Here is a 55750-nt window from a genome sequence, read left to right as displayed (position 1 = left end):
CACGAGTGCTCGGTCTGGATTCCGACGCGCGCTACCTGGCCCAGGCCCGCTTCGCCGCCGCGCGAACCGGCCAGGACATCGAGTTCCGCAACCTCTCGGTCTACGATGTCGGGGCGCTCGGCGAACGCTTTGACGTCGTGCTGTTCATGGGCGTGCTCTACCACCTGCGCCACCCGCTCCTGGCCCTGGATCTTATCCGCACGCACGCCGCCCGCGACCTGCTCGTGTTCCAGTCCATGCAGCGCGGGGCCCAGGACATCACCCCGGTGGCCGAGGATTACGATTTCTGGGATGTCGGCCATTTCGCCGAGCCCGGCTACCCGAAGCTGCACTTCATCGAGCATCGCTACGCGAACGACTGGACCAACTGGTGGGTCCCCAACCGAGCCTGCACCGAGGCGATGCTGCGCGCGAGCGGCTTCGCGATCACCGCCCACCCGGAGGAGGAGGTCTTCGTCTGCCGTTGCGCACCCCTTCCGCCGGGCGCCGGCGCCGTCCATCCGGCGCCCGCCCCGCGGCCCGACTCCCCGACAGCCGAGGATTCCCACCTGTGATCGAAGCGGTGATGCTCTGGAACGAGCCGAACAACAAATCGCACTGGGACCCCGAGATCGATCCGGACTGGTTACGCTTCGGCGCGATGGCGAAGGCAGCCGGCCAGGCGATCCACGCCGTCAATCCGAGCTTGCCGCGGGTCCTCGGCGGCATCTCGCCGATCGACCCGTTCTTCATCCGCCGCATGGAGAGCCAGGGCGTCCTCGATGCCGTCGACGCAGTAGCGGTGCACGGCTTCCCGCTCGACTGGAACCTCTGGCAGATCCACGAGTGGCCGCAGAAGATTGCGGAGATCCGCGCCGTCACGCAGCTGCCGATCTGGGTCTCGGAAGTAGGCGTCTCGACCTTCGGAGCCGAGGAAGTGCAGGCCTGGGGGCTCGCGCGCACCGCCGAGCTCCTGATCGGGCGCACGCCGCGCATCCACTGGTACAGCCTCTACGATCTGCCCAGCGAATGGGAGGCGACCACCCGCCACCGGGAGGCGGAGGGGTCGTCCTACTACCGGCACTTCCACATGGGCCTGCTGCGCCAGGACGGCACGCCGAAGCTCGCGCTCGCGGAATTCGCCAAGCACACGCCGGCACTCGGGCTCTGCCAGTGGTTCCACTTCGAGGACCACCGCCTGGACGATGCGGTGGCCTGGATGAAGCGCCTCGGCGTGACCTATCTGCGCACGGGCCTCTCCTGGGCCGACAGCTTCCGGCCGAACGCCCTCCACTGGTTCGACCGGCAGATGGAAGCGCTACGCGATTTCGACGTCACCGTGACCTTCTGCTTCACCCCCGAGCATCGGGGCATCGTGCCCCATCACACCAGCGCGCCGCAGGAGCCCGAGGAATTCGCCGCGTTCTGCGCCGACATGGTGCGCCGCTACGCGCCAGCGCGTGCCGGATGAGCGGCGGCCTTGCTGGTCTACGGTAAGGCGAGCCGGACCAACGATCCCCGCGACCGGCTCGCCACGCTGGTCACCCTGCTGCGGGAGGTGGCGGAAGAGCCGCCCGGCATCCGCCGCCACGCCGCCCGGGTCGCAGCCCTGATCGAGGCCGGGGAACTCGCGCAGGGGATCGCCGATGCGGCGTTCCTCGATCACGGCCGGGACCTGGCCTGCCCCGCCCGGGACGCCGCGACCGCTCTGCTCCTGGAACTTGCCCGATCGGTCTGGGACTCGTGGCGGACGGGGTTCCGAACATCGCCCGGCACCCCGGACCTGACCGCCTTGGCCGCGACGCGGCTGCCCGCGCGCATCACCACGCGCTGGGCCGAAGGCTTCGCCTTCTACGCGCTCTATCCCGAGAGCTACGCGATGGCCGCGACGCGGGCCGCTCTGGCCGCGACCACGCGCGTCGTCGGCATCCGCAGCATCGGCGCCCCCCTCAGCGCCATGGTGGCGGCCGGTCTCGGATCGTTTGACATGCAGACGGTGCGCCCCGTCGGACACCCGTTCCGACGCGCGTTGGCCCTGGACGACACCTTCGCGGCGGCCTTGACCGCGGGCGATCCGGCGGGATTCGCGATCGTCGACGAGGGGCCGGGCCTATCCGGAAGTTCGTTCGGCGCGGTCATGGACACCCTCGCGCATCTCGGGGTCGCCGAGGATCGGCTCAGCCTGTTTCCGAGCCATTCGGGGGAGCCGGGACCGCAAGCGACCGAACGGCACCGGGCACGCTGGCAGCGCGCGACGCGCCACACCGTTCCGTTCGAGCATGTGATGCTGGCCGGCGGCGGGCTCGCATCCTGGGTCGCCGATCTGGTCGGCCCCGCGCAGGCGCCCCTGATCGAGATCTCGGGCGGGGGCTGGCGCGCGTTCCAGGGCCGCAGCGCGGATGCGTGGCCGCCCGTCAACGCGCAGCAGGAGAAGCGGAAATTCCTGCTCCGGGCGGGCGGCACGCTCTGGCACCTCAAGTTCGCCGGTCTCGGCCCAGCCAGCCGCGCGAAGCTCGACCGAGCCCGCGCCCTGCACGCGGCTGGATTCACGCCGCCGGTGGCAGGGTATCGTCACGGCTTCCTCGTCGAGCGCTGGATCGCGGATGGCCGGCCCCTCGATCTCGGCGCGGTAGCGCCGGGCGTCCTGATCGATTGGGTGGGACGCTATCTCGGCTTCCGGGCGCGGCATTTCCCGAGTGGGCCGGAGCGCGGCGCGAGCCTGAGCGAACTCCTCGCGATGGCTCGCCACAACGTCGGCGAGGCCCTCGGGCCGGACTGGGCTGAACGGCTCGACGCCTGGTCCGAACCGCGTCTGGCCGAGCTCGCCGGTCGTGCCTGTCCGGTCGAGATCGACGGCCGGATGCAGCCCTGGGAGTTCCTCGTCCGGCCTGATGGGAGCCTGCTGAAATGCGACGCCCTAGACCATCATGCCGCCCACGATCTCGTCGGCTGCCAGGATATAGCTTGGGACGTCGTCGGTGCGGTTGTTGAACTGTCGCTTCCAGAAGACTCCCGGGACCGCCTTGCGGCATTCGTGGCACAGGAGGGAGGGCACCCAGTCGATCCTGACCTCCTCGCCTTCCTAACGCCCTGCTACCTGGCCTTCCAGCTTGGCGCCGCTAGCATGGCAGCGGATGCTGCGCACGACGACATCGAGGGATGGCGTCAACGACGATCGCGCGCCCGCTACACGGAACATCTCCGTCTCGTGCTCAGGCCGTGATGACTCTATCCGGACTAGGTGGGAAGAACCGCCGCCACGTGGAACTCACGAGCGTTGTGTCAATACCGAAGCAAGCCGCCTGCGCATCGCCGAGGCAGCGGCCCTGCGCGTTGACGGCTGCCGTCAGGGTGCGGCGCCAGGCAAGATGGGGCCCGTGGAGGTCCGAGTGATTCTCAGAGGTGTTGATGAGGTAGTTTGCTGAGATCGGCAGACGCGCGAGTCGCACATCCCGCTCTTGTGCCACCTCCAGCCATTGATGGTGCGAGCGCAAGGTGCTGAACGGGTCGCGGCGAACGGGGTCCGCCGAGTCTGGCCGCAGGCACGCCACGGTGCTTGTGCCGCAGAGCCGGTGGAATTCACCGGGAAAGATGTCCGGGTGTGGTAGCGCCGCGATCCGTAGGCTCTGGATATCCAGGATCATCCCCGCCGTGATCAGACCTCCTACCTCTCCCAGACCAATGCAGGCGCGCGCCGCCGCAACAGTCTCACGATCGATCCAGTCGTCCGCATCGACAAGCATGAGCAAGCCACCGCCCTGCTCTAAAACATAGTCGTTGAGTGCGTGCTTCTTGCGGCCGCTGTCGTCGTTGTGGGGGCCAGTCTCGCGTACGGGCCAGTCGGCGACCAGGACGCTGAGGCGGGGATCGTCATCCATCACCGTGCGCGGCCTGTCGTGGCAGGCGATGATCACGCGGAAGTCCGGATCTGTCTGCGCGCGCACTGACGTGAGGGTAAGGTCAAGCAGAGCCTCGATCAGCGCCCAGTTCTGTGTGAGCGCCCGAGGCACCAGTGCGATCCCGAAGGTGAACGGAAGTGGGTCGCGCATCGCCACCTGTGACTATTGGTCGAAGAACGTTCGTGGCTTTTGAAATAGGCTCCCGAAGCCCGGCCGCCAGTCTAAATTCGGGGCGTCCGCCACGCACAGGCTCTGTGACTTAGAGCGCCTAACAGAACGGGCACGGATCGTCTGGGCATGCGTTGGTTGGTATGGCTCGCCGCTTCTGCCCGATGATCTCTGGAACGCGATCGCCCCGCTCCTTCCGCCGCCCCGGCCCCGTCCGAAGGGCGGTCATCGCCCGATCGAGAACCGGGCCGCGCTAACCGGCATCCTGTTCGTGCTGCGCTCGGGCCAGCCCTGGGAGATGCTGCCGGGCCGAGATGGGCTGCGGCTGCGGGATGAGTTGCTGGCGGCGTCTGCGCGACTGGCAGAAGGCGGGCGTCTGGGCGCACCTGCATCAGGTGCTACTGGAGCATCTGCACGCGGCGGGTGAGATCGGCTGGAGCCGGGCGAGCCTGGACAGCGCGTCTGTCCCAGCGAAAAAGGGGGCTCTGCCACCGGCCCGAACCCGACGGACCGGGGCAAGCCGGGCACGAAGCGTCACCTCGTCACCGATGCGCGCGGCACGCCGCTCGGCGTCTGCCTGAGCGGGGCCAACCGGCACGACAGCCCGATGCTGGCCCCGACGCTCGACGCCATCCCGCCCCTGCGGAGCGCTCGACGGGGGCGGCCGCGCCGGCGGCCCGGCAAGCGGCACGCCGACAACGCCTACGATGCCAAGCCCCGACGCCAGGAGTGCCGGGCCCGCGGGATCGTCCCGCGCATCGCGCGCAAGGGCATTGAGAGCAGCCAGCGGCTCGGCCGCCATCGCTGGGTGGTCGAGCGCACCCACGCCTGGTTCAACCGGTTCCGCCGCCTGCCCATCCGCTACGAGCGGCGTAGCGACATCTACAAGGTCTTCACAGGTCTCCCAGCAAGCCTCATCACCCTCAACCAGATCAAACGGTTCTGTTAGGCGCTCTTGATCCTTCTCAAAGCCTATCAGATTAGCTGTCGGAAAAGGGGAGGACTTCTCGTACAAGGCGCTGTCGGCCGAGGGCAGCATGTGCGGATTTGGTCCTATAGGATTGGATTTCTCCGCATCAGACCCGCCGAACGGCCAGGGCTACGTCGGTGACGAATGGTGGTACTGCGACCTCGGTCAGAACGGAGCCGTCCGCAGTCACATGGTCCGTTCCGCATACAAGCCCTGCCTCAGTGGTCCAAGCTGTGACGGAATAGCGGCCCGCCTGCAGGCCGGGCAGCGAGAGGCGAGTTGCTAACGGCGACACGTCACCGCGCACTTGGCCGTTGGCTGCGAGGGCATCCGTCCTGAGGCACCAAACAACCGCCTGATCCGTGTCTCCGCAGGCGAAGACAGCGACACCCGACTGTTCGGTTCTAACCTCTTGGCTCAGGTTGCGCCGTCGAAAACAGCTCCAGTTGACCAGCGGTAGAAAGCCAGCGAGGCTGCGCTGAGCGGCACGCATCCCCGGCGTGAGGCGGTGTGGATGCCGGTTCGGCCAGCGCATCCCGCCACCCGCTCCTCCGCTCGCCAAATGTGCCCATTGCAGGTGGCGGAAGTATTCGTCGTCGAACGGCTCTGGCAGGGTGACGTGCCGATCCTTGAAGCTGTGGATCGGTCCGTGCTCGGTGTCGAGAAAAGGTCGGCCGTCATGGATCTCAGCCAGGCTCTCACGAACAATCCGCCCCATGGCGATCGCCGGGTCTACGGTGTTGCGCGGGTCGTCGATCGTACCGCTGGCGTAGATATGGATGGATGCAAAATCGAGGTTGGGGTGACGGAAGATCGGCTCGGCCATGGGCAGGTGCGGACGCCACAGGAGTTCGGGTCCAAACAGCGACACAGTTTGCGGATGGCTTCGCCCATAGAGCTTCGTTTCAAGGGCTCGAACATGCTGGCTTAGGTCGGCGATGAAGGGAGCAAAGCCGTCCGCGCCCTCCTCGGCATGAGCAGGGTGGATCTCATTCCAAAGATCCCAGCCAAATAGCACGCCTGAGCCGCCCCAGCGCTCCACCGCAAAGCCGAGCCGGTTCTTGATCGCGGCTCGCACTGCCTCGTCGAGAAGGAAGCGCGAGGGATGGGCGAGCGGTCCGCCGTTGCGCTGATTATAGGGATGATGGCGCCAGTGCAGCCACATCCAGAAGGTGTCGAAAGGGGTGAGCAGGATGCGCAGTCCCACCTTCTCGCAAAGGGCGAAGAGGTCGTCCCACAGGCGAACCATGGCGGGCGCAAACTGGCCGACAGGACGCTCGATGTAGCGGTGGCGCACCTGCGCATACTCAAGCATCAGGCGCAGACAGGTGACACCGTGCTCGGCCAAGTAGCGGAGATGGGCCTCCACACCGGGAAGGTCGCGGCGGCGAAACAGGCCAGCGAATTCGTCCCAGCTGATCGCGTCGTTCTGACCAACGGGCGTCCAAGGTGCGCCGGTCTCGGTTACGAAGTAGGGCACGCCAGGTTCTGCGACCTGGATCCAGGGTAGTGGCTGGAGTTCTCGAGAATGACTGCGGTCTGCGGTCCAGGTCGCCGCACCGCCGGACCTGAGGAAGCACGCGGCGCTGTCCGAGACGTCCAGGTCGGGATCATAGGCGCGGCGGTCGTGCTCGGTCATCAGACCTTCATCTCGTAGGGCCGTCGGCTTGTTCCGTACCCGTGCCAGAGAAGCGTGACCTTATGCAGCGATCCTGATGTCGCGATTTCGGAACCTACGAGTTGCACGAGTGCAAAGTGGTAGGCGCTGCAGAGCGCTTCAGCAGTCAACCGAACAAGGAGGGCCTGCCCTGTTCCCTTCAGAAGGCAAAGTCGAATTTTAAGGGCATCCTGCCGCCGAAGCTATTCCTGAGCACTCCCAACGGGTGCCATGCACCCAGCGCATAACTTCACGATGTTGGAGAACCGATTGTTTTCCAGACATGTTGTCCCAACAGTCAGGAACCCGACCAGACCCGCTCACATTTTGTCGGAAAAATTTGTTGGGCTTTCTAGCGTCGGTAAAACGCTCGGTCAGGCGTGCATGTCTGCTCTGAGCCACCGTTTGCCAGAAACCGGACCGGCAGCTATCGGCCATGACTACGCCATGCCGGATCGCCAATGGGTGCAAAACCGGCCATTCGACTTTGCGCCCGTCCCGGCCATTCGGAGCCGAAAAACAACATTTCCCAAGCGGACCTCAAGGCTTCAGTCACTCTCGGCAACCTCAGTTCGCGACGGCGCGAGGCCGAAAAGGCACTGCGCGGCGACCAGACCGAGGACTGCGAGCACCCGTTCTAGGGTGTGAACCGCACCAAGCTGTTGCAGGGTTTGTCGTTTTGTGATTCCAGGCGGCCGTTTTGCGGCCTGGAGGTGGCGATGGCGGACCTGTTCTGGCTCTCGGACGAGCGTGGGCGGTGATCGAACCGTTCATGCCCAGGGCTCAACCCGGACCCGAGCGGAGGGACGACCGGCAGATCTTCTCCGGCATTCTGCACGTGCTCACCTCGGGCTGCCGCTGACGCGACTGCCCAGCGGAGTATGGGCCGCGCACCACCGTCTACAACCGGTTCAGCAGGTGGTCCCGCCGCGGCTTCTGGAAGGCCATGCTGGCGGATCTGGCCAAGGCCGGGTGGGCAGGCGACGCAGCCGCCCTCGATAGCACCTATGTGCGGGCCCACCGCGCCGCGCACGGCGGCAAAGGGGGGCGAAAGCGCAGGCCATCGGGCGCTCGCGCGGCGGCCTGACGATCAAGATCCACGCGCTCACCGATGTCCTCGGCCGCCCCGGCGTCCTGCTGCTGACGCCCGGCAACGCCAGCGACGTGACGACTGCGCCGGCGGTGTTGGCCGAAGCGCCCGGCTGGATCCGGCGTCTGGCTGCCGACAAGGGCTACGATGCCGACTGGCTGCGCGCCGACCTGCGAGCGCAGGGCATCACGTCGGTCATCCCGGGTCAGCGCGGTCGCAAGCGAGGCATCCGCCACGACAAGCGGCGCTATCACGAGCGCTGGCGGATCGAGGCCAACTTCAATCGCCTCAAAGACGTCCGCCGCGTCGCGACCTGCTACGACAAGCTCGCCCGCAACTATGCCTCAGCCGTCGCCCTCGCCGCCGTCATCGCTTTCTGGTGCTGATCGAGTCCAGACCCTAAGGCCGTGCTGCCGGGCATGCGCACGGCCGCGGGCACATAGTCGACGTGACGTCCATGGGCGGGTTCATCACCATGCCGGGCATCCCCTACTACTGCGGCAGCAAGTTTGCCCTGGAGGGGATCCCGGAGGCGCTCGCCAAGGAAGTGGCGGCTTTCGGGGTGCACGTCACGGCCCTGGCGCCGGGCTCCTTCCGGACGGACTGGGCCGGCCGTTCGATGATCCGCTCCGAGCGCAGCATCGCCGACTACGACGCGCTCTTCGATCCCATCCGGGAACGCCGCCGGGCCGTGAGCGGCAAGCAACTTGGCGACCCGGCGAAGGCGGCGGCCGCGCTCATGCGGCTGGTCGAGATGGACGAGCCGCCGGTCCGCCTTCTCCTCGGCAGCGACGCCCTGAAGCTCGTCCGGGACAAGCTCGCCGACATGGCGCGCGAGATCGACCGCTGGGAGGACCTGACCCGGTCGACGGACGGTGCCTGAGCCGCTCGGACCCGGCCGGATCGCAGGCGACGTGGCCGCCCAACGCGAAGTCCACTGCCGCGGCGGCGTGGATGGCGGTGCTGTCGAAGCCCGGCAGAGGCGTGCCGGCCGGGTCGAGGATCATGCCGCCCTCCGTGCAGCCGAAGATCAGGCTGTCCGCGCCCTCAGCCTTTGCCTGAGCGACGAGGCCGATCAAGGCGTCCCGCGAGCGGTCGAGCACCTTCCCGACGCACAGATCGTCGAAGATGATGTCGTGAGCGAGCCTGCGCCCGTCCGCCTCGGGGGTCACCACCGCGATGCCGTGGCGCGCCATCCAGGCCTGGTAGAAGCCCTGCTCCATCGTGGAGAGGGTAGCCAGGAGCAGAGGGCGGGCGGCACCCGGCGGCCCTGAGGCGCTCGGCGGTGACGTCTATGACGTGGAGGAACGGTACGCCCACCGCCGCCTCGATGGCCGGGTCGACGAGGTGCATGGTTACGGCGCAGACGACGATGCACTCGGCATCGGCCGTTTCCAGCGCCCGGGCTGCCTCGCCGAGGTGGTGGCCGGCCTCGTCCCATCGGCCCGCCCGCTGCATGTCGAGCACGGGCTGGAAGTCCACCGAGCGCGTCAGGATGTCGGCCGAGCGCCAGCCGCCGAGGCGCTCGCGCACCGCCTCGTTGATCATCCGGTAGTCGATGGCGGAGCTCTCGAAGCTCATCGCGCCGAGAAGACCAATCCTGCGCACGCCGTCGCTCCGTGTTCCAATCTCATCCGGCCCGGGGCGCCAGCCTCACCGGAATGGGACGACCCGCGACAGAAGCGTCTCGACGATGACGGCGAAGCGGCGCGGGTCCCGAAATGCACGGGCGGACAGCATCGCACCGTAGACGGCTGACAGGAAGGCGTCAGCCTCCTCCCCGGGGGGGCCGACCAGCGTCACGTTGCCCTGCCGCAGTCCGAGCACGAAAAGGTCCGTCAACCACCCCTTCAGCTCGACGAAGAAGGCACCCACGGCTTTCGCGACCTCGTCGGGCAGGCCCGGCAGCTCGGCCGCAAGCATCGCCGCGATGCAGAAGGGCGCGGAACCGTCGAGGATGCAGCGCTCCCAATAGCGAGCATAGGCACGCAACTGCTCCGCCGCGTCCGGCTCGCTCTCCTTCAACGCCGCCACCTGCGCCCGGATGCCGGCGCGCGAGCGCTCGACAACCGCCGTCGCGAGGTCGCTCTTGGCCGCAAAGTGGTGATGCACGTTGGCCTTGCTGATCCCAACCGTCGCGGCGATGTCGGCGTAACTGAAGCCGTTGTAGCCGCGAACCATGATGAGGCTGTGGGCCTCGTCCACGATCCGTTCCGCCGTCGTCATGCCCAAGCCTCTCACTGACTGACTGGTAAGTAACCGCTTGCGTCCGGCCCGACAACCGCCTAGCTTGAGCTGACCGATCAGTTGGTAAGTTGAGATTGAAGATGGCTTCTCGGGCTTACGAAGACGATGCAGCGATGCCGGCCGCGACCGACGGATCGACTGCGCTCAGGAACTACTATTACCTGCGGGCCGGCGTTTCGGCGGCCTGGGTCACAGCGGCGTTCACGGTCGGCACAGCCTCGCCGACGGCCGGAGCCGCGTTGCTCGTCGCCTATCCGGCCTGGGATGCGTTCGCCAATTGGGTCGACGCGCGCCCAAGCGGTGGCCTCGCGCGCAACCCGACGCAGCTCGTCAACGTCGCGGTGAGCGGGATCGCCGCGCTAGGCGTGGCGGCAACGCTCGGCAACATGAACACGGTGCTCGCTGTGTTCGGGGCATGGGCCATCTTGGCCGGACTGCTGCAACTCGGGACCGGGGTGCGACGCTGGAAGGCATATGGCGCCCAGTGGGCCATGATCCTGAGCGGGGCGCAGTCGGCGCTCGCCGGCGGGCTGTTCATCAAGCGGTCGCTCGGCACCGACATCCCGGGCGTGGCCGACGTCGCCCCATACGCCGCGGTGGGCGCCTTCTACTTCCTCGTCTCCGCCCTTCTCCTGACCTTTCGCCGCAAGGCGGCCTGAGCTGCGTCGGTTCGGGAGGGCGGAATGCGACGGCCATGGCCGCGACGCGCGGGCGCGACACCGTAGCCGCCCCAAAGGCGTTCAACCGCCTCCCGCCGCAAATTCCAATCCGTCCGTGGTCCGCTCTTGTGCATGCGCAGCTCATTGACGGGGTGCGCGACTTGACGGGGTGCGCGACGCCTCCTCACCCACCACCGCTGAAAGTAAAGGCCCGTCTTGATGCCGGAGCTAACGTCTGGTCGAACCCGAAAAGCCCCGTGGGAGGCCTATCTGCATGTGCTGCATGCCCTGATGCTCCGTGACATACGCACGCGCTTCGGCGCCTCGCTCTGGGGTTACGGCGTCGTGGTGCTCTGGCCATGCGTGCATGTCTTCGCGTTGATCGCGATCTACACCTTCCAGAAGGTTTCGGCACCGCTCGGCAGCGACCGGGCCTTGTTCTTTGCGACGGGCGCGGTTCCGGTCCTGGTTTTCCAATATATATCTCGCGAGGTCATGAAGTCCGTCATCATAAACCGCCCATTGACATACTATCCGCAGGTCAAGCTTTTCGATTTGATTTTGTCCCGCGCGCTGGTAGAGATCGTGACCGGCTTCTTGGCATTGATCATTGTTGTATCTGTCTTGACAATCATCGGAACTGATCCGGTCCCTCCGGCGCCTCTTACGGCGGTCGGGGGTTATCTTGCCGCTATCATGCTCGGCATCGGCGTAGGTACAATCAATGTTGCCATAACAGGATTCTTTCCTGGTTGGTTGATTGGCTATGCCTTGTTCAGCATCATCCTCTACGTCTCCAGCGGCGTGTTGTTCCTGCCGAGCTTCCTGCCTGAGATGATCTATGGATGGCTCAAGTACAATCCAGCTCTACAGCTTGCCGAATGGGTCAGATCTGCCTACTACCCGGACGCCGGCCTGCAAGTTGATCGTCTGTACGTTCATACGTTTGCAGCGACATGTGTTGGAATCGGCTTGTTTTTTATCAGGCATGTCGTGTCGAAACGGCAGGGCTGAACCTCGAAAGTCTGCTCATATTCTGATCCAGGTGTATCTCAGTGACTAGGACCGCGATGCGCAAACGCGCCGGAGTTTTGACGTCTTCATCACTTTGGTCAGGATTCAGCGCGAGATTTCCAGTTTTGTGATACTCCCACAGGCTCGAAAGTCATACCAAAGGGCGGAACAACCTCGTGGGGTCGGATCGATCTTGAGGCTTCTCTGGCGGCCGTGAGTCATCGCCCGACAGCACATCATGCGGTCGCGTTCACGAGATGGCCCGATACGGTCGAGATGAACGCACGAAGACGCCGAAGACGCCGTAAATCCCGGTGGTATCCCATCCAGATATCACGCGCTGGCGGCTGCGTCGGCAGTTCCAGCCTGCGGATACCCGGGATCTGGTTGCCGACCACGCAGGGCAAGACAGCGATGCCGACGCCTTGCTTGCACATGCGCCCTTGAACGTTGCGGTTGTTCGATCGCAGGACCGGTGTTGCGTTGGGAAAACTCTCAATAAGCCACGCGATATCAGGGAAGCGACCCGTGGATGTTTCATGGGTAATCAGCCGGAAACCACTCCCATCGCCGTATTCGGGATCAGGCGCCTCCTCGGCGATGTAGACGCCGTATTCAAGCCTGAAGAGTCGCCGCTGAACGACATCGGCAGCGTTGAACGGAACGATACGAAAGGCGACGTCGGCCTCCCGCTGGGCGAGGTTGAACAGGCGCGTGCCGGTCAGGATTTCGACGTCGACATTGGGGTAGGCCTTCGAGAAATCCGCCAGGATGGGCGGCAGGACATAGGCCCCGAACCAGTCCGCTGATGAAATGCGCAGATTGCCTTTGAGGTTCTGCTCCTGCCCCGCGAGCCGGCGCTCCATGGCCAGCGCGCCTTCTTCCATCTGCTCCGCCAGCGCGATGATCCCGTGCCCCTCTTCGGTCAGGATGAGACCGTCCGCCGTCCGCTGGAAGAGCGTGTGACCGATCGCCTGCTCAAGCGCGCGCAGACGCCTGCCGACGGTCGGATGGCTGGTCTGAAGAGCGCGCGCGGCGCCGCCGAGCGTGCCGGATCGCGCGACAGCGAGAAAGATTCTGACGTCACTCCATTCCATTGTGGCACCCGTTCAAAACTGAACGCTAGGAATACATTTTTGTCACTTCAAGAACAAATTTGATCATGTAGGTTCCTGCCGAGATCTGAAGGCGCAGGTCTGAGCCCAATGATCGCTCAACAGCCTGCGTCCGATCCCGCGCACAGCTCTCATTCGAACGGCAGGAGATGAATCATGCAGATCGGATTCATCGGTCTCGGCAGTATGGGGGCAGCCATGGCCCTGAACTTGGTGAAGGCAGGCCATGAGGTGCGGGCCTGGAATCGTAGCAGGGTCGCCGATGATCGCGTTCCTGGGATAACGCTGGTCCCGCGCGCGGCGGATGCATTCCAGGCTGACGCAGTCTTGACGATGCTGTCCGACGATCCTGCCATTCGGGAGGTCATCCTGGATGCTGATCTGCTCGCAAGCGCGCGACCAGGGATAACCCATGTCGTCACATCGACGATCTCGGTCGCTTTCGCGCGAGAACTGGAGCTGCGGCACAAGGAGGCGGGTCTTAGTTACGTGTCCGCGCCCGTGCTCGGGCGGCCGAACGTAGCGGCGAGCGGCCAGCTCAACATCCTGGCAGCTGGGAAGGCCGATGCGATTGCCGCGGTCGAGCCGTTGCTCGCTTCGATCAGCAAGAAGGTCTGGACGTTGGGGGAGGATCCAGCGCGCGCGAACGCCGCCAAGATCGCCTGCAACATGATGATCGCCATGGCGATCGAGGCGATGGCCGAGGGTGTCGTGCTGACCGAAAGCGTCGGTCTCGACCGTGCGGATTTCTTGGAACTCATCCTGGCCACCCTTTTCTCGGGCCGCGCCTACGAGAGCTACAGCACGCAGCTCACGAACCGATCATTCGAGCCCGGCTTCAAAGCCAAGCTCGCGCTCAAGGACATGCGCCTGGCGGCCGAGGCCAGCAGACAGATCGGACGCACGCTGCCGATGCTTGACGCTGTCCGCGAGGGACTCACCAAAGCTGTGTCCGCGGGCCTCGGCGAAAAGGACTGGTCAATCATCGCCGCCATGACGGTGCGCGACATCACGATCGCCACCGGTCCCGACCGGCGCTGAGCGCTGGCCGCGCGATCTGTTCAGGTGTCAACATCGATTGGGACGCGATCATGATCGCAACTCTGAAGGGATTCACCCAGCAGCTGGTGCCGGTAAATGGCATCACGATCAACGCCGTGACCGGAGGTTCAGGGCCACCGCTCCTCCTCCTTCACGGCTGGCCGGAAACATGGTGGGAATGGCACCACGTGATGCCGCTGCTGGCCCAGCATTTCAGCGTGGTGGCCATGGATCTGCGCGGCGCGGGCTTTTCCGACTGCCCGCTCGACGGCTACGACAAGGCGTCGATGGCGCGCGACGCGCACGAGGTCATGGTTGCCCTTGGGCATGAAGGCTATGCCGTGTGCGGACACGACATCGGCGGCATGGTGGCCCTGCCGCAGGCGGCCCTTTATCGAGAGGCGGTCACGCATCTGGCCGTCCTCGATGTTCCGCTGCCCGGCTGGACCGGGTGGGAGGCGACGATCGCGAGGCTCTGGCACTTCAACTTCCATATGAACCGGGATCTACCTGAGCGCCTGATCCATGGCCGCGAGTACGACTATGTTTCGACCTTCATGGCTGAGCGGTTCTACGATCACAGCACTTTCAATCCAGCAGACATCGAGATCTACGCGAAGGCGATGGCGCTGCCTGGCCGCACCCGCGGCGGGATGGAATGGTATCGTACCCTCGCCGCCGACCATGCGGCCGCGCGCGAGTACAAGAAGCAGCCGCTCGAGATACCGGTGCTCGGTCTCGGCGGCGATCAGCGCTTCGGTGCGCAAATGGTGCCGATGCTTGAAGAATTCGCCATCCATGTGAGCGGCAGCGCGATTGCGCGGTGCGGCCACTATGTCGCTGATGAGCGGCCGGATGAAGTCGCGGCCGCTCTGATCGATTTCCTCAAGGCCAATTGAAACGCTGCGCCCGTGCCGTCGTGGGCCGGGCAGATCGCGATTGATCGATCAAGCAAGGAAAAGTCTCATGACCGCACCTGTCATTCGCGGCGTCAATCATATCGGCATCACGGTACCCGACATCGAAGCAGCAAAATCGTTCCTGGTCGAAGCTTTTGGCGGCCAAGTGATCTATCAGTCCTTCGGGCCGCAGGATCCACCACGGCAGGGACCCGAATTCGAGCGGGCCGTCGGCGCATTCCCGAGAACCGTCGTGCGTGGGCAGACGATGGTCAAGATCGGAACGGGACCCGATATCGAGCTCTTCGAAATGCACGGCCCCGAACAAGCCCAGCCGGTCCGAGCCAGCGACTTCGGCATCACCCACATTGGTCTTTATACCGACGACATCGACGCCTCGGTTGAGCGCTTCGAAAAGGCCGGCGGGACCGCCCTCACCGCGCCACGCGCGATCCCCTATGCGACCGAGAAAGGTCCGGGAAACAAGGTCTGCTACTGCCGTATGCCCTGGGGCACGACCGTGGAATTCATCACGACGCCAGACCGCATGGCTTATCATGACCAGACTGATCTTCGCAGATGGCAAGACGAGAATTGAGTTGCGAAAGAGCGGTTCGCATCGGGAACGGCTTCCCCGAGCTCGTATGCGTTGAAGCGACGTGCGAGTGGCTTCTGGGGTTTGCGCTGGGGAAGGCGCTTCTGCCCGTGCCTACAGCCACAGCCAGCATGTCCGCGTTCTGGACGTCGCGGGCGCCGGCCTGTCACGTCGGGCTGCTGCAGCCCACCAACTGGGTTGGCATCACCGAAGTGATCCGCTGAGCGACTCATATGACGAGCACGGCAGACAGCAGCTCGGCGTAAGGGTCGCCAGCCCAGCTCCAAGCTCGACACGCACGCCGTAATCCTGCTCGCTCCACCCGATCCTCTGCGCTCTCCCGGCACGCCAAGGCTGAAGACTGTCGCGGGACTCAAGGCTGACCATTGAGGCCAGGATGATTCACCCTTGCCGGTCCTGCACATCGCTGGCTCGGCCGGGGCGGATCGCAAGCTCCTCGTCCTATCTACTCTGTGATGCTCGTTAGGTCACCGAGCCAAGTTCGCATCTGACCTTGATCCGGCGAGCATCTGAAAAACAATCGCTTTCAGAATACGTCAGCCTCTACCTTCGCGACCCACTTGGGTCAGCAGCAGCAATGTGTCGGCTTGCGAAGGCGCACGACGCAACGACTGGAGATGACCGCTAAGCCATGACGAAGTGCCCTCCCGATGGCCTGCACCCGTCCCGTGCCCGAGTGTTGCGCGGCGGTTCCGTCCTGTCGATCACGCTTCTGGCGGCGGGCTGCATGGCAACCGATCGCGATACTGGGGCAATCGCGAGCGTCGCGCCGGTGCATCCGAGCTTCCTCGCCATGTACGCCGCGAAGCCCACCGAGCGCTTCCCGCTACCGGCGACCGACGTCAGCGGGGTCGATCCGCACTACTTTCGTCAGGAGATCGCCTACCCGCGCAGCGAGCCGCCGGGTACCGTGGTCGTCGATCCGGGCAACAAGTTTCTCTACCTCGTGCGCGAGAACGGCAGGGCCCTGCGTTACGGGGTGGGTGTCGGCAAGTCCGGTCTCGCGTGGAATGGGACCGCCGAGATCAAGCGCAAGGCAGAATGGCCGCGCTGGACGCCAACCGCCGACATGATCCGGCGCGAGCCCGAGCGTAACGGCCCTTGGCGCAACGGCATGGCGCCGGGCCTAACGAACCCGCTCGGCCCGCGCGCGCTCTACCTGTTCGACGGCGACCGGGACACTCTCTACCGCATTCACGGCACGACGGAGCCGCATACCATCGGCATGAACGTCTCGTCCGGGTGCATCCGGATGTTCAACCAGGACGTCATCGACCTCTACGAGCGCGTGCCCGTGAACACCAAGGTCGTGGTGCTGCGGCCCGACGAGCATGTGGAGCCGCTAGAGGCCTTCGCGACAGCCCGCAAAGAAGAGAGACCGGACGCGGGCTGAGCGGACGAAATCATGCGGAGCCGCCAGCGCTCGGCGAACCGAATTCGGCGGACATCTCACGAGGCGCCGCTTCGTGAATGCGCCAACGTCATCCTCTGTGGCAGCCGGGGGTGAGCAGAGGTATGACGGTTTTTGCAGCCGCCCTTCTCCCAAGCGGCCGTTCCGCTTTCGGCTAAACTAGGTCACGCAAGATCGCCGCTACACGTGAAACCGGACGTTCGGTTTCGCGCCCCATCCGGTCTTCCACGGCGTTGCCGGCGGATCCCGAAAGCGGACCTCCGGGCTGCAAACCCACCTCGGCCATTCAGGTAGCTCTCGTCTTTGCCCGAAAGCGGACCCCGATGTGCTGCTTTTGTTACATCCTGAGCCATAGCCCATCAGATGCCGACTCAATCTCAAACAGACGGAGGGCACGAAACGACCAGCCCGGTGAGACGGAGCCGTCCCGGAGATCGAAGGAGGCGAGATGCCGTGGGCAGAGCAGCCGTCCAGCGACGCATCGGCCGAGACCCAGATCCGCCCCCTCGTGGGGGCAGGCCCGCTCGGCAGCGACGATCCGCTCGCCGTCCCGCACAAGAAGGAGGTGGTGTCCGCCAACGGTGATCGGCACCAGAGGCCGGCCAACGAGAAGGTCGTGCGGGCCGAGGTAAATCCGCTCGGGCCGCTCCGCCTCAACCACCGAGATAGGCGTCCCGCACATGCGGGTCCGCGATGAGAGCGCGCCCCGTTCCCTCGCGCACGGTGCGGCCAGTCTCCAGGAGGTAGGCGTAGTCGCAGAGTTCGAGGGCCGCGAAGGCGTTCTGCTCGACGAGCAGAACAGTCGTGCCCGCGTCGCGGATCGCCCCAATCACCACGAACATCCGCTCGACGATGTTGGGGGCTAGTCCCAGGGACGGCTCGTCGAACAGCACGAGCTTTGGGCGCCCCATCAGCGCGCGGCCGATCGCCAGCATCTGCTGCTCTCCGCCCGAGAGCGTGCCGGCCGCTTGGTCACGGCGCTCCGCGAGGCGCGGGAACTCCCCGTAGATGCGGTCCAGATCCGCCGCGACCGCCGCCCGGTCGCGGCGCAGATAGGCGCCCATGGCGAGGTTCTCGGAAACGGTCATCTGCGGGAAGACGCGCCGCCCCTCCGGACAATGGGCGATGCCCGCTGCTAGGATCCGGCGGGGCTCCGCGCCCCCAATGTCCCGCCCGGCGAACCGGATCGCGCCGGAGCGCGGCGATACGAGGCCGGAGATCGCCCGGAGCGTCGTGGATTTGCCGGCCCCGTTGGCGCCGACGAGGGCCACGAGCTGGCCTTCGCGCACGTCGATTGTTAGCCCTTTAAGCGCGGTGACCTGGCCGTAGCCGCAGACGAGGTCGCGGATCTCAAGCATGGGCCGCCTCCTGAACCGCGGCGGCGGCCTGCCGGGCGGCGCTGCCCTGGCCGAGATAGGCCTCGATCACCGCCGGATCGGTGCGGATCCGCTTCGGCGGCCCCTCGGCGATCAGGCGGCCGTAATTGAGGACGACGATGCGGTCGGAGACCTCCATCACCATCGGCATGTCGTGCTCGACGAGCAGGATGGTGATGCCGCGCTCGCGGATCTGCCGGATCAGCCGCACGAAGACCCGCGTCTCGGAGGCGTTCATCCCCGAGACCGGCTCGTCGAGGAGCAGCATGGCGGGCTCGGTGGCGAGCGCCAGGGCCACGCCGACGAGGCGCTGCTCGCCATAGGCCAGGGCACCGGCCTTCTCGTGCGCTCTGGCGGCGAGCCCGACCCAGTCGAGGAGCGCCGCGGCGCGGGCGCGCAGCTGCCGCTCGCCGGCCCCCGCGCGGCCGAGGAGCGCGTCGAGCACCGGCGCGCGGCCCGCCGCGGCGCCCATCTGGTGCAGGCCGATCATCACGTTGTCGAACACCGTGTCGTCCGGGAAGACGCTGGTGCGCTGGAAGGTGCGGGCGAGGCCGAGCCGCGTGATCGCGTGCGGCGGCAGGCCCTTCAGGGACGTGCCGCGGAAGCGGACATCGCCCTGGCTGGGCTTGAGGAAGCCGGTCATCACGTTGAAGGCCGTCGTCTTGCCGGCCCCGTTCGGGCCGATCAGGCTGACGATCTCGCCGGCCTGGACGTCGAAATGCAGGTCCGCGATGGCGACGAGGCCGCCGAAGCGGACGCCGACATGCTCGACGGAGAGGATCGCGCTCATCGCTGCACCGCCGGATTGGCCTCGAGGACGGGGGCGGCCGGGGCCGGCCGGCGGCCGAGCAGCGCCGCCAGGCCCGGGACGATGCCCCGCGGCATCACGAACAGGATCACGATCAGCACGAGGCCGTAGACGATCCACTGCGCCTCCGGCGCCATGACCGGGCGGAGCGCCACCGGCAGCAGGCCGAAGATCAGGCCGCCGACGACCGGGCCCATCAGGGTACCCTTGCCGCCCGCCACCACCATGATGACCATGCTGACCGTGGTGGCGAACAGGAACACGTCGGGATCGATGATCCGCAGGTAATGGGCGTAGAGGCTGCCGGCCGCGCCGGCCATCGCGGCCGAGATGACGGCCGCCACCGTCAGCGTGCGGGTGGCGTTGATGCCGACCGAGAGCGCCAGCGGCTCGTTCTCCTTGAGGCCCCGCATCGCCCGGCCGAAGCGCCCGCCGACCAAGCGGGCGATCACGGCGTAGCAGAGCGTCCCCACGGCCAGAACGAGGTAGTAGTTCTGGAGCTTGGTCTTGAGGGTCCACATCCCGAGGCCCGGCAGGCCGAGGGTGAGGGCCGGGATGTTGGTCAGCGCCAGCGGCCCCTGGGTCAGCTCCACCCAGTTGAGCGCCACGAGCCGCACGACCTCGGCGAACGAGATCGTCACGATCACGAAGTAGGCGCCCCGCACCCGGAAGGAGAGCCGCCCGATCAGGTAGCCGCAAGCGCCCGCCGCCGCCGTCGCCAGCAGGAGGCCGACGACCGCCGGCCAGGGCTCGTGGACCGCGCGGATCCCGAAGCCGAGATCCACGTCGAAGCCGAGGCTCGTCAGCGCGCTGACATAGGCGCCGATCCCGAAGAACGCGATGTGGCCGAGGCTGAGCTGCCCGGTGAAGCCCAGGAGCAGGTTCAGGCTCATGGCGCCGATCGTCAGGATGCCGGTCACGATCAGCGCGTTGAGGAGGTAGGGGTTGGCGCCGAGCCCCAGGGGCAGGGCCACGAGGCCGGCGAGCAGGGCGAGGGGGAGGAGCCGGTTCATCCGATGCGCTCCGCCTTCGCGAACAGCCCGGTGGGCCTGTAGAGCAGGACCGCGATGATGATCAGGAACCCCATCGCGTCCCGGTAGCCGGAGGAGACGTACCCGGCGCCCAGCTCCTCGGCGAGCGCCAGGATGAAGCCGCCGATCGCCGCGCCGGTGACGTTGCCGAGCCCGCCCAGGATGACGATGGCGAAGGCCTTGAGCTCGGCGAGGCCGCCCATCTGCGGGAACACCACGTAGACGGGACCGAGGAGCGCGCCCGCCGCCGCCGCCAGCGACGAGCCGAGGGCGAAGGTCGCGGTGTAGATCCGGCGGACGTCGACGCCCATGAGCGCCGCCGTGTCGGAATCCTGGAAGGCGGCGCGCATGGCGAGCCCGAGCTTGGTCCGGTTGATCAGCGCGTAGGTTAAGGCGATCAGCGTGAGCGCCGCGCCGAGCACGAACAGCCGCAGCCAGGAGACCGAGACCGGGCCGATCTGGAGCGGCGCTTCGGGGAAGGGCGACGGGATCGCCTTGGCGACGCCGCCGAAGGTCCAGAGCGTGCCCGATTGCAGGATGATGCCGGCGCCGATCATCACCAGCATGGTGGTGTCGATGTCCGAGCCGCGGAACGGGCGCAGCAGCAGCAGCTCGATCGCGGCCCCCAGCAGGAGCCCCCCGAGGACCGCCACCGGCAGCGCCAGGAAGAAGTTCAGCCCCAGCGCGGTGACCGCGAGGTACATGACGTAGGCGCCGACCGTGTAGAGCGCGCCGTGGGTGAAGTTCACGACGTTCATGATCCCGAAGATCAGCGTCAGGCCGATCCCCAGCAGCGCGTAGGTGCCGCCTAGGATGAGCGCGTTGACGAGGTGCTGGATCAATTCGTTCACGGGCCGCCTCCGAGGATGCGCCCCGGCCCGGAGGCCGGCGGGCGCGTGAAGGGACCGGCGTCAGAGCGCCGGTCCGCGGGCGCTCACAGCGCCGGCACGATCACTTTCCCGTCCTTGATCTCGATGAGGTAGACGTCGGGCTTGCTCTGGCCGCTCTCCTTCCCGGCGGGGCCGGCCTTGGCGAAGCGGATCGGGCCGTTGAGCCCGACGAAGTCGACCGACCAGAAGGCCTTGGTGATCGCGGCCGGATCGGCCGAGCCCGCCTTCTCGATGGCGTGGGCGATCGCGCGGATGCCGTCGTACCCGCGAAAACTCTCGGTGACGCCGGCGAAGTCGAAGCCGCGCTTCTTCCAGGCGCCGATGAAGGCCTCTGTGGCCTTCGGGTCCGGCGTCTTGTCGGGCGACCATGGCAGGAAGGTCGTGAGGTGCATCGTGCCGTCGGCTGCCGCGCCGGCCTGGGCGATGATCTGGTCCGGGTTCTGGGAGCCGCCGGTGGTGATCACCCGCTTCTTCAGGCCGAGCGCCGCCATCTGCTTGAACAGCAGCACGAGCTGATCGACGGAGCTCGTGATCATGATCGTGTCGGAATCCGACGCCTTCAGCTTGGCGAGCTGGGCGCTCATGTCCTGCGCGCCCTGGTCCATGGTCTCGACGAGGCCGACCGCGACGCCCTTGTCCTTCAGCATCTTGCCGAAGTCGGTCGCGGCGCCGCGGCCGAAATCGTTGTTGAGGACCAGGAATTCGACCTTCTTCATCCCCAGGCGCGCAACCATCGGCGCGAAGGTCTCGGCCTCGAGCGACGAGGGCGGCGAGATCCGGAACACGTAGGGATTACCGGAGGTCGTGATCTTGCCGGACGAGGAGGTCTCGACCAGCATCGGCGTCTCGTAATCCGCGAGCTTGGGCATGACCGCGAGCGTCAGGCTGGAGCCCCAGGCGCCCATCATCACCGGGGTCTTGTCGCTGGTGATCAGCTTCTCGGCGACCGCGGCGGCCTCGGTCGGGTTGCTCTTGTTGTCCTCGATCACGAGTTCCAGTTTCTTGCCGAGAACGCCGCCCTTGGCGTTGATCTCGTCGGCGGCGATCTTGGCGCCGTTCACCACGTAGGTGCCGGACGCCGCGAACGGCCCGGTCAGGGGCTCGTTGACGCCGATGCGGATCGCGTCCGCCCGGGCGCCCGTCGCCGTCAGCGCCAGCAGGATCGCGGTCGTGAGGGTGAACCTGCCAAGCATTCGCGTGTCTCCGGTGGATTGAGGCGGGAGGGGATCAGGCGCGGCCGAACCACGCCGCGAGGCGCGCGCGGGCGAGGCCGAGGAGCAGGCGGAGCGGGTCGAGGCCGGCGGGCGCCGGCGCCGCGACGCCCGAGAGCCGGGCATCGAGGTTGCGGCAGAACTCCGCCGCGATGCGGCCGGCGAGGTCGCGCACGAGGCCGGGGCGACCGAACTGCGCCAGCGGCCCGGTCAGGGTGTAGCCGACGTCGAGCGCGACCCGGGCGGTGCCGGGCGTCGGCCCAACCTCGACCCGGTAGCGGATCCGGCCCTCGGTCGCCGAGCGGCCGCCCGCGTCGCTGCCGGCCCCGTGGACCGCGCCGGTCCGCGCGGCCTCGTCGCGCGCGAGGCGGGCACGGCCGCGGAACGTCGCGGCGATCGGCCCGATCCGCACCTGCAGTCCGCCCTCCACCATGTCAGGGGTGGGCTGCGCCGTCAGTACGGCGCCCGGCAAGCAGGCGGCGACCGCCGCGATGTCGCCCAGCAGCGCGAAGACGGCCTCCGGCGGGTAGGCGAGGTCGAGCACCTGCGTGAAGCTGTGGGCCGGGACGAACGCGTCGGACAGGTCCGCAACCGCCGCGGGTGCCGCCGGGGCGATCCGGTCCGCCGGCGGATCCAGGGGCGCGACCGTCGCGTCGCCGACCCGGGCACCGACCGGGCCGAGGGCGCGCGCCGCGCCGGTCTCCGGGGGGATGCCGCGCGCCCGCCGCGCGGCGATGACCGCCATCACGGCCCGGACGATGCCGGCATAGCCCGTGCAGCGGCACAGGTTGCCCGAGAGGCCGACCCGGATCCGCCGCTCATCGGCCTCGGGCAGCCGGAGGACCAGATCGCGGGCCGCCACCAGCATCCCGGGCGTGCAGTAGCCGCACTGGAGCGCGTGCTCGCGGTTGAAGGCGGCCCGCAGCTCGCCCGCGATCGCGTCCGTATCGAGACCCTCGATCGTGGTGATCGCGGCGCCCGCACAGGCGCCCGCGAAGGTCAGGCAGGCGCGGGCGGGCTCGCCGTCGAGCAGGATCGTGCAGGCGCCGCAGACGCCGTGTTCGCAGCCCAGATGCGTGCCGGTCAGGTCGAGCCCGTCGCGCAGCACGTCGCCGAGATGGCTGCGCGGCTCGGCCGCGACGCGCACGGCGCGGCCGTTGACCGTCAGCGCGACGGCCATGCGGGACGGCCCGGGTTCGGCCAGCGCGGCGCTCATGCGGCCTCCGGAAGGGTCTTGGATCGGGGACCGGGCTCGGCCGCCGCGGCCACCGCGCGGGCCAGCACCGTCACGTGGACGTGCCGCTCGACCGCGTCGGCCATCCCGGCCTCCCGCAGGATCTGGTCCGCCGCCCCGGCGTCGAAGCGCGCGGCGAAGTCGGCGCCGATGTGGCCACCGAAGAGCGGGCGGGCATCGGCCAGGAGCACGGGCGGCCCCTCGACCGCGCCGATCACGGCCCGGCCCCGGCCCGCGCCGGGTTCGAGGCGCACCGCCCCGATGGCGTGGGCGAACTCGCCGATCTTCGCGCAGTGCTTGACGTAGCCCCAGGCCGCGCCTGCCGGCAGCGCCGGCACGCGCACCGCGACCAGGATCTCGTCCGCACCGAGGGCGACCGCGAGGGCGCCGGTCACGAAGCGCTCCACCGGCAGGGTGCGGCGGCCGGTCCGCCCCGCGATCTCGACCTCGGCGCCGAGGGCCGTCAGGGCGCTGACCCAGTCGGCGGCCGGGTCGGCGTGGACGAGGCTGCCGCCGATCGTGCCGCGGTTGCGGACCGGCCGGTAGGCGATCGCGGCGGCGACCCGCCGCAGCGCGCCGCCGGTGAGGTCCGGGACGCGCCCATCCTCGATGTCGGCGTGGGTCACGCAGGCCCCGAGGACGAGCGTGTCGCCCTCGACCCGCGCGGTCCGGAGCTCGGGCACGCCGGTAATGTCGAGGATCAGGACGGGCTCGACGAGGCGCAGGTTCAGCATCGGCCCGAGGGACTGGCCGCCCGCGATCAGCTTCACGCCGGCGGGGGCCTCGGCGAGGCGCGCCAGCAGCGCGGGCAGGCTGTCGGGGCGCTCCCAGGCGAAGGCGGCGGGCTTCATGCGGCCTCCCGCGCGGTCTCGGCGGGCCTCCGGGCGGCGAGCACCGCCTCCACGATCCGCCGGGGGGTGACGGGCGCGTGCAGCAGCTCGACGCCGAGCGGCGCCAGCGCGTCGTTGACGGCGTTGGCGAGCGCCGCCGGCGGCGCGATGGCGCCGCCCTCGCCGATGCCCTTCTGGCCGAAGCGCGTGTAGGGCGAGGGCGTCTCCATGTGGTCGATGCGCGCCATCGGCACGTCGGCGGCGCCGGGCAGGAGATAGTCGGCCAACGTCGATGCCAGCGGCTGGCCGCGGCCGTCGAAGCGCATCTCCTCGAACAGGGCCGTGCCGATGCCCTGCGCGAGGCCGCCGTAGATCTGGCCGTCGACCACGAGGGGGTTCACCAGCGTGCCACCGTCCTCGACGATGACGTAGTCGAGGATCTCGACCGCCCCGAGATCGGGATCGACCGCCACCACGGCCGCGTGCGCCGCGTACGAGAAGGTGCCGGAATCGCGCACCGGCTTGTAGCCGGCAGTGACTTCGAGCCCGCCCGGATCGGTGTCGGGCGCGAGATCCTGCGGGCGCCGGTACCAGGTGCAGGCGATCGCCTCCAGCGGCACGTCGCCGGTGGGGCCGACGACGTGGCCGCCCTCGAAGCGGCAGTCCTCGGGCCGCGCCTGGAGCAGGTGGGCGCCGATCCGGATCGCGCGCGCGCGCAGCTCCTCGCAGGCCGCCGCCACCGCGCCGCCCGCCATCACCATGACGCGGGAGCCCCAGGACCCGGTCGAGTAGGGGGTCATCGCGGTGTCGCCGTGGACGAGGCGGGTGCGCGCCACCGGGACGCCCAGGATCTCGTGGGCGACCTGCGCGAGCGTCGTCTCCAGGCCCTGGCCGTGGGAATGGGCGCCGATCCGCAGCTCCAGACCGCCGTCCGGGGTCAGGCGGGCGCTAGCCTGCTCGTGGCCGGGGACCATCGGGATCCCCCAGCCGGAATAGACCGAGGTGCCGTGCGCGGCTTGCTCGCAGTAGATCGAGACGCCCAGACCGATCCGGCGCCCGTCCGATTCGCCTTGACGCTGGCGGGCGCGGATCGCCTCCACGTCGATGGTCGCCAGAGCGCGGGCGAGCGCCTCCGGGTAGTCGCCGCTGTCGAAGTGCTTCTTCGTGATGTTTTCGAACGGCATCTGCTCGGGCCGCACGAGGTTCTTCTCGCGCACCGCCTCGGGCGGGATCCCGGCCGCGCGGGCGACCGCGTCGAGCACGAGTTCCAGGGCGAAGCAGACGCCGGTGCGCGCGACGCCGCGGTAGGGCAGGATCGGGCACTTGTTGGTCGCCACCGACCACGTGCGGCAGCGATAGGCCGGGAAGTCGTAGGGCCCCGGCAGGATGCTGGCGACCTGCGCGGCCTCCAGGCAGGCGGAGAACGGGTAGGCCGAGTAGGCACCGGAATCGACGGTGGCTTCGCAGTCGATGCCGCGCAGCGTCCCGTCCCGCTCCGCGTAGGCGGTGAGGCGGTAATGGTGCTCGCGGCAATTGGCGTTGGCGGTCAGGTGCTCGCGCCGGTCTTCCAGCCAGCGGACCGGATGGCCGCAGCGGAGCGCGAGCCAGGCGAGGGCCACGTCCTCGGCGAGCAGGATCGCCTTGTAGCCAAAGCCGCCGCCGACATCCGGCGAAACGATGCGGATGCGTCCCTGCTCGATCCCGAGGCATTCGGAGAGGCCGTTGCGCACGATATGCGGCATCTGGCTCGCGGTGTGGACGACGAGCTGGTCGAGGCGGTGATCGAGCTGCACCACGGTGCCGCGGCCCTCGATCGGCGCCATGCACTGGCGCCCCGTCGAGATGGTTCGGCTGACCCTGATCGGCGCGTCGAGGGCGCTCTCGATGCCGACGTCGACCAGGGTCTCCAGGAAGACGTTGTCGCCCCAGTGCTCGTGGACGAGGGCGGAGCCCGGCGCGCGCGCGGCCAGCATGTCGTGGACGGCGGGCAATTCCTCCAAGTCGAGCACCACGGCGGCGGCGATGTCCTCGGCCTCGGCGCGGGTCGGCGCGACGCACATCGCGACGAGCTCACCCACTTGCCGGACCTTGCCGGTGGCCAGCACCGGCTGCTCGGAGACCTTGAAGCCCGGTAGCCCCGAAACGGCGCGGATCGGCAGCACCCCGTCGAGGTCGGCGGCGGTGAAGACGCGGTCGCGATAGGCCTCCGGGACGTGGATGGCGCGGATCCGGGCATGGGCGAGCGGGCTGCGCACGAAGGCGACGTCCTGCATCCCCGGCAGCCGGAGATCGCCGACATACTGGCCGCGCCCGCGCATCAGGCGGTCGTCTTCCTTGCGGGGCAGGGGCGCCCCGACACCCTCGCGGCTCATCGGATGCCTCCGAGAAGATCCTGCGCGGCGCGGACCAGGAGGCCCTCGGGCCGGCGGAACCCGTCGAGGATCGAGAAGTGGTCGGCGCCCGGCACCGGCAGCAGCGCGCCCGGCGCGTGGGCGGCGCTGCGCAGGGCGTGGAGGTTGCGCGCGTCGCGGACGAGGGCGGGCAGCTCCCGGCTGCCGTAGGCGAGCGTCATGGGCTTGGGCGTGACCGGTAGCCGCAGGGGCGACAGGGTCTCGATCTCGGCGTCGCTCAGCCCGAGCTTCTCGTTCAGGTAGGTCTCGCGGATCGGCGCGAGGTCGTAGACGCCGGAGATCGCCAGGACCGCGGACACGGCGGCATGCCCGAGATGGAGCGCGGCGAGCTGCGCGCCCGCGGACCAGCCCGCCAGGACGATCGGCCCGCCGATCCCGCGCGCCGCGCCATGGTCGGCGAGCCAGTCGAGGGCGGCCCCGATCTCGGCGACGATGCCGGCGAGGCGCGCCTCGGGCGCCAGGGTGTAGCCCGGCATCGCCACCGACCACCCGGCCGCGTTCATCCCCTCCGCGAAGCACGCGAAGTCGGCCCGGGCGTTGCGCTGCCAATAGCCGCCGTGGACGAAGACGAGGCAGGGGGCCTGCGCGTCCGCCGCAGGGTAGAGGTCGAAGGCCGTGCGTTCGCCTGGGGCATAGGGGATGTCGAGCCTGGCGGGATGGGCGGCCCGGTACGTCGCGGAGGCCGCGTTGCGGGTCGCGACCTGGGCCGCGCTGTCGGGCACGCCCGCGTTGTTGTCGTAGCAGGCGCCCCGCGCTGCGAAGTCCAGGCTGGCCCAGCGGCGGCGCGGATCCGGCGGTGTCGGGTCGTCGAGGACGAAGGCGGGCACCGGCGCCACCTCAGGCCGCGATCGCCTGGGGCAGGATCGGCGAGTCGGCCTCGAAGCGCTTCCCTGCGCGCAGGCAGAAGGCCGGGCGCAGCAGGCGTTCGGCGATCACCCGCGTGTCCTCATTGTCGCGCAGCAGGAAGCGGCCGCGATCGTCGTGCAGCACCGAGATGTCGGCCGCGTAGCCGACTTTGAGGGCGCCGATCCGGTCGCTCATGCGCAGCATCTCGGCCGGGTGCGACGTCACCATCGGCACCACGTCCTCCAGCGGGATGCCCAGCGCCATCATCGAGCTCATCGCCTGGGTGAGGCTGAACCGGGCCTGCCCAAGGAAGGGATGGTTCTCGTCGTCGTGGTGCTCGTCCGGTGTGCCGGCGGGCTTCTTCACCTCGGGGATCTCGGTGTTGTAGCCGTGCATGTCGGCGCCCAGCGTGTAGGGGATCACGCCGGCCGGCAGGGAGGCCCGCGCCACGCGGTAGGAGAAGTGGCTCCCGTGGCCGACATCGACCTTCAGCCCGGCCTCCATGGCCCGGCGGATGATGTGGTGGACCTCGCCCTGCTCGTTGATGAAGCCGCCCGGGTGGCGGGTGAAGGGGTGGGCCAGCACGTCGCCGGGCCGCAGCAGGGGGATCACCCGCTCGACGATGGTGTCGGCATCCTCGCCATTGGCGCCGGATTCCGGCAGGCCCCAGAGCTGGCCGAAATGCACGTAGAGCGGCAGGTCGGAACGGCGGCTAATCTCGGCCGCCATCTCCATCACCTTGATACCCCAGCGGGCGAAGCCGCCGATCTCGGCGTGGCCCTTGATGCCGCGCACGAGGTCACGGTTCTCGGTGGCCGACTTCACCGTCGCCTCGATGTCGACGCCGTCCGGGCTGTAGAGGTTCGGATAGAAATGCCCCTCCAGCCCGCCGACGAGATAGGCAGACAGGAAGGCGAGCACCTGCGTCTCGGAGCGCTCGGTGATGAAGTGGCGGAAGCCCGGGAGGGTCATGCAGGACGGGCCGCCCTGGTCCACCACCGTGGTGACGCCCGACCGCACGCCGACCATGTCGGGGTTCAAACCGAAGCGGCCGGTGACGTACTGGTAGACGTGTGCGTGCGTGTCGATCATTCCGGGCAGGACGAGCTTGCCCGAGACGTCGATCACCTCGGCGGCGGCCGACGGCAGGATGGTCTCCTCAACGGACGCGATGCGCCCGTCTTTCACCGCCACATCGCGGATGCCATCCACGCCGGAGGCGGGGCAGATCACCCGCCCACCCCGTAGAACCAGATCGTAGCGGCGATCGTCCATCTCGACCTCGTGATCCTGACCGGCTTGCGCCGGCCTCGTTCTTGCCAGATGCGAAGCATGCTTCGTATTCTGGCAGTGCATAGGGCGTGCCAAGGATGGAAGGGAACCGCGGGGACGGGTGATGGATGAGGGTCTGCAGGCCGGCCTCGCAGCGGAGCCGACGGACGCAGAGCCGTCGGCGGGCACGCATCACTGGCCGCTGGCCCAGCGCCCGGGCTTCCTCGCCCGCCGCATGCACCAGATTCACGTCAGCCTCTTTGCGGAGCGTTGTGCCGCTTTCCACGTCACCCCGTTGCAGTACAGCCTGCTCTCCATTCTGCGTGACTTGGAGGAGGCCGATCAGACGACGCTCGCGGCAGCGGTCGCCCTCGACCGGACGACGACGACCGGCGCCCTCAAGCGGCTTGCGGCGCGCGGCCTCGTCAGCCGCTCGACGTCACCCACGGATCGCCGCGCGCAGATCTGCCGCCTGACCGCGGAAGGCGGGGCGCTCCACAACGCGATGGAACCGGTGGCGCGGATGGCACACGCGCTGACGGTCGAGGCGCTCACGCCGGCGGAACAGGACTACCTGACCAAGCTGCTCAGACGGGTGATCAACGGGCACGATCACCGGCGAGGACAGGCCATCATCGAGTGAGATATGCCTTCGCCTAAGGCGAAGTCAGGTCGGGGGCTCATCCGCTGTTTCGGCCGATATATTTCAAAGCGGACGAGCCGGTCTCGGCCAGCATCTGCCATCACGAAACGCCCGCCTGAACGTCTCAAAAGGGTGGTTTTCTGCCCGTCCACTTCCGGATGGCGGTTGCATTAAGCGGACATAGCCGTTGAGACCGCTAATGACACTTCTGAGACATCTGTAGCGTCCGCTTCCCGCGATGCCCTCCAAAACCCGCGCTCCGCTCGGCGTGAAATGACGCGGCTTCCTCAGGTTAGAGTTGCGCCCCGAGCGCGGCCCATGCAGCCATTTCACCATCGGCAATTGTCAACGACACCCGCCACCAGTCGCTGCGGCGTAAAATGTAGACGTGCTCCCATTCCGCGATGAGCGCCTCGCCGTCGCCCAACATCCGGTAGGCCATGCGAGCCTGAGCGACATTCGGGAAAAGTTCGACCGCCGACACCAGTTCGCCCAAAGGCTGAACAACCCCTTGCTTGCGATAGAAATCCATCAGCGCCACGCAATGCTCGCGGAATGCTTCCCGCGGCATCGCGAAGTTGCCCGTCGGAGATGGGAACAGCCCGACCGGCTCCCAGAGATCGCTCAGCGCGTCAGCGTCGTGGCGAGCGAACGCATCGATGTAGCTGGCGAAGAACGCTGCGATCTCGTTCTGGAAGGTCATAGTGATCCTATCGATGTTTCGGCCTCCACGATCTATCAGACCGCCCCTGACGCGGCGAGGCGGGCTTACGTTGCCAGAGCGAAAGGCCAAAGACCGCGCTACCCACCCCCGAGCCGAACTTGCAGAGTGGCGACGAACGACCGCTTTGGAGAAACGCAAACGGCGGTCCCGGCGGCTGGGTTGGGTCGCATGCGGAACGTCCGCATATGCCCTCCATCTCCAGAGCCTCGGTTCGGGTGTCTCCTCGCCTAGCCGGCATGAGCCGGCGAGGAGACAGACGATGGGACACTCCGCACACGATCCGGCCACGAAAGGGCGGCCGGCCTGGAACGCCGGCCGCAAGCTTGCCGCCAAGCGAGCCCTCAAACCTCAGCAGGTCTGGGCCATCCGGTTCTGGCTCGACCGCGAACGGCGCATACGCGACCAGGCGATGTTCGACCTCGCCATCGACAGCAAGCTGCGCGGCTGCGACATCGTCAAGCTCAAGATTGGCGACCTCGTCAGCGGTGGTCGAATCCGTAGCCGAGCCATCGTCATTCAGCGCAAGACCGGCCGACCGATGCAGTTCGAATTGCTCGAACCCGCGCGTACCAGCATCCTGGCATGGCTGGAGGTCAGGGGTGGAACGCTCGACGACTATGCCTTCCCGAGCCGGCTCGACGGCGTCACGCACATCAGAACGAGGCAGTATGCGCGCTTGGTCGATGAGTGGGTCTCGGGCATCGGGCTTCGAAAAGAGGACTATGGGACACATTCCCTGCGTCGCACGAAGGCGTCGTTGATCTACAAGCGGACCGGCAACCTGCGTGCCGTCCAGATCCTGCTCTGCCATACCAAGATCGAGAGCACGGTCAGGTATCTCGGTGTCGACGTCGAGGATGCTCTGACGCTGGCCGAAGGGACTGAGATTTGAGCGTTTGGCCCCTCGGCTCCATTGTCGAGGGGCTTTCAAACCAGCCCGGCAGCAAAGCGCCCACCTCGGTCATTCAGATGGCTTTAGCGACGTTCCGTAAGCGGACGCTGCTGGCTACGAGTCGGCGCAGGCGAGTGTGGTCGCGATCAAATCGCTTCATCTTCTTGGATTTATTGATCGTCAAGCCGATATTCTGTTTACGCGCGTGGTAGTAAGTATGCTCAGAGCAATCTACCTGACTACGGACGACGGCGAGGCGCTTGCGCCATATTCAATTCAATCTTGCGCAGTACCAGAACGATTTGCACCGCGCTCAGCTTTTGTCCTCGCTTTATCTCCAACCTCTCTGGTCCAGGCTCCTGATCTCAATCGGCGCGGACCAGATCCAGCCAATCAAGTCAATTGCGCCATCAAACCTCGGGATCGAACACGGAGTTGAGAGCGCAATCAGAGGGCACGCACTGACCTAAATTATAATCCCGCTGCACCTGCCAAAAATGATGAATTATTTTTCTTGCCATGCGCTTCTGGTACACAGAATAATGCATGCCGCCATGCCAATCTCAGAGCCCGACATAGGGGTCTCGCGAGGGCAAGCAATGCGCCGACGTGCACGCCAATCCTACAGCACGTCGTCAAACGTCAGCGCTGGGACGAGGGAGGAAGCTCATGGCCATGCCAGATGCCACGCCGGATACGGCAAGACCCAATACGAATCGATGGCTGCAAATCGTGCTCGGCGTAATCTGCATGGTTGCAGCGGCAAACATCCAGTATGCCTGGACGCTGTTCGTTCCCGAGATCCAGAAGACCTTCAACTGGGACCGCGCCGCGATCCAAGTAGCCTTCACGATCTTCGTCGTCGTCCAGACCTGGCTGACCCCGATCGAGGGCTACTTCATCGACAAGTACGGCCCCAGCCGCGTCGTCATGTTCGGCGGCCTGATGACGGGCTTGGCCTGGGTCATCAACTCCTACGCCACCAGCTTGAGTGGCTTCTATCTCGGCTCGGTGGCCGGCGGTATCGGCGTCGGTTGCGTCTACGCCACCTGTATCAACAACGCGCTCAAATGGTTCCCAGATAAGCGCGGCTTGGCGGTCGGCCTCACGGCGGGCGGCTACGGCGCCGGCTCGGCGCTCACCATCCTGCCGATCGCCAAGATGATCGATGGCGGCAACTACGCCCAGGCCTTCTTCGTCTTCGGCCTCATCCAGGGCGCTGTCATCATCGCTGCCGCCATCGCCATGCGCTCGCCACACAAGGATCATCTGCCGTTCTCCACCAAGGTCCTGCAGTCGCGGCGCGATTACACGCTGGGCGAGGCGCTGCGCACCCCCGTGTTCTGGGTGATGCTGCTGATGTTCACCTGCACGGTGACGGGCGGCCTGATGGCGGTGGCTCAGCTCGGCGTGATCGCGCAGGATCTTGGGGTGAAGAACTTCCAGGTTAACCTGTACTTCTTTGCGATGGCGGCGCTGCCCTTTGCACTGATGCTCGACCGGGTCATGAATGGCATCTCGCGCCCGCTCTTCGGTTTCATCTCGGACCGGATCGGACGGGAAAAGACGATGTTCATCGCGTTTGCGATGGAAGGTATCGGCATCGTGGCATTGGGCTATTTTGGCTCGAATCCGTGGGCCTTCGTGATATTGTCTGGAGTGGTGTTCCTCGCCTGGGGTGAGGTTTACTCGCTATTCAGCGCTACCGCCGCCGACACTTTCGGCTCCAAGCACATCGGCAAGATCTACGGCGTGCTCTACTGCGCGAAGGGGTTTGCGGCGCTGTTCGTGCCAGTGGGCAACCTGATCATGCAGGCCACCGGTACCTGGGCGACAGTCCTGTATACGGTGGCGACCATGGACCTGATCGCCGCCTTCCTGGCGATCGCGGTGCTGCGGCCGATGCTCAAGCAGCACCACGCGGCGAACAACGACGCAGCGGTCCCAGCGCTGGCGCTGGCTCACGCCTGAGTGTTGGGCTCGGCCGCTCTGCGGCCCGGCGAAAGCCTTGTTACCCCGGCTCCGGAATTTTGGAGCCGGGGTAGAGATGACCGGCCAGGGTACGCGTCGTCAGCATGCATAGCGTCCTCACTTCGGTACGCACGATCGCCGTAGACAACCTTGGATCTTCGGGCGTTCACCCACGATCGAGTGAGGCACGGCTTCCCTCATGCTTCGCCTCCACTCGACATCTCAGCTGCACTCTGGCGCATTCCCAGGATCTGCTGCCAAAATTAATTCTGGCGTTCCCGGAGCTCGACTGCGATGCAGCCTTCTGAGACCTCTTTGGGTCTAGCCTCGATCGGACAGACTGTAAGCCTGCGTGAGCAGGCCTACGACAGCATCAAGCGTTCAATCCTGGCGATGGATCTCTACGATGGATCGGCACAGATCCGGCTGCATGAACACCAAATTGCGCAAGATCTCGGCATCAGCCGCACGCCAGTCCGAGAAGCCCTGACGCTTCTGGAACGGGAGGGCTTTGTGTGCACGGTGCCTCGCCGCGGCCTCTTCGTGAGGCGCAAGACCAAGCGCGATACGATCGAGATGATCACGGTCTGGGCCGCGCTCGAGGGCTCCGCAGCTTATGCCGCCGCAAGGCATGCCACGGATGCCGATATTCACGAGCTGAGCAGGGCCTTCCAAGACTTCGATTCAACGACTTTGTCTGATCATTTGAACGATTATGAAGAGGCTAACCTCGACTTTCACCGGACGATCATCCGTCTCGGCGGCTGTGGGCTGATGGTCGAGATGACGGCCAACCTATTCATCCACATGCGGTCGCTTCGATCGGCCGTGCTCCATCGGCCTGGGAGGATCGAAGACTCGATGCGTGAGCATGCAGCCATCATCGCCGCATTGCAGGTACGGGACGCGGATCAGGCTGCGGTACTCGTTCGTGACCATGCTCTTGGGCTGCTAGCACATGTCGAAGCGCATTGGGCTTGGCCAGCTTGGCCAGAGGGATAAGAGTCACCTTTGGCAGAGGACCGACCTATGCTACCGTCCGTTCAGACCACCGACCTGCTGGGCCTTGGCTTCCTGATCATCGGGCTCGTCGGAGCCGGCGTTGCCAGCGCAAGCCGGTCACCGCGTTTTGCAGAGGATCCGCGTGAGGATCTCGCGGGCGGAGCGCTGCTGCTGGCGATCCTCGGCCTCGCCTTCGTGCTCGCCGAATGAGGGGCGCAGCGCGAGTAGGGTCGGCCTCTTCGCGTTCGGCAGCGACCCAGCCCAATGCCCCCACGGTCGAGTTGCACCAAGGTGGTGACGGGAGAATCCCGGAATTGGGATTGTCCCTGGGTTGGTCCGGCTGACGAATTGGATGGGTCGATTCCAGATCGGGCATTCCCGGATCGAGGCTTAGAACGCGCTTCGAAGTCCTTCCACCGCTTTGGTCCGGCGTGAGTGCGAATTTTTCCGGTTTCGTGAGATCCTGATGGGGCGAGCGGAGCCGTAAAGAACAGCAGGCTCACCGAAGAGCAGATCGCCTTCGCGCTGAAGCAGACCGAGACTGGGGCGCCAGTGCCGAAGGTGCTACGGCGGATGGGCATCTTCGAACAGTTGTTTTACCGCTGAAAGAAGCTCTCCGAGGGCTTGGACACGGGCGAATTGAGGCGTCTTAGGCAGTCGGAGGAGGAAAGCCGCAAGCTCAAGCAGCTCATGGCCGATCTCGGCCTCGACAAGTACCGCCTGCAGGACGTGCTCGCAAAAAGGCTCTGATGCCTGCGCGGCGACGCGAACTCGTGCACGATGCAAAGGGGGTAAGCGAGCGGCGCGCTCGGCGTCGGCCAGTCTGGCGTCCGCTACCGCTCGCCCAAACCCAATCCGGCACCGCTGCGGATGCGCATCTTGGATAAGGCCAAAAACCCGGTGCGTTAAGGCTATTTCCGAATCTACATCCTCTGCGCCGCGAGGGCTGGCGAGTGAAGCACAGGAGGGTCTGGCGCCACTACAGGGACGAGGGGCTGAGTCTGTAGCTCAAGCTGGGCCGCGCCGGCACGTCAGCGCGGGCCAGCCTGAGCGCCAACCTTCGGCTCTCCGGCAGAACCAGCGCTGGTCGATGAACTTCGTCCCTGACGCGTTCGTCGATGGCCGCCTGCGCGACGAGTGCCTGGACGCGAACTGGTTCTTGTCGTTGGCCGATGAGAGGAGCTCGATCGAGGCCGGACAGCGGCAGCGCAACGAGAGCCGTCCTTGAACAGCCCTGGGGTGACTGACGCCCCAAGGATTCGCCTTTTGGTGCCCAACAGGCAGCCGAATGAAATCCGGAGGCTCACCTTCCAGCCGGACTGAAATCAGGGGTCCCTAGATCGCGATCGCGTGAAGCGGCCCTGGCACGGCTCAGGCCAGGGTCGGGACCGAGCCGGTGAAGCCCGCGGCCGGCTTGTCGCCGTCGAAGTGATTAGCCAGCGCCACCACGACTGCGAAGTTGGCAATGGCAGCGAAGGGAAGGAGGGCGACAGCTGCAAGGAGGGTCATCGGCGGTGTCCTATTGTGCGATGCGCAAGAGGCGATATCGCACTGCACGCAGCGTCTTGGTATGCCACATGCCTCGCGCCAGGCATGCAGCGGCTGCATAAGCATGACACTCTAGCGAACGACGAATTGAACTCCTTGAAATCCCTACCCAGTGCGTTGATCAACTGGGTCCGCCGACGCAGGAGCAGGTCGCGCGTACGGAGCACCGCTGCGGAGGCCTGAGCCTGCGCGCTGTTACCCTGGACGAGCCGCATCGTTGGCCGCTGCGCCGCCTCGCAGATCGCCTTAGCGTCGGCCATGTCGTTCTTGTGCCGCTGCACGAGCGGCTTCGCGTAGGTTGATGGGATGAGCCGCGTTTCGTGCCCGCCAAGGCTATTTCACGGGGCCAATAAGGAGCGCTGGCGCCGGCTTCCATAGCGATCACGCATCTCGGACGTGTCGAGAAGAACGTCAGAACCTGATCAGGCTGCAGCGTCTTGCGGAACACCACTGCACCGCTCGTATCCGAGCCGTGAACCTGGAAAACTGATTTGGCCAGATCGATCCCGGGGTGTAACCTCACTCATAGAGACCTCCACTATGGCACATCGACGCCGTCAGGGGGTGTCCAGTCCAACGCTTTCGAGAAGTGCCGATGCCGGTTGATGTGACCGATGTGGGTCGAAAGGAGTTCGTCTGCTTTGGCGCCCGCCCTTCTCCAAAGCAGACCGGCGGCTCTCGGCCAGGCGACGCCATGGTGGATCGCCGATGGGCGCAAAACCGGTCGTTCGGTTGTGCGCCCATATTGGCCGTCCAGGGAGCTGTGACGCCGTCTCCGAAGCGGACTTCGCGACGCGAAGCGCCGATCCTGGACCGCTGGCGCCATCCTTGCCTCGGGAGACGTATCCCCGAGCAGGAGCCGGATGCTATGGCTGTCACCGATCATGCCCTCGCCTGGACGCAGCTCTTCGGCGAGCTCGACCGGAGTGGCTTGGCGCTACACCTGCAGATCCGTCGAGCAATCGTGACGGCCATCGAACGGGGGCTGTTCACCGCGGAGGCCCGGATGCCTTCGACGCGCCAGCTCGCGGCCCTGCTCGGGGTCGCCCGCAACACCGTGGTGAACGCGTACCAGCAGCTCGTCGACGAGGGCTTTCTGGTCTCCCACGAGCGGAGCGGAATTTTCCTGGCGCCGGATCTGATCGTCTCCGAAGCGCGTGGTCCCTCCCCGGAACGGACCATCGCCTGGTCGCGGCGCTTCGCGGTCCGGCCCGCGCAGCTGCGGCAGATCACCAAGCCCCGGGACTGGCTCGACTACCCGTATCCCTTCCTGTTCGGCCAGTTCGATCCGTCCCTGTTCCCGGCCAATGACTGGCGCGAGAGCGTGCGGGCGGCCTCCGGGGTGTCCGAGATCAACGCCTGGGCGGGCGACCTGATCGACGAGGACGACTCCGAACTTGTGGAGCAGCTTCGCTTGCAGGTGCTGCCGCGGCGGGGCATCTTCGCGAGCGCCGACGAGGTGATGGTCACTATCGGATCGCAGCAGGCGCTCTCGCTGCTGATCCAGCTGCTGGTCGGCCGCAATACGCCGGCGGGCGTCGAGGACCCGAGCTATCCCGATACGCGCAACCTGCTGAAACTCGCCACCGACCACCTCGCGACGCTCGCCATCGACTGGCACGGGGTTGTGCCCGATGCTGTCTTCGCCAGCCGGCACGTGGCGTTCGTCACTGTGGGGCATCAGTGCCCGACCACCGCGGTGATGCCGCTGGAGCGCCGCCGCTCCCTCCTGGAAGCCGCACGGCGCCACGACGTCGTCTTGGTCGAGGACGATTACGAGGCCGACCTCGCGCTGGCGGACGAGATTCCGTCCCTCAAGAGCCTCGATACGGACGGCCGCGTGATCTATGTCGGCAGCTTCTCGAAGGTGCTCGCCCCAGGCCTGCGGGTCGGTTACGTGGTGGCGCCCCGGGCCGTGATCGCGGAGCTGCGCGTACTGCGGCGGCTGATGCTGCGCCACCCGCCCTCGAACAACCAGCGCGCTACCGCGATGTTCGTGGCGCTCGGGCATTACCGCACGCATCTGCGCCGGACCGCCGGCGTTCTGGAGGAGCGTGCCGTCCGAATCGCTGACCTGCTGCCCCGCCTCCTGCCCGCGTTCCGCTGGCGGCGCGACCCGGGGGCCACGAGCTTCTGGGTGGAGGGGCCTGTCGGCCTCGATGCCCGGGATCTCAGCGTGCGCGCCCGCGCCCGCGGCGTCCTGATCGAGCCGGGCGACATCTTCTATGCCGACCCGGAGGCCGGCCAAGCCTGCTTCCGCCTGGGCTTCGCCTCGATCCGCACCGACCGGATCGAGGCGGGCCTCACCCGCCTCGCGGAACTGGTCACACCGGCCGGTATCCCCGCGTCACAGGGGATGCCCGAGCAGGTCTGAGACCGCCTGCACCACGCTCGTGACGGCGACGGTGCAGAGCAGCACGATCGACAGGGCGCGATGCCCCCGTCCGGCGCCGAGCCTGAGAAGCGCCTCGCCGAGCCGGCTGCCGGCGACGATGAGCGGAATGCCGACCATCACCGGGATTGCCAGGGAGGCCCCGAAGAGCCCGGCGGTCGCGAGGCTGACGGCGCTGGCGATCGACGTCGCCAGGAAGAACACCAGCAGCGAGGCGCGCCCCTGCTGCGGCGAGAGCGGCGTTGCGAGATAATAGGCGACCACGGGCGGACCGGGCATCGCCGAGAGCCCGTTGCACAGGCCGGCGGCCAGCCCAACCGCCAGGGTCGCGCCGCCGCGCGGAAGCCCGGCAAAGCGGAAGCCGCGCAGGAGCGCGATGGTCCCGCAGCCGCAGACCAACGCGATGCACAGCCGGGCGACGTCCGGGCTCGCCGCAGCCAGAGCGGCGACGCCGAGCGGCGATCCGACCACCGTGCCAGCGACGAGCCAGCCGAGCGACGGCCAATGGCAGGTCCGGCGCGCCCGCGGCAGGTCGGACAGGCTCGCGCAGAACTGGAGGGCGACGGCGAGCGGGACGCACTGGCTCGGCGGGAGCGTGAAGCCGAGGAGCGGCACGGCAGCCAGGGCGAACCCGAAGCCCGTGAAGCCGCGGATGAGCGCCGCGGTGAAGATTGCGGCCGCGATCGCGATCAGGGATGCCGGTTCGGGCATCGGAAGAGCGGGGGCCACCGCTCTAGCGCATGTCGACCACGATGGTCTTCTTGCGGGTGAAGTGCTCCAGCATCGACTCCAGAGAGGCCTCCTTGCCAAGGCCGGACTTCTTGAAGCCGCCGTAGCTGAGGTTCGGCTGGATCGTCAGGTTCTGATTGACCTGGACATAGCCGGCATCCAGCGCGTGCGACACCCGGAGCGCGCGGCGCAGGTCCCGGGTCCACACCGTCGCGGCGAGGCCGAAATCCCCCGCATTCGCCGCCGCCAGGACGGCCTCCTCGTCGGAGAACGGCACGATGCAGGCGACCGGACCGAAGATCTCGTCGCGCATGAGCGGGCTGTCCTCGGTCAGACCGGTGAACAGGACCGGCTCCACGAACAGGCCCTCGGCGAGATCCGGCGCGGCCGGCAGGCGCCCGCAGCGCACGGCCCGCGCGCCCGGCGTGGCCTCGCCCGCTGCGATGTAATCCATGATCTTGGCGCGCTGCCGGGCATTGATCACGGTGCCGATATCGGTGGCCTCGTCCAGGGGATCGCCCATCCGGAGGTTCGAGACGGCGGCGGCCAGCCGCTCCACGAACCGGTCGTGCAGCTCGGCATCGACGTAGATCCGGCTCGAGGCGGTGCAGCTCTGGCCCTGTCGGGTGAAGCGCATGCCGGCCACCGCGCCCGCGACGGCCCGGTCGAGGTCCGCGTCCGCGAAGACCAGCATCGGGCTCTTGCCGCCGAGCTCCAGGCTCACCGGGATCAGCTTGTCGGCGGCCTCGCGGTAGATCGCCTCGCCCACCGCCTGGGAGCCCGTGAAGGTGACCTTGGCGACGTCGGGGTGGCGGACCAGCGGCGCCCCGCAGGCGGGACCGGTGCCGCAGATCACGTTGAGGACCCCGGGCGGCAGGAGATCGGCCAGGAGGCGCGCCGCCTCGATCGTCGCGAAAGGAGCCTCCTCGGAGGCCTTCACCACCACGGTGTTCCCGGCGACCAGGGCCGGGCCGATCTTGAGCGCCATCAGCACGAGGGGCACGTTCCAGGGCAGGATCGCCGCGACCACGCCCAGGGGCTCGCGGGTGGTCAGCGCGAGCATGTCCGGGCTGAACGGCAGCGTCTCGCCCTTCAGTTCGGTGGCGAGGCCGCCGAACATCGCGAGAATGTCGGCCGCGGTGGCGATCTCGGGGCGGCACTCGGTGCGGATCGCCTTGCCGGTCTCGGCGGCGAGCAGCGGGGCGAGATCCGGGGACGCCGCCGCGATCCGGCGCCCGCCCTCGGCCACCAACCGCCCGCGCTCGCGGGCCGGAACCCGCGCCCAGGCCTGTCCGGCGGCGCGGGCCGCCGCGACCGCGGCCTCGACATCCGCCGGGCCGGCCGCGGGCGCCTGGGCCAGGGCGCGCCCGGTGGCCGGGTCGAGGACGGTGAGGCAGGCTCCGTCCACCGGGCCGACCAGCGCGTTCCCGACGAGGTGGCGCCCGGCGAGGGCGGCCAGGAGGTCACGCACGCCCTGAGGGAGGCGCGCGCGGCCACCCGCCAGGCTCTCGGATTCATTCGACATGGGCGGCTCGCTCGCGGTCGGATTGGTGCGTCCGGGCGTCGATACGAGCGCCCCGGGCGTCGCGACAGGTCCAGGCGGTGGCGAGTGAGCGGGCCAGGCGCAGCCCGGTGTCCTCGGGCTTCGGCCGACCGGACCCGCTCCGCCGCTCCTGTCGGGCGCCTCGTCTGACCCGCCAACTGGATGCGTCGTTGGCATCCGTCTGGACCTCGTCGGGCGGACGGCGGCGGCGCTAGGTCGTCGCGAACGACGGCCGCCTGCGGGCGCGCAAGGGGAGCGCAGTGCGATGACTGAAGCGACGACCGAGGCGGAGCGCCACGCCCTGCTGGAGCGCCTGTTCGCGGCCTTCAACCGCCACGACGCCGACGGCGTCATGGCCTGCTTCACGCCGGGGGTCGTGTTCGACACGGCAGCCGGACCGGAGGCGCACGGCCGCCGGCTGACCGGCCAGGACGCGGTTCGGGCGGCCTTCGTGGCGGTCTGGACCGACATGCCGGACGTGGCCTGGACGGTGTCGCGCCACACGCTGGCCGGAGAGCGGGCCACGTCGGAATGGCTGTTCACCGGCACCCGGGCCGACGGTGGCCGGGTAGCCGTGGAGGGCGTCGACCTGTTCGTGTTCGAGGGCCGGCTGATCGCCCGCAAGAGCGCCTTCCGCAAGGACCGCCCGGTCCAGGCGGCCTGAGGGAGGCGGATCGTGAGCCTGACCCCCGATCCCGTTCCGAGCCCGACCGGCGCGCCCTACGATCCGACCTACGACCCGCTGACCAGCGTCACCCCGGGGACGGACCGCGCCTACGCGCCGACCTACTGGGTGGCCACCGCCGGCCCGCTGCCGGCGGATGATGGCCCGATCACGGGGGATGTCGACGCGGACGTGGTGATCGTCGGTTCGGGCTTCACCGGCCTGTCCTGCGCCCTCAGCCTCGCCCGGGACCACGGCATCAAGGCCACCGTGCTGGAGGCCAACCGGGTCGCCTGGGGCTGCAGCACCCGCAATGGCGGCCAGGGCCAGAACGCCTCGGGCCGGCTCAGCCGCTCGCAGTGGATCGCCCGCTACGGCCGCGAGACCGCGCTCCAGCTCCACGCCGAGATCCTGGAGGGCTTCGCGTATTTCACCGGCCTCGTGCGCGAATTCGACCCCGATCCCCAGCCCGGCGGCCACATCTACGTCGCCCATCGGCCCCGCACCTTCGCCAAGCTCTCGGCCGAGTCCGAGGTGGCCAACACGGTCTTCGGCTACCGCACCCGGATGCTCGGCGCGGACGAGCTGCGCCGCAACTGGATGGACGAGGCCGGGGCCGTCGGCGCGCTCCACGAGCCGCTGGGGATCGGCATCCATCCGGCCAAGTTCGCCTTCGGTTACCTCCGGGCCGCGCGGGCGGCCGGGGCCAAGGTCCATCCGGCCAGTCCGGTGCTCGGGATCGACCGCGACGGCGGCGGTTTCCGGGTGCGGACGCCCCACGGGACCGTGCGGGCCCGCGCGGTGGCGATCGCCACCGGCGGCTATACCAGCCAGGGGCTGCACCCGCGCCTGCGCAGCCGGATCATGCCGATCCTGTCGAATTCCCTGGTCACGCGGCCCCTGACCGCCGACGAGATCGCGGCGACGCTGCGCACCACCACCTTCGTCACCGACACGCGCACCCTGCGGTTCTACTATCGCCGGCTCCCCGACGGCCGGGTGCAGATCGGCAGCCGCAGCGCGATCACGGGGGCGGACGCGACCCATCCACGCCATCTGCGCCTGCTGGTCGATGGCCTGCACCAGAAATTCCCGGCCCTCGCGGGGATCGAGATCGACTATTCGTGGTGGGGCTGGGTCGATGTCAGCCACGACATGATGCCCCGCATCGTCCAGCCTGAACCGGGCGAGCCCCTGTTCTACGCCCTGGGCTATGGCGGCAACGGCGTCTCGTTCTCGGCCCAGGCTGGCCGCCGGCTCGCCGGGCTGGTGGCCGGGCGCAGGCCCGCGGGCCTGCCGATCTTCGAGGGCACGCTGCCGGGCCACCCGTTCGCCCCGTTCCGGCGGATCGGGCAGCGGATGCTGTATCGCTGGTACCACCACCGCGACGAGGCGGCCTGAGCCGGCTACAGAACGGATTGAACGGGCCGCCCCGCGCATTCGGGGCGGCCTTTCTCGTACGGGGGAACCGGGCGGGATCAGGCGGCCTGGGCTTGGTCGAAGTCCGGCGCCTCGATCTCGCCGACCCGGTGACAGGCGACGTAGTGGCCCGGGCCGGTCGCCAGCAGGGCGGGATCCTCGGCGCGGCAGCGCTCGACCGCGAACGGGCAGCGCGCAGCGAACCGGCAGCCGGCGGGCGGATCGATCGGGCTCGGCGGCTCGCCGCGCACGAGGTAGCGCGCCTTCAGGGCATCCCGCGCCGGACCGGCCGGCACCGCCGCCGAGATCAGCGACCAGCTGTAGGGATGGCGCGGGGCGGAGAAGAACGTCCGGGTTGGCGCCTGCTCGACGATGCGGCCGAGATACATCACCGCGACCTCGTCGCAGAGGTGCTGCACGACGCCGAGGTCGTGCGAGATGAAGATGTAGGCGAGGCCGCGCTCCGCCTGGAGCTTGGCCAGGAGGTTGAGGATCTGCGCCTGGATCGCGACGTCGAGGGCCGAGACCGCCTCGTCGCAGACGATGATGTCGGGCTCGGTCGCCAGCGCCCGGGCGATGCACAGGCGCTGGCGCTGCCCGCCCGAGAACTGGTGCGGGAACAGGCTCCGGGCCTCGGCCGGCAGGCCCACCGCGGCGAACAGCGCGTCGAGCCGCGCCGCCGCCTGCCTGCGCGACAGGCCCTCCAGCAGCCGCAGCGGCTCGGCCACGAGGTCGCCGGCGCAGCGGCGGGGATCGAGCGACGCGAACGGGTCCTGAAACACCATCTGGATATGGCGCCGCGCCTGCCGGAGCCGGGCGCCCCGGAGGCCGATTATGTCCTCGCCGCGCAGGACCACCTGACCCGCGGTCGCCGGGACGAGGCGCATGATCCCCTGCGCCGTGGTGGACTTGCCCGAGCCGGATTCGCCGACGATGCCGAAGCTCGCGCCCCGGCGCACGACGAAGCTCACGCCGTCGACGGCGTGGACCCGCCCTCCGCCCGGGACCGGGAAATGGACCTTCAGGTCGTTGACCTGCAGGAGGTCGGCCCCGATCGGGGTCGATGCGGCGTCCGTCGTCATGCTGCGCGGGCCTCCGGGTGCCAGCAGGCCACCGCCCGGGCCGGGCCGGCCTCGGCCAGGGGCGGCTGGGGATTGTCCAGACAGGTGGCGTCGGCCCGGCCGCACCGGTCCGCGAACGCGCAGATCGCCGGCCGCCGGCCCAGCGGCGGGACGAGACCCGGGATCTCCCGCAGCATCCCTGCACCCGCATCGGCCGCCGCGCCGAGGCGCAGGTGCGGCGTGCAGCCCATCAGCCCCCGCGTGTAGGGATGCTGCGGCGCGCGCATGACCGACCGGGTGTCGCCCTGCTCGATGCAGCGCCCGGCGTAGAGCACCGCCACGGTGTCGGCGATGTCGGCCACCGCCCCGAGGTCGTGGGTGATCAGCACGATGGCGGTGCCCATCTCGTCCTGCAGGGCCTTCAGCAGGTCGAAGACCTGCGCCTGGACGGTCACGTCGAGGGCCGTGGTCGGCTCGTCGGCGATCAGGAGCTTGGGCCGGCAGGCCAGCGCCATGGCGATCATCACCCGCTGGCGCATGCCGCCGGAGAGCTCGTGCGGGTAGGCGTGCAGGCGCCGCTCGGCCGCCGGGATCTGCACGGCCCTGAGCATCGCCAGCGCCCGTTCCAGGGCGGCGCGGCGCCCGAGCCGCTGGTGCAGCCGCAGCGCCTCGGCGATCTGGTCGCCGACCGTGTAGACCGGGTTCAGGGCCGTCATCGGCTCCTGGAAGATCATCGACAGGGCGCTGCCGCGCAGGGCCCGCAGCCGGGCCGGCTTGGCGGCCGCGATGTCCTCCCCGGCGAGCAGGATCCGGCCGCCGGCGCGGGCGAAGCCCTCCGGCAGCAGGCCCATGATCGCCAGCGCGGTCATGCTCTTGCCGCAGCCGGATTCGCCGACCAGCGCGACGGTGCGGCCGGCCTCGACGGAGAAGCTGAGCCGCTCCAGGACCGGCACGCGGCCGCCCGGCCGCGTCAGGGTCACGGTCAGGTCCTCGACGGCGAGTACGGGGGCCATCGCTCAGCTCCGCTTGCGCAGGCGCGGATTGACCGCGTCGTTGACCGCGTCGCCCACGAGGCTGACGCCGAGGACCGCGAGGAAGATCGCCCCGCCGGGCAGCAGCACGGTCCACCACGCCTCCAGGGCGTAGGCGCGGTTCTGCCCGATCATCAGCCCCCAGCTCATCACGTTGGGATCGCCCAGGCCGAGGAAGCTCAAGGCCCCCTCGAACAGCACGGCGGTGCCGATCGCCAGCGTCGCGGAGACCACGATCGGCGGCGCGGCGTTCGGCAGGATCACCCGTCCGATCAGGTAGAGCGGTCCGGCACCGGCCGCCCGGGCCGCCTTGACGAAGTCGAGGCCGCGCAGGCGCAGGAACTCGGCCCGGGTCAACCGGGCGGTCGGCGGCCACGACACGATGCCGATCGCGATCGTGGTGATGGCGATTTTCTGGCCGAACAGGGTGACCAGAACCATCGCGAACAGCAGGGTCGGCAGCACCTGGAAGAACTCGGTGACCTTCATCAGCGCCGCGTCGACCCGGCCGCCGAAGAAGCCCGCGAGCGCCCCGAAGGTCACGCCGATCACCACGGTGATGAGCGCCGCCGAGAACCCGACCAGCAGAGTCGCGCGGCCGCCCTGGAGCAGGGCCGCCAGGATATCCTGGCCGAGGTAATCGGTGCCGAGCACCGGGTCGCCCCCGGGTGGCTGGAACGGGGCGCCGACGATCTCGAACGGATCGACCCCGTAGAGGTGCGGGCCCGCCAGCGCGGCGAACAGCAGGCCGATCAGGATGGCGAGGCCCAGGAGCCCGCTCGGGTTGCGCAGGAACAGGCGCAAGGCGGCGAGGCCGGGATCCGCCGCCGGGCGCGGCATCGGTGGCGCCGCCTCGGAACGCACCGGCTGGGGCCGCACCGCCGGTTCGGCTGCGACGAGGGCGCTCATGCCGGCCTCCCGGCGCGGATCCGCGGGTCGATCAGGCGGTAGAGGAGGTCGGTGACGAGGTTCGCCGCGATGACCAGCAGCGCCGAGCAGAACAGGATGCCGAGCAGCGTCGGGTAGTCGCGCCGCAGGATCGAGTCGAAGGTCAGCCGGCCGAGCCCCGGCCACGCGAACACGGTCTCGACCAGGATCGCCCCCGCGAAGAGCTGCCCGAACTGGAGCCCGACCATGGTGACGAGGGGGATCAGCGCGTTGCGCAGCGCGTGCTTGCCGATCACGGTCCGCTCCGGCAGGCCCTTGGCCCGGGCGGTGCGGACGTAGTCGGCGTTGAGCGCGTCGATCATGCTGGCGCGCATCAGGCGGCTGTACTGCGCGACGTAGACGATGCCGAGGGTCAGCGCCGGCAGGACCAGGTGGCGGGCGACGTCGAGGGCGTAGGCGAGGCCGTGGCGTGGGGTGGCCACATCCTCCATCCCGGCGACCGGGAGCACCGGCCACAGGGAGGCGAACACGACCAGCAGCATCAGGCCGGTCCAGAAGACCGGCGCGGCATTGCCGGCGATCGCCACCAGGGAGACCGCGTGACTGACGAGGCCGTTCGGCCTGCGGGCGCCCAGGATCCCGAGGCCGGCCCCGGCCAGCACCGCGAGGGCGAGGGAACTCAGAACCAGCAGTGCGGTGGCCGGCAGACGGCCTAGGATCAGGCGCGAGACCGGCTCGTTGAAGTAGAACGAGTAGCCGAGATCCCCCCGCACCACCTTGCCGACATAGGTCGCGAGCTGCTCGGGGAGGCCGCGGTCGAGGCCGTAACGGGTGCGGATCTCGGCCATGATCTCCGGCGAGGCGCCGCCCATCTCGCCGGCGATGACCTGCGCCGGATCGCCCGGCGCCGCCTGGATCAGCAGGAAGTTCAGCACCACCACGGCGAGCAGCAGGCCGGCGGCGTTCGCCGCCGTCGCGCCGAGCCTGCGCAGGCCCGTCATCGCTCGGCTCCGGCGGCGCCCTGCGCCCAGGCGACCTCGTCGAGGGGCGAGAGCGGCCCCCAGATCGACAGGGGCAGGTTCGTCAGGCGCTTGTCGTAGACCGCCTTGTAGGGGGTGAGGTTGATATAGGCGATCGGCGCCTCGGACACAACGATCTTCTGGAATTCGCTGTAGAGCGCCTTGCGCTTCTCCAGGTCGGTCTCGACCGCGGCGGCGTTCAGCAGCTCGTCGACCTTCGGATTCTTGTACTGCTGCGTGTTCGACCAGATGACGCCCTTGCGGATGTTGGTCGACAGGTAGGTCCGCGCCACGCCGATCACGGGGTCGCCCCAGTTGAAGACGTTGTCCATGGTCAGGTCGAAGTCGAAGTTGGAGACGCGCTGCGCCCAGGTCGGGAAATCCGGCGCGGCCCGGACCTGGAGGGCGATGCCGATCCGCTTGAGGCCGGCCCGCAGGTACTCGGCGACGTTGCGCTGCTGGTCGTTGTCGTTGGGGATGTAGTCGATGGTGAGCGGGAACCGCGTGCCGTCCGGCCCCTTCTTCAGCCCGGCCTCGTCGAGCAGGGCGTCCGCCTTGGCGATGTCGAGCGTGTAGAGGTCGACGGCCGACTCGTAGAACGGCGAGCCCGGCACGATCGGGCCGGTGGCCGCCTTCGCCGTGCCGCCGAGCAGCTTGCCGGTGATGAAAGCGCGGTTGGCCGCCAGCGCGATGGCCCGACGGACGCGCACGTCGTCGAGGGGCTTCTTCCCGCAGTTGAAGGCTAGCCAGTTGATCGGGCCGATCCCCTCGAAGCCGCGATCCGTCACCGTCAGGGTCGGCGCCTTGGCGAGGCGCTCGATGTCCCGCACCGAGGAGAGGAACGGCAGCATGCCGATCTCGCGCCGCTCGGTGGCGATGACGAGGCTGTTCTGGTCCGGCAGGATCCGGTAGACGAGCCGCGCCAGCTTGGGCCGCCCGGGGATGAAGAACCGGTCGAACCGCTCGAGCTGGATCGACTCGCCCTGCTTGTACTCGACGAACTTGAACGGGCCCGATCCGACGGGCTTCAGGTTGGCCGGATGAGTCTTGATGTCCTGGCCGTCGCCGTAGACGTGCTTGGGCAGGATCGGCATCAGGCCGGGCGACATGGCCAGCAGCAGCGCCGGGTGTGGGCGCGCGAGCCGGATGATGACCGTGTGGGCGTCGGGGGTCTCGATCGTCGAGACCGGCTCCAGCATGGTCTGGAACGGATGGTTGGCCTTGATCACCCCGATCGAGAAGGCGACATCCTCCGCGGTGAGCGGGTGTCCGTCGTGGAAGACGGCGTCCTCTACGAGGTGGAGCGTCACGCTCAAGTTGTCGGGGGCGACGGTCCAGGATTTCGCCAGATAGGGTTGCGGGTTCCACTGATCGTCGTAGCGCAGCGGGCTCGCGAAGATCTGCGTCGAGACCATCCCGGTGGCGATGCCGGACTGCACGGCGCCGTTGAAGTGGCGCGGCACTTGGTTGGTGCCGATCACCAGCGGCGCGATCGCGTCGTCGGCCAGCGCCTTCGGCAGGTCGAGGATCGGGACCGTCAGGGGCGCGGCGAGGACCGAGAGGCCGGCGCCGAGGAGCGTGCGTTTGGTCAGGCGCATCGGGTTCGGTCTCCGTGTGGGGTTTGCGGGGGTCGCAGCGCGGCGTCGAGGAGGCCGGCCAGCGCCGGGCCGGCTTCGGGATCGGTCGCCGCGATGCCGACGAGCTCGGCTCCGTCCGGCGCGGGCTCCGGCAGCGGCGACAGGCTCCAGCGGCGCCCGACCATCTGAAGCAGATGCGTCTCGGATCGGCCGGCCAGACCGAGGCGCCCTTTCAGCCGCAGGAGCGAGGCCGGCATGGCGGCGAGCGCGCCCTCGAGCCCGACGCGGTCGAACGCGCCCGCGCGCCGGTAGAGCAGGCGCTGGAAGGCCTCCTCGTGCGGGGCCGCCTCGGCCCGCAGCCGGGTCGATCCCGGCCGGACCCGCTCCGGACCCGCGCCGCTGAGATCGAAGACCGCCGCGGGCAGCGCGGCCGCCACGGTCTCGACCACCGGGACGCCCGGCGCGAGGGTGGCGAGCGTGTCCCGGGCGGCCGCGCGGCCGGACGCGTCCACGAGGTCGCGCTTGTTGAGCACGAGGAGGTCGGCGGCGCGGATCTGGCGGGCGAGCGTGTCGCCCAGGCGCGGGTCGGCGGCGAGGCCGGGCAGGCGCTCGGCATCCGCCAGCACGACGACGCCGCGCAGGACGAGGCCGGGCTCCACCAGGGCGATCTCCGCGATGGCGCCCGGATCGCCGACGCCGCTCGCCTCGATGACGATGTGGTCGAAGGGCTCGGGCTCCGCGAGGACGCGCATCAGCGTGTCGAGGAAGCCGTCGGCGAGGCTGCAGCAGACGCAGCCATTGGTCAGCCGCAGGGTCTGGCCGTCATGGTCCCGGATCAGGCCCGCATCGACGTTGATCGCCCCGAAATCGTTGACCAGCACCGCGTAGCGGCCCTGCGAGCCGGCGAGCAGCCGGTTCAGCAGCGTCGTCTTGCCGGCTCCGAGGAAGCCGCCGACGACCGTGAGCGGGCAGCGCGTCGCGGGCGCGGGAAGCCCGCGCCTCATGCCGGCGGCACCGCGAAGACGCGGCCGCCGAGCACCGTGGCGTGGACCGGGACGTCCTTGAGCGTCTCCGGGGGCACTTCGTACGGGTCCGCGTCGAGGACGGCGAAGTCGGCGAACTTCCCGGCCTCGATGGAGCCGACGCAATGGTCCATCCGCAGGGTGTAGGCGGCCCCCAGCGTCACGGCGTGCAGGGCCTCGGCGACGCTCAGCCGCTCCTCGGGGCCGAGCAGGCGCCCCGACGACGTGGTCCGGTTGACGGCGCACCAGGCGGTGAACAGCGGCCCGAGCGGCGTCACCGGGGCGTCCGAATGGATCGCCAGCGGGATGCCGAGCCGCGCCGCGCTCCCGGCGGCGTCGATCCGGGCCGCCCGTTCCGGTCCCATCGTCAGGTCGTGATGGGCGTCGCCCCAGTAATAGAGGTGGTTCGAGAACAGGTTGAGGCACAGGCCCAGGGCCTTGACCCGCCGCAGCTGCGCCTCGGTCGCCATCTGGCAGTGCTGGAGGGTGTGCCGATGGTCGGGACGGGGATGGGCGATCTGCGCCTTCTCGACCGCGTCGAGGGCCGCCTCGGTGGCCTCGTTGCCGTTGGTGTGGATGTGAAGCTGGATGCCGGCGGCGTGGTAGATCCCCACGATCCGGTCGAGATCCTCGGGGGCGACGTACCAGAGGCCGTTCGGAGCGCCGTTGTGATAGCCCGGCGGCAGGAGCCGGGCGGTGAAGCCCTGGATCGACCCGTCGACGACGATCTTGACGATACCGAAGCGGAGGCGATCGGTGTTGGCGGCGACGAGGCGGCCGATCTTGGCGACGCCGTCTTCCGGGGGACACGAGACCGAGGCCAGAGCCGGCACGATCCGCACCGGCAGGCCCTCGACGCAGGCGGCGCCGTAGACCGCCACGGTCGCGTCGGTGAGGTCGTTGTGCAGGTCGGCGATGGTGGTGATGCCCTGGAGCTGCGCGGCCGCACCGAACCGGGCCACGTCGGCGGCGTCGAGGGTCCCGCTCATCGGGTTGTAGCCGAGCCCCCGGAACAGGCGCAGCCGGGCGGCGATCCCCTGCAGTTCGCCGGACGGGGTGCCGTCCGGCAGCTTCGGCACGCCGTCGATGGCGGTGGTTTCATCGAAGCCCGCCATCTCCAAGAGCAGGCTGTTGACGTTGGTGATGTGCAGGCTGGCGTGGTGGACCATCACCGGCCGGGTGGTCGAGACCCGGTCGAGGTCGTGCCGGGTCAGACGCGCGCCGCCGAGATGCAGCGGATCGAAGCCCCAGCCGTAGAGCAGCTGGTCCGGATCGGCGATGGACCGGTCCGCCTCCGAGAGCCGGTCCACGACGGAGCCGATGTCGTGCAGGCCCGGCACGCGGCGCCCGTCCGGGCTGCGGCGGTCGCTGGCGCCGACATAGGTCTGGCGCCAGAGGGTGCCCTCCATCACGTGGGCGTGCCCCTCGACGAAGCCGGGGAGGATGACCTTGTCGGCGAAGCGGCGGTCCGGAACCGCGTCGAGCCCGTCGAACTCGGCTTGCGTCCCGACCATCAGCACGCGCCCGTCTTGCACGGCGATATGCGTCGCGTCCGGCCGCGACGGATTCATCGTGATGACCCGCCGGGCCTCGAAGAGGGTGATCTCGCTCGGCATGGCTGTCCTCGGCACGACGCCCAGGATGTCGGCCGTTCGCCCGGGCCGCTAGCGCCAGACACTGGGGATGAGGGGAGCCAGGGCGCTGCGCCGCGAAATGGGAGCTTTGAGCTACGCCGAGATAAGGGCGGTGCCAGCCGCATTTAGCGTGAGCGCACTCGACTTCTGGGCCATGGTCTCGCGGCAGGCAGCCGTCCGTTTCCGCGGTCGACCTGCTCCGCAGCGGAAATTCTGCTTCCGGCCAGATTCGGATGCCGCGAATGGTTCTTCGGGCGTCTCGGATGGGTGGAAAGCCGAAGGTCTGCTTCGGTACGAGAGACCGCAAAGCCGACGCTATCGAATGGTTGATGTAGTTCGACAACGCTCGTCCTGCGTTGCGCTCCTGCGCGCAGTTTGTCTGGCTCGTGCGCGCAGGTATAGTCGTTGTGTATCAGCGGATACCGCCGCTGGCGGTAATGTTCTCGCCGGTAAGCCAGCGCGCGTCATCGGACGCGAGGAACGTCACGACGCCCGCGATGTCATCCGGGTGGCCGGCGCGGCCGAGCGGTGTCTGCGCGACCATCCCGGCCTCCATCTCCGAGCCAGAGATGCCGGCCGTGTGGGTGCCTTCGGTCACCACGTAGCCGGGGCTGACCACGTTCACGCGTATCTTGCGCGGGGCCAACTCATTGGCGAGGACGCCCGAGATCGCGTTCACCGCGCCCTTCGTACCCGCGTAGACCGCCGCCGCCGGCGTATGCACGTGCGTGATCGCCGAGGAGATGTTGACGATGCTCGCGCCTTCGCCGAGATGCTTCGCGGCCGCTCGCGTCGACAGCAGAATGCCGAGCACGTTGATGTCAAACTGGCGGCGATAGTGTTCCTCGGTGACCTCCTCGATCGCCGCAAACTCGTAGATGCCGGAGTTGTTGACCAGCACGTCGAGCCGCCCGAACTCGCGCACCGCCGCCTCGATCACACCCTGCGCCTCAGAGGCTTTGGACACGTCGCCCTGGACCGCGGTGGCCCTGCCGCCGACCGAGGTAATTGCCGCCACGACGGCGTCAGCCCCGGCCCTGCTGGACGCGTAGTTCACCACCACAGCGGCGCCTTCCTGTGCCAACGCTTTGGCGATCCCCGCACCGATGCCCTTGGATGCTCCGGTCACGACGGCGACCTTGCCCTCAAGCTTCGACATGTGTGCTATCTCCGACATGGGGAGCTCCCGGATGGCAGCCTTTGACCCATAGTTCGGAACATCGGAACTAACGGAGCGTCGTTCAAGACCCCATATGGACGAAATATGAGACCCCTGTTTCACCCTGCTATCGAAGACGTGCGTCCAGAGGCGATCCTGCACGCGCTCGCCGATCCGAGCCGCGCGGCCATCTTCGCCAAAATCATGCAGGCGGGCTGTGTCGAGGCTTGTTCAGCCGTCTCGGCCGTTGGGGACCGGGTCATCCCAAAATCCTCGTTGTCCAACCACTTTAAGGTTCTGCGCGAGGCCGGTTTGATCCGCAGCGAACGTCACGGCGTCGAGGTGCGCAACCATTCCCGCTGGATCGAGGTGGAGGCACGCTTTCCCGGTCTGCTGGCAGGGATCATCAATGCCTATGCTTCAGACGTCGGCCCCGACTTGCGTGCTGCGGAGACGAGCACTTATCGATAAGGACGCGACCTAGGTCCGCTTCCGAGAATGCTCCAATCCACCGACGGCGACCGACTTGAGTCGGATGCGGAACGTCCGCATCTGCTCGCCCTCACCTCAGCGGTCTTGATTCGGGTGTCTTCTCGTCTCGTCGGCATAGGCCGGCGAGGAGATCGACGATGGGACACTCTGCATACGATCCGGCCACAAAAGGTCGGCAGCCCTGGAACGCGGGCCGCAAGCTCGGCGCCAAACGTGCCCTCAAACCTCAGCAGGTCTGGGCCATCCGGTTCTGGCTCGACCGCGAACGGCGGGTGCGTGACCGCGCGATGTTCGACCTTGCCATCGATAGCAAGCTGCGAGGCTGCGACATCTTCAAGCTCAAGATCGGCGATCTCATCAGTGGTGGTCGCGTCCGCACACGAGCCATCGTTACTCAGCGCAAAACCGGCCGACCGGTACAGTTCGAGCTCCTCGAACCAGCCCGCAGCAGCATCCTGGCATGGCTGGAGGCCAGGGGTGGAACGCTCGACGACTATGCCTTCCCGAGCCGGCTCGACGGCGTCACGCACATCAGCACGAGGCAGTATGCGCGCTTGGTCGATGAGTGGGTCTCGGGTATCGGGCTTCGAAAAGAGGACTATGGGACACATTCCCTGCGGCGAACGAAGGCGTCGTTGATCTACAAGCGGACCGGCAACCTGCGTGCTGTGCAAATTTTACTGGGCCACACGAAAATCGAGAGCACAGTCAGGTACCTCGGCGTCGATGTCGAGGATGCGCTTACGCTTGCGGAAGGGACTGAGATTTGAGCCTCCGGCCCCTCGGCTTCAGGGTCGAGGAGCTTTAAAACCGGCCGGGCAGCAGTGCGCCCATCCCGGCCACCCAAGCGCTCTTCTTCCGTCCTCCAGAGCGGACGTCCCGATTTCCTCGGGCGTTCAATGAATCAGGCCAGCGCTCGTCGACGCACAGGCCGTCGGGAATGTTGGTGCTACCTTCCTCTGCCGAGCCATGCCTACGCAGCTCGGCATCAGGACAAACGCGAGCGTCTGCCGAGATCCGGCCAACTCATGCAATGCGAGAGTAGCGACGCTCGAGACGGCTTTCCCCGCGATGGCAGATAGGCCGGGCTGTCAGGACGCGCTTGCCTCCGCCGAAGCAAGGAAAGTCCGCACGGTCTTGCACAGAAAGGTGGCACCGGCCGGGTTTGTCGAGCGATTGCCGGCGCGGTGGCTCCAGAGGCTCGGGATCGGCCGCAGGCCGGCATCGTGCAGGTGCGGCCGATCGTGGGTGAACGATCGCCGTTGAAACGTAGCAGTTGACCGGCTCTGTCTGTCCATTGCGGCGGCATCGATCAGACATTCTCGCTGCTTTCCGAGCTCGCAGACCGGTTTTCATATCGAGTGGTGCGCTATTTCCGCGAACGAGGGTGCGGTTTGGCAGCCAACTTGCTTGAGCGAATGCCCGACGGCTGCGGCCGCACAATCCGGTGCTTCGACAATCGCCCTTCCTCGGCACGCGCCTGACTACCTCATCGACTCTCGCGGAGCTCGTATGCCTCAGCCCTGGTCGCCCCTGCTCCATCGGCGCTCGATCCTGAGAGGAATGACCGGCCTATCGGTCGGCGCGCTATGGGCGCCCACCGCCGCGCGCGCCGCAGGACTGAAGACCGTCCGCTTCAGCGAGGCCGTCCACAACCTTGGCTACATCAACCTCTACGTCGGGATTCACGCCGGCATCTTCGAGAAGAACGGCCTCGCCCTGCAGGTGAGCGCCGCCGGCGGCGACACGCAAACCTTCGCGGCCGTGCTGGGGGGCTCGGCGGATTTCGCCATCGGCGACCCCACGATGGTGGTGATCTCGCGCGAGAATGGCGGCCCCGGGATGGTGGTCGGCACCGTCGTTCAGCGGGCCCACTACTTCGCGGTCTCGAAGACGGTCGATTCCTTCACAGACCCGAAGGGCTTCAAGGGCAAGCGGATCGCCACCTCGCCGGAGCCCAACACCAACTTCAGCGTGACCAAGCGCCTCATCGAGAGCAACGGGATGAAGCTCGGCGTCGACGCGACGATCGTGCCGGTGAGCCCCGGAACCGAGATCGCCGCCATGCTCGCCGGCGCGGCCGACATCGCGGTCGCGTACCAGCCCGGCGTCGCTCAGGCGGTGGCGCAGGGTGCAAAGATCGTGTTCGATTTCTCGAACTACGTCGGGCCCTTCTGCAATACCGGGATCATGGTGCTGCCCGGAACGATCCAGAAGGATTCCTCGACCGTGCAGGCCCTGGTGACAGCCTTCGAGGAGGCCGGGCGCAGAACCTACAGCGATCCCGATTACGCCAAGAAGGTCGCGCGGCTGGAATTTCCGGACCTTCCGGGCGACGTCGTGGACGCTGCCATCGATGCCGAGCTGAAGTATAAGATCCCGGCCTCCAGCGTCGTGACCGAGAAGGACGCCTGGGAAAGCCTGATGGGCATGCAAAAATATCTCGGGAATATCAAAGGCACGCTCACGTTCGATCAAGTCGTCGACAATACGTTCGCCGACAAGGCCGCGAAACGCGCCGGCTGACCGGCGCCCCCGTGTCCGAAGGTACTCTGCAAGCGGCGGCCCGCCCCTGGTCTCCCGTGCCTCCGCTCTCCGTCGAGCATCTCGCCAAGGCGTATCGGACGGGCGGTCGCATCCTGCCAGTCGTCGGCGATCTCACCTTCGCACTCGCCCGCGGAGAGATCGTCGCGATCGTGGGCCCCTCGGGCTGCGGGAAGACCACGCTCCTCAACGCCGTCTGCGGTCTGACGCCGGCCGATTCGGGTCGTATCCTCTGGAGCGGCGTGCCCCTCGACCGGCGCGGTCGCACCCCCAGCGGGATCGGCTACATGCTGCAGAAGGATCTTCTGCTACCCTGGCGCACAGCCCTCGACAACGTGAAGCTCGGCACCGAACTGCGCGGGATGCCGCGCGGGCAAGCCGACGAGCGGGCGCGCGCGCTCCTCGACCAGCTCGGTCTGCACGGGTTTGCCGGGGCCTATCCCGCGACCCTGTCGGGCGGCATGCGCCAGCGCGTGGCGCTCGCCCGCACCCTGATCAACGATCCGGACGTCCTGCTGTTCGACGAGCCCTTCGCGGCGCTCGACTTCCAGACGAAGCTCCTGATCGAGGCCGACACGGTGCGGCTCGTGCGCGACGGGGCCAAGTCCGCGCTCCTGATCACGCACGACATCGAGGAAGCCGTCTCGATCGCCGACCGCGTCCTCGTGCTGAGCGGGCGGCCGACCGCCGTCAAGGCTAGCTACACGATCGACCTCGACTGTGCGCCCGATGACATGATCGGGGCCCGGGAGAGTGCCGGTTTCGGCGATTACGTCCGCCAGATCTGGGCTGATCTCGACATCCCACGCTCCGCGCTCGGCCGCGCCGGTCTTGGCATCAGCCGTGCTGCAGCGAGGCCCTGAGATGTCGGACGTTGTTACCGGACGGGCAACCACCATGGCTGGAACGAGCCAGGATGCCCCGCTGCGCGACACTGCGCGCCTGCGCTCGGGCGCGCTCGTCCTGATCGTTCAGATCGCGCTTCTCGGGGGCCTGCTGGGGGTCTGGGAGTGGCAGACGCACCAGAGCCCGCAAGCGTCCTTCCTGTTCGGCTCACCCTCCGCGGTCGGCCGGTTCCTCTGGCAGGGTCTCACCGACGGCACGCTCATGCGCGACGCGGGC

Annotated in this window: 51 protein-coding genes and 5 pseudogenes (2 of these 56 cut by a window edge); 27 read left to right on the top strand and 29 right to left on the bottom strand. The window is 68.0% G+C overall.

Annotated elements, in window-relative coordinates:
• The 3 genes in view from AKJ13_RS03650 to AKJ13_RS03640 are tightly spaced (at most 9 nt apart) and all read left to right on the top strand, a layout consistent with a single transcriptional unit that may run on beyond the window.
• A protein-coding gene (locus AKJ13_RS03650; protein WP_050732118.1) for a TIGR04290 family methyltransferase crosses the window boundary here: on the top strand, positions 1–554 show its 3' portion. It extends 241 nt beyond the left edge of the window; the window shows 554 of its 795 coding nt (coding positions 242–795); its start codon lies off the left edge, out of view; its stop codon occupies positions 552–554.
• On the top strand, positions 551–1450 hold the full coding sequence (locus AKJ13_RS03645; RefSeq protein WP_050732117.1) for a beta-xylosidase: 900 nt from the start codon (positions 551–553) through the stop codon (positions 1448–1450). The genes AKJ13_RS03650 and AKJ13_RS03645 overlap by 4 nt, the downstream gene beginning before the upstream one ends.
• Positions 1451–1459: 9 nt before the next feature.
• Positions 1460–3202 carry a hypothetical protein gene (locus AKJ13_RS03640; RefSeq protein WP_050732116.1) on the top strand — a complete coding sequence of 581 codons (1743 nt, stop codon included), beginning with the start codon at positions 1460–1462 and terminating at the stop codon, positions 3200–3202.
• Here AKJ13_RS03640 and AKJ13_RS03635 read toward each other — a convergent pair.
• Positions 3192–4034 (bottom strand): glycosyltransferase family A protein, encoded by an 843-nt coding sequence (locus AKJ13_RS03635; protein WP_144426176.1) that lies wholly within the window; start codon positions 4032–4034, stop codon positions 3192–3194. The two genes, AKJ13_RS03640 and AKJ13_RS03635, sit on opposite strands and share 11 nt — an antisense overlap.
• A 130-nt stretch (positions 4035–4164) precedes the next feature.
• On the opposite strand from AKJ13_RS03635, the gene AKJ13_RS33225 reads away from it, so the two are divergent.
• Entirely contained in the window at positions 4165–4473 is a 309-nt protein-coding gene (locus AKJ13_RS33225) for a transposase (protein WP_348270931.1), read from the top strand.
• 6 nt (positions 4474–4479) lie between these two features.
• The gene (locus AKJ13_RS33220) at positions 4480–4995 is read left to right on the top strand and encodes an IS5 family transposase (protein WP_348270930.1); all 516 of its coding nucleotides are present in this window, start codon (positions 4480–4482) and stop codon (positions 4993–4995) included.
• A gap of 127 nt (positions 4996–5122) precedes the next feature.
• Here the strand turns inward: AKJ13_RS33220 and AKJ13_RS03625 are convergent, their stop codons facing one another.
• Positions 5123–6655, bottom strand: coding sequence for a hypothetical protein (locus AKJ13_RS03625; protein ID WP_050732113.1), 1533 nt, complete (start codon positions 6653–6655; stop codon positions 5123–5125).
• Between the two features lie 737 nt (positions 6656–7392).
• Here AKJ13_RS03625 and AKJ13_RS30200 point away from each other — a divergent pair.
• Positions 7393–8149, top strand: a pseudogene (locus AKJ13_RS30200) (IS5 family transposase).
• Positions 8150–8164: 15 nt separating this feature from the next.
• Positions 8165–8646, top strand: a pseudogene (locus AKJ13_RS03615) (SDR family NAD(P)-dependent oxidoreductase); the annotation flags it as partial.
• A gap of 40 nt (positions 8647–8686) precedes the next feature.
• Here AKJ13_RS03615 and AKJ13_RS30195 read toward each other — a convergent pair.
• Positions 8687–9344, bottom strand: a pseudogene (locus AKJ13_RS30195) (amino acid racemase); the annotation flags it as partial.
• 72 nt (positions 9345–9416) lie between these two features.
• Positions 9417–9989 (bottom strand): TetR/AcrR family transcriptional regulator, encoded by a 573-nt coding sequence (locus tag AKJ13_RS03600; RefSeq protein WP_050732109.1) that lies wholly within the window; start codon positions 9987–9989, stop codon positions 9417–9419.
• 134 nt (positions 9990–10123) lie between these two features.
• On the opposite strand from AKJ13_RS03600, the gene AKJ13_RS03595 reads away from it, so the two are divergent.
• Positions 10124–10669 carry a hypothetical protein gene (locus AKJ13_RS03595; RefSeq protein ID WP_050732108.1) on the top strand — a complete coding sequence of 182 codons (546 nt, stop codon included), beginning with the start codon at positions 10124–10126 and terminating at the stop codon, positions 10667–10669.
• Between the two features lie 219 nt (positions 10670–10888).
• Complete coding sequence (locus tag AKJ13_RS03590) at positions 10889–11683, top strand: ABC transporter (protein ID WP_050732107.1); 795 nt, start codon at positions 10889–10891, stop codon at positions 11681–11683.
• Positions 11684–11919: 236 nt separating this feature from the next.
• On the opposite strand, the gene AKJ13_RS03585 is transcribed toward AKJ13_RS03590, so the two are convergent.
• The gene (locus tag AKJ13_RS03585; RefSeq protein ID WP_050732106.1) at positions 11920–12780 is read right to left on the bottom strand and encodes a LysR family transcriptional regulator; all 861 of its coding nucleotides are present in this window, start codon (positions 12778–12780) and stop codon (positions 11920–11922) included.
• Positions 12781–12954: 174 nt separating this feature from the next.
• Here AKJ13_RS03585 and AKJ13_RS03580 point away from each other — a divergent pair, with 174 nt between their 5' ends.
• The 4 genes from AKJ13_RS03580 (at position 12955) to AKJ13_RS03565 (ending at position 16747) form a co-directional block, all read left to right on the top strand.
• Positions 12955–13839 (top strand): NAD(P)-dependent oxidoreductase, encoded by an 885-nt coding sequence (locus AKJ13_RS03580; RefSeq protein WP_050732105.1) that lies wholly within the window; start codon positions 12955–12957, stop codon positions 13837–13839.
• Between the two features lie 50 nt (positions 13840–13889).
• The gene (locus AKJ13_RS03575) at positions 13890–14738 is read left to right on the top strand and encodes an alpha/beta hydrolase (protein ID WP_050732104.1); all 849 of its coding nucleotides are present in this window, start codon (positions 13890–13892) and stop codon (positions 14736–14738) included.
• 67 nt (positions 14739–14805) lie between these two features.
• Positions 14806–15336, top strand: a complete 531-nt coding sequence (locus AKJ13_RS03570) for a VOC family protein (RefSeq protein ID WP_050732103.1) — start codon at positions 14806–14808, stop codon at positions 15334–15336.
• Positions 15337–16081: 745 nt separating this feature from the next.
• The gene (locus AKJ13_RS03565) at positions 16082–16747 is read left to right on the top strand and encodes a L,D-transpeptidase (protein ID WP_244471504.1); all 666 of its coding nucleotides are present in this window, start codon (positions 16082–16084) and stop codon (positions 16745–16747) included.
• Positions 16748–17102: 355 nt separating this feature from the next.
• Here the strand turns inward: AKJ13_RS03565 and AKJ13_RS03560 are convergent, their stop codons facing one another.
• From AKJ13_RS03560 to AKJ13_RS03510, 11 genes are all read right to left on the bottom strand, one after another.
• The gene (locus AKJ13_RS03560; protein WP_082316847.1) at positions 17103–17447 is read right to left on the bottom strand and encodes a Rieske (2Fe-2S) protein; all 345 of its coding nucleotides are present in this window, start codon (positions 17445–17447) and stop codon (positions 17103–17105) included.
• Positions 17419–18123 carry an ABC transporter ATP-binding protein gene (locus AKJ13_RS03555; RefSeq protein WP_050732101.1) on the bottom strand — a complete coding sequence of 235 codons (705 nt, stop codon included), beginning with the start codon at positions 18121–18123 and terminating at the stop codon, positions 17419–17421. Before AKJ13_RS03555 ends, AKJ13_RS03560 begins: the two co-directional genes overlap by 29 nt.
• Entirely contained in the window at positions 18116–18931 is an 816-nt protein-coding gene (locus tag AKJ13_RS03550) for an ABC transporter ATP-binding protein (protein ID WP_050732100.1), read from the bottom strand. The genes AKJ13_RS03555 and AKJ13_RS03550 overlap by 8 nt, the downstream gene beginning before the upstream one ends.
• Entirely contained in the window at positions 18928–19962 is a 1035-nt protein-coding gene (locus AKJ13_RS03545; RefSeq protein ID WP_050732099.1) for a branched-chain amino acid ABC transporter permease, read from the bottom strand. Before AKJ13_RS03545 ends, AKJ13_RS03550 begins: the two co-directional genes overlap by 4 nt.
• Positions 19959–20831 (bottom strand): branched-chain amino acid ABC transporter permease, encoded by an 873-nt coding sequence (locus AKJ13_RS03540; RefSeq protein WP_050732098.1) that lies wholly within the window; start codon positions 20829–20831, stop codon positions 19959–19961. Before AKJ13_RS03540 ends, AKJ13_RS03545 begins: the two co-directional genes overlap by 4 nt.
• Positions 20832–20914: 83 nt before the next feature.
• Positions 20915–22063 carry an ABC transporter substrate-binding protein gene (locus tag AKJ13_RS03535; protein WP_050732097.1) on the bottom strand — a complete coding sequence of 383 codons (1149 nt, stop codon included), beginning with the start codon at positions 22061–22063 and terminating at the stop codon, positions 20915–20917.
• Positions 22064–22097: 34 nt separating this feature from the next.
• Positions 22098–23297, bottom strand: coding sequence for a 2Fe-2S iron-sulfur cluster-binding protein (locus AKJ13_RS03530; protein WP_050732096.1), 1200 nt, complete (start codon positions 23295–23297; stop codon positions 22098–22100).
• Positions 23294–24166: an FAD binding domain-containing protein gene (locus AKJ13_RS03525; protein WP_050732095.1), complete on the bottom strand. Its 873-nt coding sequence runs from the start codon at positions 24164–24166 to the stop codon at positions 23294–23296. The genes AKJ13_RS03530 and AKJ13_RS03525 overlap by 4 nt, the downstream gene beginning before the upstream one ends.
• Complete coding sequence (locus tag AKJ13_RS03520; protein WP_050732094.1) at positions 24163–26517, bottom strand: xanthine dehydrogenase family protein molybdopterin-binding subunit; 2355 nt, start codon at positions 26515–26517, stop codon at positions 24163–24165. Before AKJ13_RS03520 ends, AKJ13_RS03525 begins: the two co-directional genes overlap by 4 nt.
• Complete coding sequence (locus AKJ13_RS03515; protein ID WP_050732159.1) at positions 26514–27383, bottom strand: alpha/beta hydrolase; 870 nt, start codon at positions 27381–27383, stop codon at positions 26514–26516. Before AKJ13_RS03515 ends, AKJ13_RS03520 begins: the two co-directional genes overlap by 4 nt.
• Positions 27384–27393: 10 nt before the next feature.
• Positions 27394–28677 (bottom strand): amidohydrolase/deacetylase family metallohydrolase, encoded by a 1284-nt coding sequence (locus tag AKJ13_RS03510; protein ID WP_050732093.1) that lies wholly within the window; start codon positions 28675–28677, stop codon positions 27394–27396.
• A 121-nt stretch (positions 28678–28798) separates the two neighbouring features.
• On the opposite strand from AKJ13_RS03510, the gene AKJ13_RS03505 reads away from it, so the two are divergent.
• Positions 28799–29317 (top strand): MarR family transcriptional regulator, encoded by a 519-nt coding sequence (locus tag AKJ13_RS03505; protein WP_050732092.1) that lies wholly within the window; start codon positions 28799–28801, stop codon positions 29315–29317.
• A 292-nt stretch (positions 29318–29609) separates the two neighbouring features.
• Here the strand turns inward: AKJ13_RS03505 and AKJ13_RS03500 are convergent, their stop codons facing one another.
• Positions 29610–30020, bottom strand: coding sequence for a hypothetical protein (locus tag AKJ13_RS03500; RefSeq protein WP_050732091.1), 411 nt, complete (start codon positions 30018–30020; stop codon positions 29610–29612).
• Positions 30021–30300: 280 nt separating this feature from the next.
• On the opposite strand from AKJ13_RS03500, the gene AKJ13_RS03495 reads away from it, so the two are divergent.
• The 5 genes and pseudogenes from AKJ13_RS03495 to AKJ13_RS30190 form a co-directional block, all read left to right on the top strand.
• Positions 30301–30933: a tyrosine-type recombinase/integrase gene (locus tag AKJ13_RS03495; protein WP_050732090.1), complete on the top strand. Its 633-nt coding sequence runs from the start codon at positions 30301–30303 to the stop codon at positions 30931–30933.
• Between the two features lie 669 nt (positions 30934–31602).
• Complete coding sequence (gene oxlT, locus AKJ13_RS03490; RefSeq protein WP_050732089.1) at positions 31603–32904, top strand: oxalate/formate MFS antiporter; 1302 nt, start codon at positions 31603–31605, stop codon at positions 32902–32904.
• A 294-nt stretch (positions 32905–33198) separates the two neighbouring features.
• A complete protein-coding gene (locus AKJ13_RS03485; protein WP_050732088.1) occupies positions 33199–33906 on the top strand; it encodes a GntR family transcriptional regulator in 708 nt (235 codons plus the stop codon).
• Between the two features lie 27 nt (positions 33907–33933).
• Positions 33934–34116, top strand: a complete 183-nt coding sequence (locus tag AKJ13_RS03480; RefSeq protein WP_050732087.1) for a hypothetical protein — start codon at positions 33934–33936, stop codon at positions 34114–34116.
• Between the two features lie 303 nt (positions 34117–34419).
• A pseudogene (locus AKJ13_RS30190) lies at positions 34420–35131 on the top strand (transposase); the annotation flags it as partial.
• Between the two features lie 146 nt (positions 35132–35277).
• On the opposite strand, the gene AKJ13_RS32165 reads toward AKJ13_RS30190, so the two are convergent.
• The gene (locus AKJ13_RS32165) at positions 35278–35415 is read right to left on the bottom strand and encodes a hypothetical protein (RefSeq protein WP_200905576.1); all 138 of its coding nucleotides are present in this window, start codon (positions 35413–35415) and stop codon (positions 35278–35280) included.
• Positions 35416–35564: 149 nt separating this feature from the next.
• Positions 35565–35977: pseudogene (locus AKJ13_RS30185) on the bottom strand (transposase); the annotation flags it as partial.
• A gap of 345 nt (positions 35978–36322) precedes the next feature.
• Here AKJ13_RS30185 and AKJ13_RS03470 point away from each other — a divergent pair.
• The gene (locus tag AKJ13_RS03470) at positions 36323–37828 is read left to right on the top strand and encodes a PLP-dependent aminotransferase family protein (protein ID WP_050732086.1); all 1506 of its coding nucleotides are present in this window, start codon (positions 36323–36325) and stop codon (positions 37826–37828) included.
• On the opposite strand, the gene AKJ13_RS03465 is transcribed toward AKJ13_RS03470, so the two are convergent.
• Together AKJ13_RS03465 and AKJ13_RS03460 are read right to left on the bottom strand one after the other, a co-directional pair.
• Positions 37802–38557 (bottom strand): sulfite exporter TauE/SafE family protein, encoded by a 756-nt coding sequence (locus AKJ13_RS03465; RefSeq protein ID WP_050732085.1) that lies wholly within the window; start codon positions 38555–38557, stop codon positions 37802–37804. The genes AKJ13_RS03470 and AKJ13_RS03465 overlap by 27 nt on opposite strands.
• A gap of 22 nt (positions 38558–38579) precedes the next feature.
• Positions 38580–40100: an aldehyde dehydrogenase family protein gene (locus tag AKJ13_RS03460; RefSeq protein ID WP_050732084.1), complete on the bottom strand. Its 1521-nt coding sequence runs from the start codon at positions 40098–40100 to the stop codon at positions 38580–38582.
• A gap of 283 nt (positions 40101–40383) precedes the next feature.
• Between AKJ13_RS03460 and AKJ13_RS03455 the strand changes: the two genes are divergently transcribed.
• Positions 40384–40782: a nuclear transport factor 2 family protein gene (locus tag AKJ13_RS03455; RefSeq protein ID WP_024828596.1), complete on the top strand. Its 399-nt coding sequence runs from the start codon at positions 40384–40386 to the stop codon at positions 40780–40782.
• Positions 40783–40794: 12 nt separating this feature from the next.
• Positions 40795–42183, top strand: a complete 1389-nt coding sequence (locus AKJ13_RS03450) for an FAD-binding oxidoreductase (protein ID WP_050732083.1) — start codon at positions 40795–40797, stop codon at positions 42181–42183.
• A gap of 77 nt (positions 42184–42260) precedes the next feature.
• On the opposite strand, the gene AKJ13_RS03445 is transcribed toward AKJ13_RS03450, so the two are convergent.
• From AKJ13_RS03445 to AKJ13_RS03410, 8 genes are all read right to left on the bottom strand, one after another.
• A complete protein-coding gene (locus AKJ13_RS03445) occupies positions 42261–43283 on the bottom strand; it encodes an ABC transporter ATP-binding protein (protein ID WP_050732082.1) in 1023 nt (340 codons plus the stop codon).
• Positions 43280–44275 (bottom strand): ABC transporter ATP-binding protein, encoded by a 996-nt coding sequence (locus tag AKJ13_RS03440; protein WP_050732081.1) that lies wholly within the window; start codon positions 44273–44275, stop codon positions 43280–43282. Before AKJ13_RS03440 ends, AKJ13_RS03445 begins: the two co-directional genes overlap by 4 nt.
• Positions 44276–44278: 3 nt before the next feature.
• Positions 44279–45202 carry an ABC transporter permease gene (locus AKJ13_RS03435; protein ID WP_144426174.1) on the bottom strand — a complete coding sequence of 308 codons (924 nt, stop codon included), beginning with the start codon at positions 45200–45202 and terminating at the stop codon, positions 44279–44281.
• Entirely contained in the window at positions 45199–46182 is a 984-nt protein-coding gene (locus AKJ13_RS03430; RefSeq protein ID WP_012321675.1) for an ABC transporter permease, read from the bottom strand. Before AKJ13_RS03430 ends, AKJ13_RS03435 begins: the two co-directional genes overlap by 4 nt.
• Positions 46179–47798, bottom strand: a complete 1620-nt coding sequence (locus AKJ13_RS03425) for an ABC transporter substrate-binding protein (protein ID WP_144426173.1) — start codon at positions 47796–47798, stop codon at positions 46179–46181. The genes AKJ13_RS03430 and AKJ13_RS03425 overlap by 4 nt, the downstream gene beginning before the upstream one ends.
• A complete protein-coding gene (locus AKJ13_RS03420) occupies positions 47789–48781 on the bottom strand; it encodes a GTP-binding protein (protein ID WP_050732080.1) in 993 nt (330 codons plus the stop codon). The genes AKJ13_RS03425 and AKJ13_RS03420 overlap by 10 nt, the downstream gene beginning before the upstream one ends.
• Positions 48778–50415: an amidohydrolase gene (locus tag AKJ13_RS03415; protein ID WP_050732079.1), complete on the bottom strand. Its 1638-nt coding sequence runs from the start codon at positions 50413–50415 to the stop codon at positions 48778–48780. The genes AKJ13_RS03420 and AKJ13_RS03415 overlap by 4 nt, the downstream gene beginning before the upstream one ends.
• 430 nt (positions 50416–50845) lie before the next feature.
• Positions 50846–51592: a glucose 1-dehydrogenase gene (locus AKJ13_RS03410; protein ID WP_050732078.1), complete on the bottom strand. Its 747-nt coding sequence runs from the start codon at positions 51590–51592 to the stop codon at positions 50846–50848.
• A gap of 105 nt (positions 51593–51697) precedes the next feature.
• On the opposite strand from AKJ13_RS03410, the gene AKJ13_RS03405 reads away from it, so the two are divergent.
• From AKJ13_RS03405 to AKJ13_RS03385, 5 genes are all read left to right on the top strand, one after another.
• Positions 51698–52063: a helix-turn-helix domain-containing protein gene (locus AKJ13_RS03405; protein ID WP_050732077.1), complete on the top strand. Its 366-nt coding sequence runs from the start codon at positions 51698–51700 to the stop codon at positions 52061–52063.
• A gap of 158 nt (positions 52064–52221) precedes the next feature.
• On the top strand, positions 52222–52854 hold the full coding sequence (locus AKJ13_RS03400; RefSeq protein WP_050732076.1) for a tyrosine-type recombinase/integrase: 633 nt from the start codon (positions 52222–52224) through the stop codon (positions 52852–52854).
• 793 nt (positions 52855–53647) lie between these two features.
• Positions 53648–54610: an ABC transporter substrate-binding protein gene (locus AKJ13_RS03395; protein ID WP_244471498.1), complete on the top strand. Its 963-nt coding sequence runs from the start codon at positions 53648–53650 to the stop codon at positions 54608–54610.
• Positions 54611–54621: 11 nt separating this feature from the next.
• Complete coding sequence (locus AKJ13_RS03390) at positions 54622–55491, top strand: ABC transporter ATP-binding protein (RefSeq protein WP_244471497.1); 870 nt, start codon at positions 54622–54624, stop codon at positions 55489–55491.
• A 34-nt stretch (positions 55492–55525) separates the two neighbouring features.
• Positions 55526–55750, top strand: the start of a protein-coding gene (locus AKJ13_RS03385) for an ABC transporter permease (RefSeq protein ID WP_050732074.1). It continues 582 nt past the right edge of the window; only the first 225 of its 807 coding nucleotides appear in the window; the start codon lies at positions 55526–55528; its stop codon lies off the right edge, out of view.

The sequence above is a fragment of the Methylobacterium sp. ARG-1 genome, from assembly GCF_001262595.1.
GTDB classification, from domain to species: Bacteria; Pseudomonadota; Alphaproteobacteria; order Rhizobiales; family Beijerinckiaceae; genus Methylobacterium; species Methylobacterium brachiatum.
The sequence above is the reverse complement of the archived record's forward strand: the minus strand, read 5'-3'. Positions and strand labels throughout refer to the sequence as shown.

Excerpts from the sequence above, each read along its gene's own strand:
- AKJ13_RS03420 (WP_050732080.1), bottom strand. The coding sequence starts at position 48,781 with ATGAGGCGCGGGCTTCCCGCGCCCGCGACGCGCTGCCCGCTCACGGTC.
- AKJ13_RS03600 (WP_050732109.1), bottom strand. The coding sequence starts at position 9,989 with ATGACGACGGCGGAACGGATCGTGGACGAGGCCCACAGCCTCATCATG.
- AKJ13_RS03530 (WP_050732096.1), bottom strand. The coding sequence starts at position 23,297 with ATGAGCGCCGCGCTGGCCGAACCCGGGCCGTCCCGCATGGCCGTCGCG.
- AKJ13_RS03550 (WP_050732100.1), bottom strand. The coding sequence starts at position 18,931 with ATGAGCGCGATCCTCTCCGTCGAGCATGTCGGCGTCCGCTTCGGCGGC.
- AKJ13_RS03395 (WP_244471498.1), top strand. The coding sequence starts at position 53,648 with ATGACCGGCCTATCGGTCGGCGCGCTATGGGCGCCCACCGCCGCGCGC.
- AKJ13_RS03440 (WP_050732081.1), bottom strand. The coding sequence starts at position 44,275 with ATGGCCCCCGTACTCGCCGTCGAGGACCTGACCGTGACCCTGACGCGG.
- AKJ13_RS03480 (WP_050732087.1), top strand. The coding sequence starts at position 33,934 with ATGCTACCGTCCGTTCAGACCACCGACCTGCTGGGCCTTGGCTTCCTG.
- AKJ13_RS03590 (WP_050732107.1), top strand. The coding sequence starts at position 10,889 with ATGCCGGAGCTAACGTCTGGTCGAACCCGAAAAGCCCCGTGGGAGGCC.
- AKJ13_RS03460 (WP_050732084.1), bottom strand. The coding sequence starts at position 40,100 with ATGTCGAATGAATCCGAGAGCCTGGCGGGTGGCCGCGCGCGCCTCCCT.
- AKJ13_RS03520 (WP_050732094.1), bottom strand. The coding sequence starts at position 26,517 with ATGAGCCGCGAGGGTGTCGGGGCGCCCCTGCCCCGCAAGGAAGACGAC.
- AKJ13_RS03500 (WP_050732091.1), bottom strand. The coding sequence starts at position 30,020 with ATGACCTTCCAGAACGAGATCGCAGCGTTCTTCGCCAGCTACATCGAT.
- AKJ13_RS03405 (WP_050732077.1), top strand. The coding sequence starts at position 51,698 with ATGAGACCCCTGTTTCACCCTGCTATCGAAGACGTGCGTCCAGAGGCG.
- AKJ13_RS03570 (WP_050732103.1), top strand. The coding sequence starts at position 14,806 with ATGACCGCACCTGTCATTCGCGGCGTCAATCATATCGGCATCACGGTA.
- AKJ13_RS03430 (WP_012321675.1), bottom strand. The coding sequence starts at position 46,182 with ATGACGGGCCTGCGCAGGCTCGGCGCGACGGCGGCGAACGCCGCCGGC.
- AKJ13_RS03545 (WP_050732099.1), bottom strand. The coding sequence starts at position 19,962 with ATGAACCGGCTCCTCCCCCTCGCCCTGCTCGCCGGCCTCGTGGCCCTG.
- oxlT (WP_050732089.1), top strand. The coding sequence starts at position 31,603 with ATGGCCATGCCAGATGCCACGCCGGATACGGCAAGACCCAATACGAAT.
- AKJ13_RS03560 (WP_082316847.1), bottom strand. The coding sequence starts at position 17,447 with ATGTGCGGGACGCCTATCTCGGTGGTTGAGGCGGAGCGGCCCGAGCGG.
- AKJ13_RS03505 (WP_050732092.1), top strand. The coding sequence starts at position 28,799 with ATGGATGAGGGTCTGCAGGCCGGCCTCGCAGCGGAGCCGACGGACGCA.
- AKJ13_RS32165 (WP_200905576.1), bottom strand. The coding sequence starts at position 35,415 with ATGACCCTCCTTGCAGCTGTCGCCCTCCTTCCCTTCGCTGCCATTGCC.
- AKJ13_RS03435 (WP_144426174.1), bottom strand. The coding sequence starts at position 45,202 with ATGAGCGCCCTCGTCGCAGCCGAACCGGCGGTGCGGCCCCAGCCGGTG.
- AKJ13_RS03400 (WP_050732076.1), top strand. The coding sequence starts at position 52,222 with ATGGGACACTCTGCATACGATCCGGCCACAAAAGGTCGGCAGCCCTGG.
- AKJ13_RS03455 (WP_024828596.1), top strand. The coding sequence starts at position 40,384 with ATGACTGAAGCGACGACCGAGGCGGAGCGCCACGCCCTGCTGGAGCGC.
- AKJ13_RS03445 (WP_050732082.1), bottom strand. The coding sequence starts at position 43,283 with ATGACGACGGACGCCGCATCGACCCCGATCGGGGCCGACCTCCTGCAG.
- AKJ13_RS03410 (WP_050732078.1), bottom strand. The coding sequence starts at position 51,592 with ATGTCGAAGCTTGAGGGCAAGGTCGCCGTCGTGACCGGAGCATCCAAG.
- AKJ13_RS03555 (WP_050732101.1), bottom strand. The coding sequence starts at position 18,123 with ATGCTTGAGATCCGCGACCTCGTCTGCGGCTACGGCCAGGTCACCGCG.
- AKJ13_RS03495 (WP_050732090.1), top strand. The coding sequence starts at position 30,301 with ATGGGACACTCCGCACACGATCCGGCCACGAAAGGGCGGCCGGCCTGG.
- AKJ13_RS03625 (WP_050732113.1), bottom strand. The coding sequence starts at position 6,655 with ATGACCGAGCACGACCGCCGCGCCTATGATCCCGACCTGGACGTCTCG.
- AKJ13_RS03575 (WP_050732104.1), top strand. The coding sequence starts at position 13,890 with ATGATCGCAACTCTGAAGGGATTCACCCAGCAGCTGGTGCCGGTAAAT.
- AKJ13_RS03415 (WP_050732079.1), bottom strand. The coding sequence starts at position 50,415 with ATGCCGAGCGAGATCACCCTCTTCGAGGCCCGGCGGGTCATCACGATG.
- AKJ13_RS03595 (WP_050732108.1), top strand. The coding sequence starts at position 10,124 with ATGCCGGCCGCGACCGACGGATCGACTGCGCTCAGGAACTACTATTAC.
- AKJ13_RS03525 (WP_050732095.1), bottom strand. The coding sequence starts at position 24,166 with ATGAAGCCCGCCGCCTTCGCCTGGGAGCGCCCCGACAGCCTGCCCGCG.
- AKJ13_RS03535 (WP_050732097.1), bottom strand. The coding sequence starts at position 22,063 with ATGCTTGGCAGGTTCACCCTCACGACCGCGATCCTGCTGGCGCTGACG.
- AKJ13_RS03485 (WP_050732088.1), top strand. The coding sequence starts at position 33,199 with ATGCAGCCTTCTGAGACCTCTTTGGGTCTAGCCTCGATCGGACAGACT.
- AKJ13_RS03510 (WP_050732093.1), bottom strand. The coding sequence starts at position 28,677 with ATGGACGATCGCCGCTACGATCTGGTTCTACGGGGTGGGCGGGTGATC.
- AKJ13_RS03470 (WP_050732086.1), top strand. The coding sequence starts at position 36,323 with ATGGCTGTCACCGATCATGCCCTCGCCTGGACGCAGCTCTTCGGCGAG.
- AKJ13_RS03465 (WP_050732085.1), bottom strand. The coding sequence starts at position 38,557 with ATGCCCGAACCGGCATCCCTGATCGCGATCGCGGCCGCAATCTTCACC.
- AKJ13_RS03580 (WP_050732105.1), top strand. The coding sequence starts at position 12,955 with ATGCAGATCGGATTCATCGGTCTCGGCAGTATGGGGGCAGCCATGGCC.
- AKJ13_RS03585 (WP_050732106.1), bottom strand. The coding sequence starts at position 12,780 with ATGGAATGGAGTGACGTCAGAATCTTTCTCGCTGTCGCGCGATCCGGC.
- AKJ13_RS03425 (WP_144426173.1), bottom strand. The coding sequence starts at position 47,798 with ATGCGCCTGACCAAACGCACGCTCCTCGGCGCCGGCCTCTCGGTCCTC.
- AKJ13_RS03565 (WP_244471504.1), top strand. The coding sequence starts at position 16,082 with ATGGCAACCGATCGCGATACTGGGGCAATCGCGAGCGTCGCGCCGGTG.